We start from the raw sequence: 57671 nt of genomic DNA, 5'->3' as shown, positions 1-57671 counted from the left end.
AAGTATTCAAGAACATACGCCAAATTTACAAATTCATTTCTTATTAAATAAAATCGATAACATTTACAGTGAAGCAGAAGTGAAAAGGGTATTACATGATACGGCAACGAGAATAAATACATATTTCCCGTATGCGAGAATTTTCCCTTATTCCTCGTTATATACAAGTAGTCAACAATTAAATGGTTTAATCGAGTTTATTCATTTTAACTTTAATCATAAAAATATCGATGCAGAACGTACTGAAAAGTTATTATTTTTCATTCGAAAAACAATTACATATCTTTTGGAGAAACGTGTTGAGAAAGAAAATAACCTGGTGGATGCTATTAATTGGAATGAAGATATGCTAGTGAAACTAAACGGTAGCATTAATAACCTTACTGCATTTGAAAGGGAAAAAATTCATTTCATTACACAATCATATCGTTCAATGAAGACTGAAATTACAAATGATCTTACCGAAAATATTCCGAAGATATTAAAGAGCTGTTCTAATTTAATTAGTGAAGAAAGTGATTTCGGGCACATGGATACGGAACTAAATAAAGCAATGAATGAAAGAGTGCATAAATATTTAGAACAAACTGTATTACCTAATCTTGCTCTTTCTATGCAAAATTGGATTGCAACTTCTAATAATGAGCTTCTTCAAAGTCAAACGTATTTAGAAGAACTTAGTGAAGGGCTTAATTCACTATTTGGAGAAAATAAAATACAGTTAGAATGTGACTTTAAAGTGCTTGATGACTGGCGCAGAGATACTGACAGGATGACGACTAGAATACAAATGGATGAAGTAAATATTTTACGTCGATTTACGCCAGCACAATTTTTACTAAAAAGTGCCGGTAAATTATTTGGAGTTCTTCCTAAAAATAAATCTATGCTATATAACAAATATAAACAGTATGTAGAAAATGAAGATTATACTGAAGTAACGGCTTCTATTATGAAGAAATTTTTCTTGCAATTTGAGCTGTTTGAAAACACACAAGAGAGGGATATTCATATATTCTTTAGGAATCCATTTAACTCCTTAAAGCAAGCTGTAGAAAATACGCAATTAGAAATACAAGAAAAACAAGAGATGTTACATAAAATGAAATCAAATCCTGAAGTTTATCATGATTCTATCATGCTCTTTGAATTGAGATTGCGTCAATGTGAAGTAATTTTAAATATAGGTAATGATAATACCTATACAGATGTAGCTTTAGAAACAAGTGTAGAATAAAAGTAAAAGGGAGCAACTGTAATAAGTTGCTCCTTTTTCATATAGATTATTTTTCTGTTTCTTTAATTTTAGTTTGTACTTCGCCAGTTTTAATTTTATTGCTTTCTGAGAAACGTAATAAATCGCCTTCAATAATTTTGTCAGACATTCGTAATTCATTTTGTGCACGTTTAATGAGGGCTTGAGCTTCTTTTTTTGGTAAATCTACAATTTCACCTGTTATACGGTCGTAGAAAGTGTTGTTTTTGTATGCATACTTATCTGTAACGAAGCTACCATCACGTAAAACAACAAAGCCAGTATATTCATCTGAAAACATATCATGGCCAAAACGGATATCATTCGTAGAATCAACACCTAATAAATTTAGAATCGTAGGTTTCATATCGATTTGTCCCGTAGGCTTTGAAATAGTTTGACCTTCTGTTTGTCCAGGAATATGAATATATAAAGGCGTACGTTGTAAATTTAAAGTATCAAATGCTGTTATTTGATCTTTTTCTAAAAACTGTGCCATTGCACGATTATGTTTTTCGGAAATACCATAATGATCACCGTATAACACAATAATAGAATTATCGTAAAGCCCCTCGGCCTTTAGACGTTCAATAAATTTTTTAATTGATTCGTCTAAGTAACGTGCTGTTACGATGTAACGATCAAATACGCCATTACCAGAGTTGTATGGTTCAATGAATTTTGTATCTTCATCATACGTAAATGGATAATGGTTTGTTAAAGTGAGGAAACGAGCATAGAATGGTTGATTAACAGTTTTTAATATATCTACTGATTGATCAAAGTATTCGATATCTTTTAATCCCCAATTTAAATTTGTTTCTGGTGTAATTTTGTAATCAAGCTCATTATAGTAACGATCATAACCAAGAGCAGAGTACATGATATTACGATTCCAAAATGTTGCGTTATTCGCATGGAATACAGAAGTGAAATAACCTTGCTGACGTAAAATTTCTGGAGTCGCAGTATAATCATTGTTACCGTGTGTGAAGAATACAGCCCCTCGACTTAATGGATACAACGACGTATCGATTAGAAATTCAGAATCGGATGTTTTCCCTTGACCAGTTTGATGGAAAAAGTTATCAAAGTAATAACTTTCATTTATGAATTCATTTAGGAATGGTGTAACTTCTTGCCCATTGACTGATGCGCCTATTAAGAAGGTTTGCAAGGATTCAAGAGTGACGACAATTACGTTTTTTCCTTTCGCTGCACCAAACACATTAGGGTTTGGCTCGCTTTGGTTTGCTTTTACGTAGTTTTCAGTTTCTTGTAATTTACTACTATCAGCAAGCGCTTTTTGTGAACCGGCTTTTACTTGCAGTGTTAAGTCATATACTTGGTGAGTATATAAGCCTAAATTTTTGACAAGCATGACTCGGTCGAATGATCTCGTTAATAATTCGGGGCGCTCTTTTTCTGCAAGATGTAGATTCGCAAAGAATACACCAATTGTTAAAAGAAAGTATAACAAGCGTGTAGAATGAGTTACACGTTCGGTTTTAAAGACCAATGATTTCTTTTTTAATAAAATAAAGAAGAAAACAATGTCTACGAATGCGAGTATAATTTTGTAGTTTAATATTTCTATAATACTGCCGCCTAATTGTCCAAAGTTTGAGGTTTGTCCAAGTACTGGTAATGTAACGAAATCACTATAAAAATCATAGAACATTACATTTCCAACGAGTACGATTGTTAACAAGAAATTAATACAGAGCGCTATATAATTTCGCTTTTCACCAGTTGAAAATAATGCTAATCCAACAAATGCTAATGATGCGGCTAGAGGACTAATAAACAAAATAAGCTCTTGCGTTGAAGACTCGATTTTTAAATCAAAACTGAATCGCGTAATAAGATATGTTTTTAACCATACTGCTAAAGCCATTATTATAACAAAGCTTATATTTTGCATTTGTAAATTTATTTTATTCTTCATTTTTACACCTTCTTTATACAATTTATTTAACTGAAGTTATATATTATATTTTTATAACTATTAGAGTGTAATGAACCATTTAGACTTTGTTTTCTAAAGGGAATAATTTGAAGTATTCATATATATACAATGGGGATTTTTAAAGCGTAGTAGCATAAATATAACTCTTTTTTGAGAAACAGGCAGAAAAAGTCATAGTTGTAGTGAAATTGACTTATAGACATCCTACCATATTAAACACTATGATGATGTTACAAAATATCGAACAAATGAAAGTGAAAATGGATAGAGACTTTTAAAACTGTTGACATTCAATTTATTAGAATTGAATACCAACAGTTTTAAATATGTAGTTATATTACATATGTATTTTGTAAAATTCCGATTTTTTGTCGGTTAATCATTAGCCGGGAAGGATAGGGGGCTTATTAATATATTTTTACTATATAAGTAAAGTGTTTTGAAATTAGGAATATTTGACTAGAATCTTAATGATAGAAATTAAATGTCAGATAAGTACTTTCCAACATACAGACCACTTGCAGCTGCTTGAGATAATGAATGCGTAACGCCTGAACAATCTCCAATTAAAAATAGCCCATGCACACTTGTTTCAAAATAGTTATTGAGTTTTATCGTAGGAGCATAGAACTTTCCGTCAATTCCATATAACAAAGTATCTTTATCAATCGGTTCTTGTATAAATTGTTCTAAGCGTAATAAAAACTCTTTGAGCCCTTCAATATATAATTGAGGGATTTCTTGATTCAAATCTCCATAATCCCCCTGTAGTGTAGGGTGTATACGATTATGCTCCATGCTGTTTTCCACCGTAGGTTGTTTCTTTAGTAAGTCCTCTAAGCGCTGTATAACAATCCGATCTCGCCCTTGGTTAATGCCTTCAATAATTGAACTTGCGTATACATTTGCTTCTTTGAGAGTAGGAAAATAGCAAGGAATAAATAAAGTGAAATTTAAGTTAGAAGTGCCAGTTCCTTGTTCTCGAAAATTTTGACCGTCAGGCATAACTAAACCTTCTTCGTACTTTCGAATGATGCGGCCTTGTGGATTCATACAGTAAGTAGTTGCTGTGAAATGCTCACCTTGATAAGAAAGTTTTGTTTCAAAAGTATCTTTTAATATAGAATGTAATTGATGTTCTTTCATTTCTACTCTAATTCCTAAATCTACACGTGTTTGCTCCTGAGAAATATTTAGGGAACTGCATATTTCTTTTAACCAATCGGCCCCAGAGCGCCCAGTTGCAAATACAAGTTGCTTAGTTTGAACTGTTCCTTGATTTGTCTCTATTGTAAAATGATCTTCCTGTTTCAGAATATGTTGTACATCTATATGAAATTGGATCTTTATTTTCGTCAGTAAAAATTCATAGAGCTGCTGAAAAATGTTACTGGAAAGTGTAGTACCAAGATGTCTTACTTCTGTTGTTAGCATTTGTAAACTACACGCTTCAGCTCTCTTAGTGAGACTTGAATTTTCAGTAGAATATTTTGAAACCGAACTTCCACCAAACTGACATAGAATTTCATCTACTTCAGCCATGAGTTGTATAAAACCCTCTTTACCGACTTTTTTCTCAAGTTCTCCGCCAAATCCGTTTGTATAATTAAATTTCCCTTCAGATTTTCCTAAACCACCAAACCCGAAATATTTATCACATGTAGTACAATTACACACTTTTCCTTCGTCTAAAGGACAATGGCGATCTTCTAGCGCTTTACCTTTATCAAGAATTAAAACTTTTTTGTTACTTTTAGCTAGTGAATAAGCCATAAAAATGCTACTTACTCCAGCGCCGATAATTGTAACATCATACATATTCTTCCACCTGCTAACGAATAGTTTGTTTTTTATTTTTCTAGTGTATAACAATTTTATGAAGTTAAGAAATAGCTTTTATTAATAAAGTGGGAGTTTTTGAACTTGATGCTTTATTAATTTCTACGAGTGGTGGAGTAAATACAAAAATTTTTATTTGAAAGAAGAAACAGTTTAAAAAATAACTATGTCATATGATTAATAACATCTTACATAGAAAAAAACAGACCTTTTAAGTGAAGAGGTCTGTTAATGATTTTAAATCTTATTTAGCAAATACATGGTTACCAATTACTGCTACTGTTTGACGTGTCGTAATCCACTTGTCTGTTGATGTTTTTGGATTGTAGAAATAAAGCCAGTCAGAATGTACTCCATTTGTGGAGATAGCCTCTTCTACAGCCATTTTTGCTTCTGCGCTTGCAGGCTGATTAATTCTTCCATCTGTAACAGGAGTAAATGCATATCCGTATTTAATAGGTTCATAAATAACGCCTGTTATTGTATTTGGAAAACCTTTTGCATTTACACGATTTAGTATAACTTTCGCTACTGCTACTTTTCCTTTATAGGATTCGCCACCTGCTTCAGCGGTAACTAAGCGTGCCATTAAGTCTTTTTCTTTTTGTGAAATGCTTGAGTTGATTTTTAAATGTTGTCCTGTATAAAGCTTGTTTCCGACTGTATTGTTCATTTGTTTTATAGATTGGACAGTGACATTGTAACGCCTTGCTATCGTTTCTAATGAATCTCCCGGTTGTACTTGATAAATAATTTGTCCAGAAATGTTGGCTGGCTTGGCGTTTTGAGGAACAGTGATTTCATTTGATTTCACGGACCCTGGAATATGTAACTGTTCGCCAATAAAGGTTTGATCGTTTCCTTTATTATTAGCCTGTTTAATGGATTGTATTGAAACTCCGTATTGTTTACTAATGCCCCAAAGTGTATCGTTCTTTTTTACTGTATGAATGGTAGAAGCTTCAGCTGTGCTTTGACTACATACGAATGTAATTGCAGCTGCAGATAAAGGGATTATATGTTTTAGTTTTAGTAATTTCATTGTAAATCCTCCTAAGAAAAAATTAAGGTGAAACTATTAAGTAATGTAGTTTGAAATATATATATGCGTAATATATTAATGTAAGTATATTAGCACATATAAAATAAATAATCACTATAAGTTTCATCTTCGTGTAGTGTAGAGTCCGAATATGAAATATTGCATATGAAAATACATTGAAGTTCATATTTCTGATTACTATAATCTATTTAGTAGAAAGGGAATACGTTATAGAAATAAAATCATTATAGATTAATATAATGATTAATTATTAATTATTAATAGGAGGATTAATGCAATGAAAATATTTCAAAAAATGTGTGCGTCAACTGTAATCATTACAACACTTTTAGGAACAGGGGGTACTATCAATAGTGTACATGCTGATTCTATAGAACAGCAGATTAAATCAGGGATAGAACAAGAAACAGATAAGCAAATCATTGTAAAATTTAAAGCGGATTTGGATTTGCCATATGAAGATGGTATTGAAAAACAAATACAATCTCAAACGAATGATAAAGTAATAAAAGATTTTTTGAAAGAATATCCAGATGTAACATTTACTCGTTTATTCACATCTGTAAGCCCGGAACAAATACAAAACCTTGAAGTGAAAGCACCTAATCATGTATCTACAAGTTTATTAAACTACTATATTCTTCAAAATCAAAATAGTGGGTATGAAGAAGAAATAGTAGATAAGTTAAAGGCATCTTCTTTAATAGAAGATGCGTATATGAAGAAACAAGAGAAAATAATGCCACCTGAAGTGCAATCATCAAGTGTAGCTCTTAATCCTAGTAACAATCCTAGATTTAAAAAACAAGGTTATCTTGAAGCGGCCCCATACGGTATTAATGCGCCTTTCGCCTGGGGAATTCAAGGCGGTAATGGAAATGGTATCACTTTTGTTGATATGGAATACGGATGGTTATTAAATCATGAGGATTTATTACATCAAAAAATTGAGTTAATGTCTGGAAGAAATATAGATCAGCATGTCGGTCATGGGACGTCTGTACTAGGAATTGTATCCTCTGAGGACAATGAAGTTGGGAATATTGGGATTGCGCCAAAAGCGAAAGCAAAGGTTATCTCTCAAATAAGAGATAATGGACAGTATAATACGGCTGATGCAATATTAAGCGCTGTAAATCAGTTAGAAGCTGGGGATGTTTTATTGTTAGAGGCGCAAGCATCTTTCGATGGATATGGTGATAAATATTTACCTGTTGAAGTACAACCAGATATCTTTGATGCAATTCGTGCTGGTACAGATAAAGGGATTGTAATTATAGAGGCCGGAGCAAATGGGTGGAATGATTTAGATGAGTTCAAAGATAGAAAGGGTAAGCAAGTCTTAAATCGTAATAGTAAAGATTTTAAAGATTCGGGTGCAATTATGGTAGGAGCTGGCTCTTCATCTTTCCCTCATGAACGTATGTGGTTTTCGAATTATGGAAGCCGTATTGATGTGTACGGATGGGGAGAAAATGTAGATACAACTACAGCTGAACAAAGTAGAAGTGCTGTAAACCTTTATACTTCAAGCTTTAGCGGAACATCTAGTGCTTCGCCAATTATTGCTGGGGCAGCGACTTTAGTACAAAGCATTGCTAAAGAAAATTTAGGACAACCATATAGACCTAGTGAACTAAGAGCAATATTAAGCAACCAGAGTACAGGAACAAAATCTAAAGATCCATATGCAGATAAAATTGGTGTTTTACCAGATTTGAAGTCTATACTAGTAAACTTAGGCTATGAACAAAGAAAACCAAACGTTGGGAATGAATTACAAGTAACAGAAAATGAACCAAATAATGAGCCTAGACAGGCAAATAAAGTTAACTTTCATACACCGGTGAAAGGAACGCTACATAATAGTGATAGAGTAGATGTATTTACTTTCCAAATTGATTCGCCGGAAAATATTAATATTTCTTTACTAAATGAACAAAATATCGGAATGACATGGGTACTTCATCATGAATCAGATTTAAATAACTATGTAGCATATGGTGAAAATGAAGGCAATGTAGTTAAAGGAACTTATAATGCAAAGCCAGGTAAATATTATTTATACGTCTATAAATATGAGAATAAAGATGGTTCATACGTATTGAACATAAAATAAGTAAAAGGAACTTCAGATGAAGTTCCTTTAAATTTTTCTAATTTAGTATATGTGAATGATTTTTTAACTTTACTTCTATGCAATATTTCATATTGATGAAATGTTATTTATTTTTTCTGAACTAGCTTATATTATATTCAATAAGTTTGATGTAAAAACAGAAAAAGAGAGGGATAATAATGAGCAATAAGAAGTTAATTTTGAAATTATTCATATGTAGTACAATATTTATCACATTTGTATTTGCTTTACATGATAAGAGAGTAGTTGCAGCTAGCTCTGTTAATGAGCTTGAAAATTTATCAAAATGGATGCAACCTATACCTGATAGTATCCCGTTAGCACGAATTTCAATTCCAGGAACACACGATAGTGGGACGTTCAAGTTGCAAAATCCGATTAAGCAAGTATGGGGAATGACGCAAGAATATGATTTTCGCTATCAAATGGACCATGGAGCTCGCATTTTTGATATAAGAGGACGTTTAACAGATGATAATACGATAGTTCTTCATCATGGGCCATTATATCTTTATGTAACACTGCATGAATTCATAAACGAAGCGAAACAATTTTTAAGAGATAACCCGAGTGAAACGATTATTATGTCTTTAAAAAAAGAGTATGAGGATATGAAAGGGGCAGAAGGTCCATTTAGTAGTACGTTTGAAAAAAATTATTTTGTTGATCCTATCTTTTTAAAAACAGAAGGAAATATAAAACTTGGAGATGCTCGTGGGAAAATTGTACTACTAAAAAGATATAGTGGTAGTAATGAATCTGGAGGATATAATAATTTTTATTGGCCAGATAATGAGACGTTTACCACAACTGTAAATCAAAATGTAAATGTAACAGTACAAGATAAATATAAAGTGAGTTATGATGAGAAAGTAAAATCTATTAAAGATACGATGAATGAAACGATGAACAATAGTGAGGATTTAAATCATCTATATATAAATTTTACAAGCTTGTCTTCTGGTGGTACAGCATGGAATAGTCCATATTACTATGCCTCTTATATAAATCCTGAAATTGCAAACTATATAAAACAAAAGAATCCTTTGAGAGTGGGCTGGGTAATTCAAGACTATATAAATGAAAAGTGGTCACCATTATTGTATCAAGAAGTTATAAGAGCGAATAAGTCATTAATAAAAGAATAAAGATGATGAGAGTAAGAAGCGATAAAATATATCGCTTCTTTTTATTTTCCAATAACCAACAATATAAATTGTACTTTTATAATAGAAAAAAATAAAAACATAAGATATAATCATACATATAAAATTGTACCAATAAATTATAAATGTATCATTAAATTTAATTTGTTGTAATGAAATGGAGGTATATACTATGAAGTTTCCACATGATTTTTTATTCGGAGCTGCTTCAGCTTCTTATCAAGTAGAAGGTGCATGGAATGAAGATGGAAAAGGTGTTACGAATTGGGACGAGTTTTCAAAAGTTCCTGGCAAAACATACAATGGAACAAATGGTGATGTAGCTGTTGATCATTATCATCGATATAAGGAAGATGTTCGCTTAATGGCTGAGATGGGATTAGAATCGTATCGTTTTTCTATTTCTTGGGCAAGAATATTGCCGACTGGAGATGGAGAGGTAAATGAAAAAGGGATTGAATTTTATAACAACTTAATTGATGAATGTTTAAAATACGGGATTGTACCGTTTGTCACTTTATATCATTGGGATTTACCATTACCGTTAGAAAAAGATGGTGGATGGACGAATAAAAGAACAGCAGAGGCTTTCGTAAAATATGCAGAAACTTGTTTTAAGGCATTTGGTGACAGAGTTAAGCATTGGATTACTTTTAATGAGACAGTAATGTTTTGTGGACTAGGTTATTTAAAAGGTGCACATCCACCAGGAATACAAAATGATGTTCCAAAGTATTTTCAAGCGACTCATTATGTATTTTATGCACATGCGAAAACAGTTGCGGTATATAAGCAGCTGAAACAATATGGTGAGATTGGGATTACACATGTTTTCTTACCTGCTTATAGTGTGGATAACCAAAAAGAAAATATACAAGCAGCAAATCATGCGAATGAATATGAAACGTATTGGTATTATGATCCAGTTTTAAAAGGTGAGTATCCGTCTTATGTTGTACAACAATTAAAGGAAAAAGGGTGGACTCCTAATTGGACGGTTGAAGAATTAGAAATTATTAAACAAAATGCAGAAGAAAATGATTTTATTGGTTTGAATTATTATCAACCAATACGAGTAGAAAGATACGATATGGATATAAAGAGTGAGGAACATTCTCGAGAAAACTCAACGCTTGCTCCAGGTAATCCTTCTTTTGATGGTTTTTATCGAACAGTTAAAATGGATGATAAAACATATACAAAATGGGGATGGGAAATATCTCCCGAAGGTTTCTTAGAGGGATTGCATATGTTGAAAGCGCGTTACGGTGACATAAAGATGTATGTAACGGAAAATGGACTTGGTGATGAAGATCCAATCATTGACGGAGAAATTGTAGATGTTCCGAGAATTAAATTTATTGAAGCGCATTTAAAAGTAATGAAGCGTGCAATTGAAGAGGGAATTAATTTAAAAGGTTATTATGCATGGTCAGTGATTGATCTTTTAAGTTGGTTAAATGGATATAAAAAGCAATATGGCTTTATTTTTGTCGATCATAATGATAACTTAAAACGTAAGAAGAAACTTTCGTTTCATTGGTATAAACATGTGATCGAAACGAGAGGGGAAGAGTTATAACAGATAAAAGAGTATTTTAGGAGAAAGTGTATGAGTGCAAAGTATAAACAAATTGCAGATATGTTAGAGCAAAACATTCGAGATGGGCTTTTTAATGAAACGAAAAAACTACCTACAGAAGAAGCGTTGATGAATCGATTTGAAGTAAGCCGTAATACGATACGTAAAGTAATTAGTCAGCTTGTGAATAGAGGTTATATTTTTCAAGTACAAGGTAGTGGTATGTTTTTACGCGAAACTTCTGTAACAGATTACATTAATTTAGGAAGTTTACGTGGATTAACGAAAAATCTTGTTTCACAAAATATTGAAACGAAAGTGTTAGAGCTTGAAGTAATAGATGCGGACGAAGAAATAGCAAAGCGAATGCAATGCGAAGCTGGAACTAGGTTGTATTTTTTGAAGCGCTTAAGAATTGTAGATGCTAAGCCGTTCTCTATTGAAGTAAGTTATTTCAAAAAGGATATTATTCCATATTTGAACGAAGAAATAGCATTAAGCTCTGTATACAGTTATTTCATTGAAGATTTACGATTAAATATTGGTTTTGCTGATAAAGTTATTAGTTGTGAAAAAGTAAATAAAGAAAATGCACAGCTTTTAGAATTAAATGAAGGTGATCCGGCGCTTCTTATTGAAAATACAGTGTATCTTGTAAATGGAACAATTTTCGAGTTATCTCAGTCGATGTTTCATTATGAAAAGACTAAACTTTTAAATCGAATTAATTTTAAATGAAAAATTATCGTGTGAAAAAAGCAACTGATCCTAAGTGATCAGTTGCTTTTTATTTTTAAAGTGGATGAGCAAAAAAACACGAAAGTGGTTGGTCCGCTTTTTACAAACATCTATTATGATAAGAGAAGAAAGGTAGTATGTTATCAACGTTTTAAAGAGGAAGGTTTTTATGTAAGTTCTTTAATTAAAATAGATGGGGCTTAGAGAGGTGAAAAGACAATGAGTTTTGCAATTTCACTAGTCGTTATTATTGTAATTGTATCGCTATTTGGGACTGTACTAGTTGCAAGAAACGTGGAGGATAATTATGGTAAGTCTACAAAAAGAAATGTGAAAAACTTATCTGCAATCTATATTCTTCTTCTTTTTGTTCTACTGCTTGGGGTAACATGGTATGCGGTAATGATCTGATAGTTTGTAAAAGAACTGAAATGAGAGTATGAAGTTGGAATTTTAGAAGGTATCGAGTAATCTGAAAGAGAGCCATTTTGGATATATCTATTTGCGGATAAGAAGATGTGACTAATTAATACTATTTTTAGAGTAAATACTGTTAGTAATAAATTGAGATTAGTTTGTTTTGAGAGGGAGCAACTATATGGAATGGAAACCAAATCGTGCAGATAAGACACCTGTATATAAACAAATCGCAGATTATATTGAAAGAGGCATTTCTTCAGGAGAATTACCTTCTGATAGTAAGTTACCTTCTGAGCGTATGTTAGCAAAGGAATTACAGGTGAACCGGAGTACAATAGTAGCTGCGTATGAAGAATTAAAATCACTTGGAGTAGTAGAACGACAAAAGGGAAGCGGAACACGGGTCAATACGGACATATGGGGTGTCTTACATAAACGAATACCGAACTGGGGTAGGTACGTGGAGGATGGATCGTTCTTACCTAACGTACCACTCGTTCAACAAATTCGAACGGAAACACAAAAAGATGATTTAATTAATTTAGCAAGCGGTGAACTGTCACCAGAATTAATTCCAAGTGATAGATTTCGAACAATTTTGTCGGAGAAAACATTTATGGAAAACCTCGGTTATGACCATCCACTTGGAAATGAGATGTTGAGAAAAACAATTGCAGCACATGTTCAGCAATATAAACAAATTGAAGCAGATTCAAGCTCTATTCTTATTACGTCAGGAGCACAACAGGCGCTTAATCTTATCGTTCAATGTTTATTAAAACCTGGTGATGCGATTGCGATTGAAGATCCTTCGTATTGTTTTTCGCTCCCAATGTTTAAATCGGCCGGTTTAAACATATTTCATTTACCTGTTGATAAGGATGGAATGAATCCAGATGACTTAATCGATTTGCACAAAAAGCATCGCATTCGTATGGTGTTTTTGAATCCAGATTATCAAAATCCAACGGGTACTGTGCTTTCATTAGCGAGACGTAAAAAAATTTTAGAACTGTCTTCTGAGTTCGGTATACCAATTGTAGAAGATGATCCGTATAGTTTAATTTCTTTTAATGGAGAAGTGAACCCGACATTAAAATCAATGGACCAAAATGGAAATGTTCTTTATATAAGTTCATTATCAAAAATTGTTGCATCAGGATTACGTATTGGATGGATAATTGGTCCTACACGCGTAATTGAGCGTTTAGCAGATGCAAAGCAACAAGTTGATTTTGGCCATAGTGTATTTACGCAGTGGGTAGCAAATCAATTTTTAGAATCAAAGGATTTCCATACACATATTACGATACTTCGTGGACAATTGAAGCAAAGAAGAGATGAATTAATTGCAGAGCTTGAAGGAACATTGGGAGAACGAGTTGAATGTTTCGTGCCAGAGGGTGGAATACATGTATGGTGTAAAGTAACAGGAAAATTTGATGAATATCACTTATTAGGTGAATCTATACGGAATGGTGTCGCATTTGTTCCGGGCAGTGTTTTAGGTTCGAAAAATGAATATATACGATTTACGTTTGGTAGAGCGAATATAGAACAAATTCAACTTGGAATTAAACGGTTTGCCGACACGCTAAATGAGATTTCATAATATGGATGTGTGATAGTGAAATGAGGGAAAGAAATGAAGTACGTGACGCTTTTACTTCAAGTAGGCGTGCTATATGTATTTAGCCTAGTGGGTACGTGGATTCAGGAAATATTCCATCTATCAATACCGGGGAATTTAATAGGGATGTTAATACTGTTCCTGCTCCTTTCCACTCGCGTTTTACCGTTAAAATGGTTTGAGTTAGGTTCGGAAAAGTTAATCGTATTTTTACCGTTATTTTTAATCCCTTCGACAACAGGGCTCATGGAATACGGGTCTTTTCTTTTCAGTAAGGGAAGTATTATATTCCTTTTAGTAGTTGCAAGTACTGTAGTAACTTTGATTGTTTCAGGGTATATAAGTCAATTATTAGTCACATCAAAAAAATAAAATCGACAAGGTGCACGATTCAAATGGTCTTAATTATTATTACTGTAGCAATTTATTTCTTGGCGACAAAGCTATATAAAAAAATTACGTTTGCATTTACGTTACCAGTGTTAACAGTTACGGCAATTATGATTTGTTTATTTTTGATTTTTGGTATTTCTCATCATGAGTATAGGGAAAATGGGGGAAACATTCTTTCAAGCTTATTGAGCCCTGCAATTGTAGCATTGGCCATACCTCTATTTAAAGAGCGAAAGATACTGATGAAAAATTTTTCATCGATACTAATCGGAGTAGTGATAGGTATAGTGGCTGTAACGAGCATGAATGTAGTGATTGGCGGAATTTTAAATATAGATAAGGAACTTATATTAACTACTTTACCACAGGTAGCGACAATGCCAATTGCCCTTTCAATAGCGGATCAAATTGGTGGTATTCCATCTATGACTTCTAGTTTTGTAGTTGTTGCAGGAATAACAGGCGCTATTATGGGACCAACAGTACTTAAGTTTTTCCGTATAACAAGTACGATTGGAAAAGGAGTTGGAATGGGCTGTGCATCACATATTATCGGTGTGAGTCGTTTAGTGAAAGAAGGCGAGAAAGAAGCGACTATCGGTTCGGTAACGATGATTGTAACTGGAATACTTATTAGTATACTAATACCGTATGGAACGAAATTTATTTTTTAAATGTAATGGAGATGATAACAATGACAACATGGTTTATAGTTACATTATTTGTTTTTGGAGCTATTAAAGTATTAGTTTCTAGCATGCCCACTTCTGTTGTAGAATCAATTATTAGTAAATTTGAATTGCATCAAAAGCTTGAGGTGGAAAATACTTCTATATCGATAGATGGAAAAAATATAGAGGGAGAAATGAAACTACAAGTTATTCATGAATTTAATGAGGCTTTGTTTTTAGATAAACATTATTTCCCGCCGCACGGAGAAGGAACACCGATCGTTATTAACACGAAGAAAGGGAATAAAGAGATTAGATTTTCGCTATATAGCTATGAGGAACATGTTGATGTCATTAAGCAATATAAGAAGAAAGTCGTTGCCTATCGTTTACGCTCTAAAAGCCTTCAAACATTGGCACCATTAGTAATAACGGAAGAGTATGCTTAAGAAGAGACCTATAATGGTCTCTTTATTTTTTTATCCAATTATATACGTTCCAAATAAAAGAATGAAAAATCATATAACCAAATAAAGAATATGTATGATTCCAATTCGCACTATGTACAAATAAACCTAAACTTTCAGCAATCTGTTCAAAAAGGCTAGCACAAATACCGATTGAAATAATAAATAAAATTCTAGAAACTTTAGATAATTTTTTTGAAATGTGTATAAAGATAACTGTTAAAATCGGCAGTACGAACAATGTAAAAGCTATATTCACCGAAAATGTGGATGAGAAGGGCCTAGCCGGAAAAGAATATATTTGTTTATGAACAAAAAAGGCATCTAAGCAAGTTCCAATAATAGAAGAGAGAAAGATTGTAACTACTAATGCTAGAAACTCATTCTTCTTCTCGGAGGAGGACATTTTTCTTTGCGAGAATGGCGAGTTCAATTTTTTCGAGTGTTTTGCAGTAGTCTTCTGTAATTTGTCCATTTATATTTTCCTCCTTATCAACTAAGTAATTTACAACTTGCCAATCATCGGTAAACCAATCTTCACTGTCAACTGCTTCATGCTTCATATCTCGCCATGCATAGATGAGTGCAGGGCTGTATATGCGATAAGCGCCATTTCGTAACTGGCATTTCTTTATTCGGCGCTTATAAAACTCACGGGAAAAAGATTCATTTACACTTGAAAATAAATGGGGCCAGTAATCTTTCCTAGATCCTGTATGTGGATGGTGTTGAGCCCAGCTTATTATTTGAGATAAAACATGTGTATCTCGAAATAATAATGAGTACAATCTTTTTCCAATTAATATCCGTTCATGTAAGGAAGTGAAATGTTTCATTGTATCACCAAATAGTAATACTTTTTGTTTCTTATCATTTTCGTAGAATGGGAAAAGGATATGATTAAACTGAAAGAAATCAAAGAGTTTAAATCCAATACTATTTAGTACAGTCTTTTTAAATTGTACATTTTGAATCACTCTTTTTTCTAAGTAGTTTTGTTCATTAATAATAGTTGCAATTGCTAAAGTTTTTTTGTTACCTGTTTTCCAAAAATGGTTCCACATCGTTTCCATAAATGTAGAAACATTTAGGTGAGGGAGAAGGTGAAATAACTTTTGTGATCTCTTTACACTTTGTTTGTAAAGTAAAAATTGAGGGTATACATCTTGGAAAATAAGCCAATTCCCTCTTTCTAAAAAAGAAAAAAATATGAATTGATCTTTCTCTGATAAAATTCTCGTATATAAATCGCCCTTTAAATCAGTCATATTCCAACCGCCGTTACGTGATACCATATGCCCAAGCAGTGCCCAATGTATTTCTGGATATTGAATGTAAAATTGGTAGTATGCGCGTGTTCTTGTAACATTATTTTTATTTAGCTGTTCTGTTTGTATTTTTATTTTGTTGATGATGAGTTGTTCTTCTTTCGTTAATTTATACATGGTGCCAGAAGGAATAAGTTTGCTTTTTTGTTTCAATTCATTTTTTACGTCGAATAGGGAGAGAGGCAGTGCTTTGGAAGGTCCGTTATATGTATGATTTGAATTGCTTCGGTCCATTCCGTTACCTCCCTTTTTCATAAATTTAAACATGATTATTGGCTATGAATCATTCTATTTATTTTATTACGAGTATAAGAAATAAATGAGCGGTGTTTTTTACAAGGAATTTATTTATCATGAAAACCGTATAGAAAATCTTACTGTTGTGAGATGAAATGAAAAACAGAAACTACGTTTAATAGTTTCTGTTTTTTTATTTTGTCAATTAAATGTAACAAACGACGATTATGATTTGAATCAATTGAAAATAATTCAATAAATATTATTTAAATTGAGATGTTTCGTAGGAGGAAAAAGAATGTTAAATAAAATAATTTTAATTACTGGTGGGACAGGTTCGTGGGGGCATGAACTTATAAAACAACTATTAGAAAAATCACCGAAAGAAATTAGAATTTTTTCAAGAAATGAAACGGTTCAGTTTGAAATGCAGCAACAGTTTATAAATGATGATAGGTTAAAATTTATTATTGGAGATATTCGTGATAAAGATCAACTAGTCTATGCTTGCCAAGGTGTACATTATGTGTTCCATCTGGCAGCTTTAAAACATGTTCCAGTATGTGAGTATTATCCTTATGAAGCTATAAAAACAAATATACATGGTACGCAAAATGTAATTGAAGCCTCTATACAGATGCAAGTTGAAAAAGTTATATATGTTTCAACGGATAAAGCAGCTGATCCATCAAATACGTATGGGATGACAAAAGCAATTGGTGAAAAATTAATGGTTCATGCGAATATACAAACGAAGAAAACAAAATTCATTTGTGTTCGTGGTGGAAATGTTTTAGGAACGAGTGGAAGTGTAGTACCACTTTTTAAACAACAAATTAAAAAATCTTCAGAAGTAGGGATTACCGATGCGAATATGACTAGATTTTTCTTAACAGTTGAGGATGCTGTTGGATTGTTATTTAAAGCCGTATCTCAAGGTAGAGGCGGGGAAATCTTTGTTATGAAAATGCCGGCATGTAAAATAACAGATTTAGCAGAAGTATTAATTGAATATTCTGGAAAAGAAAAAGTTAAGGTAAAAGAGGTAGGGATAAGACCGGGTGAAAAATTAAGTGAAATGCTTCTATCTGAGGTAGAGAGTAAAACAAGTATAAGTTTTGATCAAAATTATTTTGTGGTACTACCGACTATTCCTATACAAGGACTTCAAGAATATTATTCTAGCTATCCTCTAGTGGATGTGAAGAGTTTTAGTTCTCAACAAGACTTACTTGAAAAACATGAGGTGAAACAAATGCTATTAAAAGGAGGATTTTTGCGATGAAAAAAAATGCGATCCTTTTAATAACTGGTGCAAATGGTTTCACAGGACGCCATGCTTGCCACTATTTTTTAGAGCAGGGCTTTCATGTAATTCCTATGTTTCAAAATCGTGCACATAGAGAAAAAAATAAAAATGGTATTACTTGTAATTTAACTAATAAGAGCGAAGTAATGAAGGTAATGAAACAAATAAAGCCAGACTACGTATTGCATTTAGCAGGAAGGAATTCGGTCATAGAATCTTGGACAGCTGCCCTTGAATATATAGAGATTAATGTAATAGGAACGTTATATTTATTAGAAGCAATTAAGCAAGAAGCCTCGCATTGTAGAACATTAGTTATAGGATCTGCTTTGCAAGCAAATAGTATGAACGAAATAAAAATTTCGAATCCATATAGTTTAAGTAAAACGATGCAAGTCATTATTGCAGAGGCTTGGGGAGGATTAATGGATTCAAATATTATCATTGCAAAGCCCTCAAATTTAATTGGTCCAGGGGTATCGAATGGTATTTGTTCGATTCTCGCAAAGAAAATGATAGATATAGAATCAGGTAGAAGTAAGGCTATTATCGAAGTAAACAGTTTGAAAGATAGTAGAGATTTTCTAGATGTACGTGATGCGGTCAAAGCGTATCATGTGTTATTACGAGATGGAATAAATGGAAAACAATATAATATCGGATCAGGAGTAAAACGATCTTTATTAGATGTACTAGAACAATATAAAGAATTAACACAGCTAAATTTTTTTATAGAGGAAACAGAGAAAAGTGGGAGCGACTCAAATGAGAGTTTAGCAACAGAGGAAATAAAAAAGTTAGGTTGGATCCCAGAAATTGAATTTCATCAATCATTAAAAGATGTACTTGAGTATGCGAAGTGTAGTGACATCTGCATGCAATGAAAAAAAAAGGGTGTAAGAAATATATGAATGGTTATGAAGTAATAGATAATCAAAATACGCTATTTCTTTCAATTGTTGATACGCTGGACTGGAGAGATGAAGAAGCGCATGTATTGCTTATTTATGAGGCAATACATAAATATCAAGCGTATGTAGAAGAAAAAAGGGTCAATCGAATAAAGTCAGCATTAGAGACGGAAACTAGGTATGTGATTCAAATCTTTGCTCAATATGAGTGTAGTGAGTATGGAAATGATTTTTATGAACTCATTAACGATCTTTTAAAAGATATAGAGGTGGAGTTAAAGATTTATATAAAAAATAATAAGTTCATTTACATTTAAAAGGTAAATATAAAGCTAGATTTTTAATAATAAAGGTGGGTATAAGTTATGAGCAAAACGATTCTTTTTACTGGGGGCGGTACAGCCGGACACGTTATGATTAATATTGTATTAATTCCTAAATTTATAGAGAAAGGATGGAGAGTCGAGTATATTGGATCTAAAAATGGAATTGAAAAATCATTAGTGCAAAATGTTAAATACAATAGTGTTTCAACGGGAAAGCTTAGGAGATATTGGGATTGGGAGAATTTTAAAGATCCTTTTAAAATTATACGCGGTTGTTTACAAAGTTATAATTTAATTAAGAAAACAAAGCCTGACGTTATCTTTTCAGCAGGAGGATTTGTTTCAGTTCCTGTAGCTATAGGAGCATGGTTAAATCGTGTGCCTATAATTATACGTGAACCAGATAGCACATTAGGGCTTGCCAATAAAATAGCATTACCTTTTGCTACAAAGCTATGCACAACATTTCCTCAGACAGGAGAAAATGTAAATAATGAGAAGAAGGTTTATGTAGGACCAATTGTAAGGGAAGAAATTGAGAAGGGTAACGTATTACGAGGAAGAAGATATTGTGAATTTCAGCAAGATAAACCAGTATTATTAATTATGGGTGGGAGTCAAGGTGCTAAGTGGATAAATGATATGGTAAGGGAATGTTTAGATACAATACTATTAAACTTTAATATTATTCATATATGTGGTAAAGGGAAGGTAGACCCATCTATTGGCAAGGAGGGGTATATGCAATTTGAATATATAGGCGATGAGTTGCCGCATATACTAAATATGGCAAGTGTTGTAGTTTCAAGAGCGGGTTCTACTGCTATTTCTGAATTGTTATTTTTGAAGAAACCGATGTTGCTTATCCCGTTAACTAACAGTTCCAGTAGAGGAGATCAAGTTTTAAATGCTGAATATTTTTCACAGCAAGGATATGCGGAAGTTATACTCCAAGACAGAGTAAGTACGAATACATTTATACATGCAGTAAATAAGTTGTATACAAATAAGGATAAATATATTCAAAACATGAATGGATATAAGAAAACAAATGATGAGGGGATTCATCAATTAATAGATATAATAAATGAAGTGGTGAAGTAATAGAAATGTAAATAGTAAAAAGGAAAGAAGGTATCTTCTTTCCTTTTTACTATATTTGTTCCAATTCATTATTTATTCCAATTAGCTATGTACTATCGGTGAATGCCATTTTCTAATAGCTCAGTAAATGCATGAATATGAATAGGTTTACTGTAATAATAACCTTGAATAAACTGACATTTATTTTTTTGAAGGAAATTTACGTGCTCTTTCGTTTCTACACCTTCAGCAATGACAGACATTCCTAATGTATTTGCTAATGTGATGATCGTTTTAATAATTTCCATTCCATCATCACATGTTTCAGACATTGTAATAAATTCTCTCGGGATTTTTAACGTATCAATTGGATACAAAGGTAAGTAGGCTAGCGAAGAATAACCTGTACCAAAATCGTCGATAGAAATGTGAATCCCTAAACTTTTTAGTGTACGCAGTTTTATCAATGTTTCTCGCTCATCCATCATTGCAATTCGCTCTGTTAATTCAAGATCAAGAGAGCTTGCTGGTAAACCTGTATTTGTTAAAGTAGAAGAAATAGATTTTACAAAATCCTCTTGTTCAAATTCCTTAGCAGATAAATTCACACCTATTTTTAAATGTGAATATCCGAGTGCGTGCCAACGTTTCATTTGCTTGCAAGCCTGCTCTAATGTCCATTTACCTATTGAAATAATTTGTAGTGTTTCTTCTGCAATCGGAATAAACTCGTATGGAGAAATAATACCTAATTCAGGATGATTCCACCTAATTAAAGCTTCTGCACCGATAATTTTATTAGATTCACTATCAACTTGAGGTTGATACAAAAGGAACAATTCTTCATTTTGTAGTGCGTTTGGTAAATCTTTTTCTAATCGCAATCGTCTTTCAATTTTTTTAGCGATTACATCGTCATAAATAGATACAGAGTTAAGTTCTTTTGCTTTTGCATCATACATTGCAACATTAGCGTTTTTTAGAAGTGTAGCGGTATCGATTCCGGAATGTGGATAAATAGCGATGCCGATACTCAGTGATAAAGTTAATTTATGCTCATGTATGATAAATGACTTTTTCATGCATTTAAATAATTGGTTACATAATTGGAATAAGTAATCTTCGTCAGTATAGTTTTCAATTATGATTGTAAATTCATCGCCACCGATTCTTGAAAGATGAGTATGTGATGGAAGACATGATTGGAATCGCTTTGCTACTTCTTCTAATATGTAATCTCCTGATGAATGTCCAAGTGTATCGTTAATTGCTTTAAAGCGATCTAAATCTAAATATAATAATGCAAACTCGCTTTCTGTTATTTTAGCATTTTTTATAACTCTCTTTAATTTCTTATGGAAAAAGGCACGGTTCCCAATTTTCGTTACAGTGTCATGGAATGCTAAATATTTTATTTCTTCTTGCTGTTTTTTTAGTGCAGTAATATCTTTCACCATAATATAGCTTCCTGAAATTTGTCCGTCTATTATAATAGGAATGATTGTAACGTATAAAAAATAAGTAAAGCCATCTTTATATTGAGAACTAAGTTGTAAGAATGCCGATTCTTGTTGTTTCACTTTTTCTAATGCCATTGCTAGCTTATGCTTATCTTCATCTAAAATGATCGAAAAACAAGTTTCACCTAGTAACTCATCTGTTGGTGCCCCAAGTAGTACACTCCCAGCCTTATTTACATTTAAGAATATTCCATTTAAATCAATGGTGAAGATAGGGTCAGGATGATATTCATATAATGATTTAAACTTTTGCTGTTTTTGAGAAAGAGCCTCTGATTTATGAACTAAATCAGACGTCCGTAAAGTAACTTTTTCTTCTAGTTGGGCATTAAATGCCTGCAAACGTTTTGTTAAGGAATTGTTTTGCATACGTACGATAGAATGACGAATGAGTACGAAAATAAAAGTAATACAATTTCCTGTAATGAGAGTTGAAGATGATGTTTGTTCTTTTAATGTAAACCCGATTAGTATTGCAACAGCAAGATAGGGAAATACAACTAAAGCTTTTTTTCCTATTATAGGGTTTACAAGGAAATAATTTTTATGGCTATTATGATCTTCTGAAATAGAGCCAGCTATTGCAATAAGTAATATAGGTATTCTATATAAAAGACGTAATAATATTATCGTTTCAGTTGATAAGTGGTTATTTAAGTAAAAATAAATATAGTTAAAAGTTGCAGAACTTATTAATACAAAAATAAAGATATAAATTTTCCGTTTGGAATTAAAAATTGTTGGACGGAAAAAGAGACTAACACCTAGTAGTAGAAATAATAAATCTGCAATTGGGTATAAAAATGAAAGGAAAACATCTCCTAGTGAAAGAGCGAATATATTTAAATTTGGTTGATTAAATAAATACCATTCTAATGTAAATATGGAAGTAAGCACTATGCATATATCACAAATAAAGAACGCTTTTTCCCATTTATTGCATTCCTTTAAGATTTTATAGCAGAAAGCGATAAGACAGAAAAATAGAAAAAACATATAAAATACATCAGAAACCGTAAAACGATGTATTGGAATTTCGAAGAAGCTATCTTGATATGTATATACTATTTTCCCTAATAAAAAACTACCAATTGCTATTGTAATACATATCCAAAACGGATTTGAACTGACTTTTTTAGAATATATAGAGTAAATCAGTGATACAAATGTAATGGCTTCAACGACAAGTGAAGCGAAGCGTACATCTGAATTTGAAAAATGAGTAGGGAACAGATAGAAAAATATAAAATAGATTGAATAGCATATTAATGTTCCGATTAATATACATAATTGTAAATTTTTATTTAATTTCAATGAAATCACCTTCTTTAATTATGCACTATGTTCGTTATATCTATACATAATAATATTATTTAAGAATTGTATCAGATTTCCTTATAAAAATCATGTTTATAAGGAAAGTGTTAAAGAGTGTAAGTATTCTTAAGGTTTAAAAAATATTGCGGTTGATAGTATAGACTGCATCAAGACTTTAAATAGAAATTGTATATTTAGTCATCCTTTGAATTGTAAAGTTTTTTTAGTGATTTGTAAGTGGAGATGCAAAATTGCATATAAAATGATGAGTATCCTTTTTTGGGGAGCTTTTTATTTTTTAATCTGAAAATTAACATTTGTGAAAATGTTGAGAAAGGATATAAAATAAGAACGTGTATTCTTACAGAGTGGAATAGTATTGCCACTAAATAGGGAGGCTTTTTTATGATATATCGAATTAAAGATGCAGAAATATACTATGAAATTGTGGGAGAGGGTAAACCGGTCATTATCATACATGGCTGCGCCCCTGACCATAGGTTAATGATGAAATGTATGGAATCAGTATTTCAGAAATATGAAGGTTATAAGCGAATATATATTGATTTACCTGGAATGGGAAAATCGAATGCTCCAAATTGGATAAATAGTTCAGATCGTATAGTAGAAGTGCTTATCACATTTATTGAGGAAATCATTTCTACTGAAAAATTTTTATTGGTAGGAGAATCATATGGAGGCTATTTAGCTAAAGGTATACTTGCAAAGATGTTTGAGAGAGTTAGCGGATTACTATTAGTATGTCCTGTTGTTGTAGCGGAGCCAGAAAAAAGGATTCTTCCAGATAAACAGGTAATTGTACAAGATGAGGAATTTTTAAATACGCTCACTTCCACAGAAAGAGAGGAATTTTGTGAGTTAGCTGTAATAGCAAATGAATATACATATAAGCGATTTAAAGAAGAAATTAAGCCTGGGTTAGATGTTGCTAATGATGAATTTATTGAAAGGTTGCAAAAGAATTACTCTCTTACTATGGATTTTCAGCGTGAAAAATATGAAAATCCCGTTCTTTTACTGACTGGAAGACAAGATATATCAGTAGGTTATCAAAATATTATAGAAATTATTGAAGAATATCCAAAGGCAACATTAGCAGTGTTAGATATGGCAGGGCATAATTTGCAAATTGAGCAGCCTGAATTATTTGAGAGTTTAGTAGGAGAATGGATTAGACGAACAAATCAGCACAGTTTATAAAGTATTTTAGTATTACGCCTAAGTGTTGAAATGGGATAAATGAACGTGATTTATTAACTTATCTCGCTATTTTCCTGTAAAAGCCCGATTAGTAAGGGCTAATTAAAGTTTCACTTTATAAAAAATTTTAAGGAGAAATTATGAGCACATATATTTATATGGTTAGACATGGTGAATCACCAAAACTAGAAGGAAATGAAAGAATGCGCGGGTTAACTGAGAGGGGACATATGGATGCCCGTAGAGTAACTGACATATTAAAAGCGGAGAGGATTGATACTTTTATTTCAAGTCCTTATAATCGGGCTATGCTAACGATAGAGGAGTCAGCTAATTTCCATGAAAAAGAAATAGTAGTATATGAAAATCTTAAAGAGTGTATGTTTTCAAGTGAGGATCAGGTTATATCAGACAAAGAGGTGTATCCACTTGTACAGAAGATGTTCTCTAATCCGGACTTTGCACGAACGGAAGGAGAGTCATATGCAGATTGCCAGAGAAGAGTAGTGAAAGTATTAAAAGAAATCTTAATGGATTTTCAAGGATGCAAAATTGTAATTGGTACACATGGGCTTGTCATGACATTAATGATGAACTATTTTGATAAACAATATGGTTTTGAATTTTTAATGAATACGTCAAAACCGGATATATATAAGATGGAGTTTAAAGAAGAACAATTAATGAATGTAGAGAGATTATGGAAAGCGGAATAAAATTAGTTGCATGGATTTTGTTGTAAAAGTTACTTTTATAGCAAAGTCTTTTTTTTGAATAGAAAGCATCTTTATCAACTATTTTTAGAATGTTAAATCAATAAGTAATTATTCAGTCTTTGAATAAATTATGGAGAAATTGGTTTAGGGAAACAATTTTAAATGTGTCAAAACTCCAAACGTTGGATTTATATTCAATAGGAGAAAAAGATGTAGAATTTTGTCTTACAGTCCCCGTTTACTTTTCATTTCATTACATATAGGCTTTGTGGTGTAAGGGAGACATTGCCTTTACGCAAAATCTATAAGGAGGTCATTGTAATGAAACAGATTAAAAAGTTTGCGGGAGTTGCTTTAGCGGGGACGATTGGATTAAGTGGACTACTGTTTTTAGAACCAAGTGTAAGCGTTGCGGAAGCACAGCAAGTGAAAGTAGAAAATTTCAATACAATTGATGTAACGATGAATCTAAATGAATTGTATGTATTAAGTGGCAGAAGTATTGATATTCTTTCTGGAGATAAAGAAGCAATTCAGTTAAATAAATACACAATTAGTTTTAATAAACCTGGGAAGTATGTGATTAAAGTAAATGGCTGTATTTATGATGATGTATATACTTTTATTGTAAATGAGTAGTATATATTCTTAAATTGCGAGGTAAAAACAGAAACACCCTATTTGCGATGAGAGTCGTAAATAGGGTGAATTTATTTGTATTAAGCTGTACTTTAAAGATGTTCACTAATTTTCTTTTTGCCATGTAAAGTATGTAAAAGTGTTTGAAACATCTTAAATGATTGCTGAAAGATTGGACTTTGAATAAAGGTGTACAGAAAAGTTACGATGAAAACAGGACCTCCTAGCATAAATCCAATAACTAGTACAATACATTCTACTATGATTCTAGCACGGCTAATAGAAAGTCCTGTTTTGTCTGAAATAGTAAGCATGAATCCATCACGGGGTCCAGCGCCAATCCCAGCTGCAACGTACATACCTCCACCGATACCTGTAATGGCAATACCAGAAAATAAAATGAGTAAGTTTATCCATAAATAATTACTAGCTTCTGGAAGCATGTTTGATTGTAAGAAAAAGTCCATAATGGGACCGATAAGTAGTGCATTCAAAAATGTCCCCACATTTATATATTTTCGATCTACTAGTAAAGATATTAGAACGAGACATAACCCACATATGACACTCCACGTACCGATGGTCCATCCAAACTTTTGGTAGAGAGCCATATTTAAAACTTCCCAGGGGTGCAAGCCGAGAAATTTAACTTTGACTGCGAGAGCGTTTCCAAGGCCAAAGAAAATTAATCCTAAGAAAAAAAGAAAATAGCGAAAGAGAGTTAGCCTCATCTTTAAAACCTCCCATATTTTATAATTATGTATGTTACCTGTTACGGTCTTAATGTACAAATATTATGTCTTTTTATCATGCGTTTAAAAGTGTTAACAATGTAAATGAAATATACATCTTCACAGTCAAAAAAGTTAAAATATTTCGTTTTAAGGATTATAATGGAGGGAGAAACATAAAAGGGAGTGAATGAACTTGAAACAAGAACTTATTGAAAGATTTACGAGATATGTAAAAATTGATACGCAATCAAATGAAGAAAGCCATACAGTACCAACAACACCAGGACAAATTGAGTTTGGTAAGTTATTAGTGGAAGAGCTAAAAGAAATTGGTTTAACAGAAGTAACGATGGATGATAATGGCTATGTAATGGCAACACTTCCTGCTAATACGGACAAGGATGTTCCTGTAATCGGATTTTTAGCCCACTTAGATACGGCAACAGACTTTACAGGGAAAAACGTCAAACCACAAATTCATGAAAATTTTGATGGTAATGCGATTACATTAAATGAAGAGCTAAATGTTGTGTTAACACCAGAGCAGTTCCCAGAATTACCATCATATAAAGGACATACCATTATTACAACTGATGGTACAACACTTCTAGGAGCAGATGATAAAGCTGGTCTTACAGAAATTATGGTTGCAATGAACCATTTAATACATAATCCGCAAATTAAGCACGGGAAAATAAGAGTAGCATTTACACCGGATGAAGAAATTGGTCGTGGGCCAGCGCATTTTGATGTAGAGGCGTTCGGTGCATCATTTGCTTACACGATGGATGGAGGTCCATTAGGTGGTTTAGAGTATGAAAGTTTTAATGCTGCAGGTGCTAAGTTAACGTTTAACGGAACGAATACACATCCTGGAACAGCGAAAAATAAAATGCGCAATGCAACTAAACTGGCTATGGAGTTTAACGGGTATTTACCAGTAGAAGAGGCACCAGAGTATACTGAAGGATACGAAGGGTTTTACCATTTACTCTCTTTAAATGGTGATGTTGAGCAAAGTAAAGCATATTATATTATTCGAGATTTTGATCGTGAAAATTTTGAAACACGTAAAAATACCATTGAAAATATTGTGAAACAAATGCAAGAGAAGTATGGGAAAGATGCAGTCGTTTTAGAAATGAATGATCAATACTATAACATGCTTGAAAAAATTGAACCAGTAAGAGAAATTGTTGATATTGCATATGAAGCAATGAAAAGTTTAGACATTGAACCAAATATTCATCCGATTCGCGGAGGAACAGATGGATCACAATTATCATATATGGGATTACCGACGCCGAATATTTTCACTGGTGGTGAAAACTATCACGGTAAATTTGAGTATGTTTCGGTAGATACTATGGAAAAAGCTGTTCAAGTTATTGTAGAAATTGCAAGACGTTTTGAGGAGCAAGCTTAAAAAAGAACCAAGTAGTACAAATGTGCTACTTGGTTCTTTTAATATAGTACTCGCCACAAATAAAAAGTCGCATAAGACTCCCAATTAGCCCAGTTTGCTGCAAAGTCTTTTATTTCATCTTTAGTCGGTTTATTTTCGGAGCCTATTATAAATTTAATTGCATTATGGAGACCAACATCATCAATTGGAAAAGCTGAAGGGAATCTTAAACAACGCATTAAAACATAGTTGGCAGTCCATGGTCCTATACCATGGATGGCGGTTAATTGTTTCTCAGCAACCTTTACATCTTGTGTTTGCAGTAAATCCTCTTTTGATAGTTTTCTTTCTGTAATAAGCTTCGCAATACCGATTAAGTATTCACATTTTCTAGTCGTTATTTTTAATTGTTGGAGATCTTCTACATGTAGATTTGCAATTGTTTCAGGTGATGGGAATATCCAATGTTTTCTACCGTCCCATTCTACATAACTTCCAAATTGCTCAACTAATCTCCTTTTTAGCGTATAAGCATATGTTAAGTTAATTTGTTGACCGATAATTCCCCAGGAAAGTGCCTCAAATAAGTCTGGAATACCTAAATTACGAAGGCCATAATATTGTTCAATTGGTCCTTGAAGGAGTAAATCATGTTTCGCTAATGTATAAAAAGGGGCTAAATCAGTAGTTAAATCAAACCATTCTTTTATATAGTTAGCTACAGCATCGCTTACCCATCTTTCATGAGTATATAACTCTCCTAAAAAACGTATTTGAATATTGCCATCAGTATTCAAACTAATTTCAACTAAAGGATTTACATCTTGAACAGGGATAACTTTATAAATTTTATTGTCTTCAATATGGAACATACATTCATTGTTAGAACGTGATAGATAGCGTAAATTTTCTTGAAAACAAAATTCTTTCGGAACTGCTACAGATAATGCGCTATTATATTCTGCTGTCATATGAATTCCACCTGTAACTTTTCTAATGTAAGCAATTTTTTCTTCATTTCTAATCCACCCCTAAATCCGGTTAGTTTCCCATTCTTCCCAATAACACGGTGACAAGGAATAGTAATAAGGAGAGGGTTAGCAGCAATAGCAGAAGCAACGGCGCGCACAGCTTTAGGTTTTTGAATTCTTTCAGCAATTTCTGTATAAGAATATGTCTTTCCATAAGGAATTTCACGTACCGCATTCCAAACAGATAATTGAAAATTAGTTCCATAAGCATCGATAGGAAATGTAAAAGTTTCTCGCTTGTTTTCTAAATACTCGATAACTTCTTGCGTATATATTTGCAAGTAATCTGGACTATGAATCAATATATGTTGGGGCAGTTTTTTTCTAGCCCATATATTTAATTCTTCAAAGTTTTCGTCTTGTGATCCAATGAAACATAGTCCATTTTCAGTTGCAGCAATATGAAATCGCCAATTTTTATGTGTAAGTAGCGTCCAATATATATAATTATTTTTGTAGGAATTCATTATCGTATCCCTCTTTCATTTCGTTCTTTTTTCGATATTCAGTAGGAGTAAATCCGGTTTTCTTTTTAAATAAAGTTGCGAAATACTCTGGGTTTTCTATCCCGACAGCAGTACTAATTTCTTTAATAGATTGATTTGTGTGTAAAAGGTATTTGGTTGCTTTAAGAACCCTGAATTGTTGTATATATTCTATAGGAGTTAGCCCTATTATTCTTTTGAAAGTACGCTGTAAATGAAAAGGGCTACCGTGACACATTTCCGCAAGCATGTCGAGAGTTAAGGATTCGTCATAATGCTTTTCGATATAGTCTTTAATTTGTTCTACCCACTCTTCATTAGGTAAAGTGATCCCATTTGGCTTACAACGTTTGCACGGGCGAAAGTTTTCGCTTAATGCTTGCTCTGCATGATGAAAAATTCGTACATTGTTTCTATTCGGTATTCTTGATTTGCATGATGGCCTGCAAAAAATTCCAGTTGATTTCACAGCATAAAAGAATTTGCTATCATAGGAAGAATCATTATGAATAATTGCTTGCCAATACTCATTTGTTAATATAACTCCTTCATTGTGCAAAGAACATCACCTCTGAAATTAGTATAACCTGAATAAAGTGCGTATGTATGTATTCATAAATGTAAGAGCAAGATTACAAAGGTGAAAATATGATTGTTTTTCTATTTTGTGATAGCATGAAATTTGGAAATAAACATCAAGAGGAGGGCTAAAAGTGAAGTTAATTTCATGGAATGTAAATGGTTTGCGAGCAGTTATCGCAAAAGGTGGATTCTTGGAATATCTCGAGGAATCAAGTGCTGATATATTTTGTCTACAAGAGATTAAATTACAAGAAGGGCAAATTGATTTAAATCTAGAGGGATATTATACATACTGGAATTATGCTGTGAAAAAAGGATATTCAGGAACTGCTATTTTTTCGAAAAAAGAACCGCTTTCAGTTACATATGGTTTAGACATTGAAGAGCATGATCAAGAAGGGCGACTTATTACTTTAGAATTCGAAGATTTTTATATGATAACGTTATATACACCAAATTCAAAACGTGGATTAGAACGATTAGATTACAGAATGAAATGGGAAGATGATTTCAGGTCCTATATCAAACGATTAGATGAGAAAAAACCAGTTATTTTTTGTGGAGACTTAAATGTTGCTCATAAAGAAATCGATTTGAAAAATCCAAAAAGTAATCGTAAAAATCCTGGATTCTCTGATGAGGAGCGAGAGAAATTTTCATGTATTTTAGAAGAAGGATTTATTGATACATATCGTTACCTTTATCCTGATCAAGAAAGTGCATACTCGTGGTGGTCGTATCGTATGGGCGCGAGAGCGAAAAATATCGGATGGCGTTTAGATTATTTTGTTGTTTCGGAAAGAATGAAAGACCAGATAACAGAAGCGAAAATTAATAGTGAAGTGATGGGATCAGACCATTGTCCAGTTGAATTGCATATAAATTTCTAAAAAAAGAAGTATCTCCCTAATATTAGGGAGATACTTCTTTTTTTAATTCAGTTTGTTAAAATTTTTCAAATCATTCTTGAAATAATTTCATATTAAATATATACTTAGTAACGATAATCATTATCAGTGAAAATGATTATCAAGTGATGAAGGCGTAAAAGAATTATAGTCTAGGGGAAGTGAACGTGAATGAGTTCTGGATAAAATTATTAATCTAATGAAATATATATATGGGATAAGATTCATATAGTTAAATTCTATTGAGAATATAGTTTGAAAATTTGAGAGGAGACATATAAAGATGAACAAGAAATTATTTACTTTAGGGATGGTTACAGTTTTAAGTGTAGGTTTAGCGGCATGTAATAGTGCGGATAAAACTTCAGGCGAGCAAAAACAACAGACAAAAGCTACGGAAACGAAAAAAGATGAAAAACGAAAAATTACATATTTAGGTAAAGAATATACAGTGCCAGCAAAAGTAGATAAAATTGCGACAGCTAGTTTAGAGTCAATGGAAGATGCGGCAGTACTTGGAATTAAACCAGTTGGTGCCATTACTGTAGGTGGTAAACTACCAAAGTACCTGGAAAAAGAGTTAGAAGGTGCGAAATCTGTTGGTGAGAAAATGCAACCCAATTTCGAAACATTACTACAATTAAAACCAGATGTGATTACATCAAGTACGAAATTTCCAGCAGAAACAGCTGAAAAGTTTACGAAAGTAGCTCCTACATTCCCGGTATCACACGTTTCAACAAATTGGGAAGATAACTTAAAGTTAATGGGAGAATTAACTGGTAAAAAAGATAAAGCAGAAAAAATTATTAAAGACTACAATTCAGACGCTGAAAAAGCAAAAGCAAAACTAGGAGATAAGTTAAAAGATAAAAAAGTACTTGTCATTAGACTAAGAGCAAACGAATTATTCCTATATCCAGAAGGAGTATACTTCAACCCTGTAATTTATAAAGATCTTGGACTAACTGCTCCAGAACAATTGAAAACTGTAAAAGCACAAGAGAAAATTTCATTTGAAAAACTTGCTGAACTTAACCCAGATTATATTTTCTTACAATATGAGGCAAGTGAAAATAAAAATCCAAAAGTGTTAGAAGAAATTGAAAGTAATCCAATTTGGCAAAGTATGAATGCTGCGAAGGAAAAGAAAGTATTTGTAAACGTTGTAGATCCAATGGCACAAGGTGGTACTGCTTGGAGTAAAACTGCCTTCTTAAAAGAAGCAGTGAAAAATTTATCTAAATAATACAATAAGTAAGGTGCGTTGAATGATATGCAGAAAACAAATGCAGTACCAGTAACTATATTATGTATAGCACCCATACTCATCTTATTTACAGTTATACTTTCGATTTTGTATGGGGCGAAAAGTATTGATGCTGAAACAGTGTGGAACGCATTATTTCATTTTGATTCAAGTGATGTAAATCATAATATTATTATTACTTCACGTTTACCAAGGGTAGTTGCAGCTCTTTTAGTCGGAGCATTTCTAGCCATATCAGGAGCACTTATGCAGGGGATGACAAGAAACTATCTTGCATCCCCTTCTATTATGGGTGTGACGGATGGTGCTGCCTTTGTTATTACACTTTGTATGATTTTTCTTCCAGGAATGTCATCAATTGGTATGGTTGTATGTTCAATGATTGGTTCTGCACTCGGAGCCGGTATCGTGTTTGGTTTTGGTTCGCTCCTTCAAAATGGCTTATCACCAGTTAGGTTAGCAATTATCGGAACAGTTATTGGAACATTTTTAAGCAGTGTATCGGCTGCCATGGCTTCGTATTTCCAAATTTCTCAAAATGTTAGTTTTTGGTTTAATGCAAAGTTAGATCAAGTAGATCCTAATATAATTAAAATTACGATACCGTTTGGGATAATTGGAATAATTTTAGCATTGTTAATATCAAAATCTATTACCATTCTTTCATTAGGCGAAGAGGTTTCTATTAATTTAGGACAGCGTACAAAACTAGTTAAAGCGATGGCAATTTTATCGGTAATTTTTTTAACAGGAACAGCAGTTGCTTTAGTAGGAAAAGTTGGTTTTGTAGGTTTAATTATTCCGCACATTACCCGCTTTATAATTGGAGTAGATTATAAATGGATATTGCCATGTGCAGGCGTTATTGGTGGGGTTTTCTTAGCGTTATGTGATGTTTTAAGTAGATTTGTAAATTATCCATTTGAAACGCCAATTGGAGTCGTAACATCTTTAATTGGAATTCCTTTCTTCCTTTATTTAATCCGTACAAGAGGAGGAGAGAGACATGCTTAAAAGTTCAAGTCAACGTTTCGGAATGACGATGGGGATTATTATATTTTTAATACTATGTGCTATTTATATTAGTTTAACAAATGGTACGTTCGACATTACGATTACAGATGTGTTTAAAACACTTTTTAGAATTGATCCAGTACCAGAACATGATTTAGTTATTTTTGAGTTTCGTCTTCCACGTATCGTAATTGCTGGATTAGTAGGATTAGGCCTTGGTGTTGCGGGTGCCGTTATTCAAGGGATTACGAGAAATGGATTGGCAGACCCAGGTATTTTAGGAGTAAATGCCGGTGCGGGAACAGCGATCGTCATTTTTATGTTTTTCTTTCAAGGACAATTAAAAAGCACAGACTGGGTTTCTATTATGATGATGCCAATGTTTGGTTTAGTCGGCGGATTAGGTGCTGCTATTATCATCTATCTTTTTTCTTGGAAAAACGGTAAGTTAGATTCGCAGCGACTTTTATTAACAGGGATTGCAATTGGATCAGGATTTGGGGCCTTTTCTATGTACTTATCACTTAAAATGAAGTCAACTGATTTCGAGATGGCTGCAGTGTGGGTTTCTGGAAGCATATATAGTGCGAACTGGAAGTATATTGTGGCTATGTTACCATGGCTTATTATTTTAATTCCACTTATACAAAAGAAAGCATATTTACTAGATTTATTTCAATTGGAAGAAACGAGTATTACAAGTTTAGGTGTTTCAGTAGAAAGAGAGAAATCGATTTTATTATTAAGCAGTATCGGGCTTGTGAGTGCATGTGTTGCTGTTTCAGGGAGTATCGGTTTTATTGGCTTAATGGCACCGCATATAGCGAAAAGACTTGTCGGTATTCAACATAAGTATATAATTCCCACGTGCGGCGTAATCGGAATGTTTCTTGTAGTTGCCTCAGACTTTATTGCAAAAACAGTTTTCACACCTGTAGAGTTACCAGTTGGAATCGTTATTTCTATTGTCGGTGTACCGTATTTCTTATATTTACTTTATAAGGCGAAAGCGTAAGAGGAGGAATAAAAGTGAGTATTTTAAGTGCAAAAAATTTAGAAACAAGTTATGAAAAGCTTACAGTGTTTCGCGATTTAAATGTGGAAATACAAGAAGGAAAAGTAACGACAATTATAGGTCCGAACGGTTGCGGTAAATCAACATTGTTAAAAACAATGGGAAGAATTTTAAAACAAAAAAGCGGAAAAGTATATTTACAAGGGCAAGATTTACATACAATTTCAACGAAAGAAATTGCGAAGCAGTTAGCTTTACTACCGCAAACTCCAATTGCACCAGGTGAACTTAAAGTGGAAGAATTAATTTCTTATGGACGCTATCCACATCGAAATAACGTAAATAAGTTAACGACAAAAGATAAAGAAATGATTGATTGGGCATTAAATATAACGAAAACTTCTGAATTTCGAACGAGACAAATTGCAAATTTATCAGGTGGTCAAAGACAAAAGGTATGGCTAGCGATGGCATTAGCACAAGAGACAGAAGTGTTGCTATTAGATGAGCCAACTACATACCTTGATATGTCTCATCAATTAGATGTATTACAAATTGTGGAGAAGTTAAATAAAGAACATAATTGTACGGTTGTTATGGTATTACATGATATTAACCATGCAGCAAGGTTTTCAGATGAAATTATTGCAATGAAGGAAGGAGAAATTGTTACAACTGGTAGCCCAGAAGAAATCATTACAAATGAAGTGTTAAAAGAAGTATTTCATATTGATGCACGTGTCATGATAGATCCGTATAACGGGGCTCCTGTTTGTTTCGGTTATGATAGCGTTGTATCTCAAGAAGAAAAAATCGAAATATATGTAACAAGTTAAAAAGGGGGGATAGGGTGAATACTACAGTTGAAAAACAGCAGATTATAACATCTAATACAGAACAGTGGAAAATGTATTCAAAATTAGAAGGTAAGGAATATCAAATTCATATTTCAAAGCCGAGGCAACCAGCACCGGATTCAGGATATCCTGTCATTTATGTATTAGATGGCAATGCCTTTTTTCAAACATTTCATGAAGCAGTTAAAATACAATCAGTAAGAGCGGAAAAAACCGGTGTTTCACCAGCTGTTATAGTAGGATTGGGTTATCCAATTGAAGGCGCATTTTCAGGGGAAGAAAGATGTTATGATTTTACGCCTAGCGTAATTTCAAAAGATGCCCCTTTAAAACCAGACGGTAAACCGTGGCCTAAAACAGGAGGAGCACATAATTTCTTTACTTTTATTGAAGAAGAACTGAAACCACAAATTGAAAAGAATTTTGAGATCGATAAAAGTAAGCAAACGTTATTTGGACATTCTTTAGGTGGACTATTTGCTCTTTATATACTATTTACAAACTTAAATGCTTTTCAAAATTATTTTATTAGTAGTCCATCTATATGGTGGAATAACCAATCCGTACTTGAAAAAGAAGAGAACCTTATACATGAATTAAACAATGCTAAGTTTGAAACAGGAGTGTTCCTTACAGTTGGGTCACTAGAACGAGAGCATATGGTTGTAGGCGCAAATGAATTATCAGAGCGCCTTCTCCAAGTAAACCACGATAAACTTAAATTTAAGTTTTATGAAGCTGAAGGGGAGAATCATGCATCTGTTGTGCCGACTTCTTTAAGTAAAGGATTGAGATTTATTAGTTACGTATAGGAAAAAAGGTTATGGATGAAACATTCCATAACCTTTTTTGATATGTAGAATTGTCCTTTTTGAAAGTTTTGTTTCAACTTTTCGTCTAAAGAGACAAAAAGTTGTCACAAAACGGTCACAATTAGCATAAACATAAAATAGACGAAATGAACTTATTTCCAAAAAGGCTTGGTTTATTCCGATCATGATTTGTAGAGCTGAAAAAGTATGGATTAAAAGTTCACTATATTCCCAAGGAGGTAGATCGTATGAAAACTATTCTTGCTATCGCTGGACTTATTTGGGTTTTATCGCATGGCATCCCAATTTATGAAGGAGAACAAATTCGCAGTGCTCTGAATAAAAATTTTAATGAATATCATATCATTGATCGGCAAGATAATGTTGTAACAGTTCGAGTAAATGACTGTTTTCATACGGTAACCGTTGAAGGAACTTCAGTAGTGAATGATACAAAAGTATGCGATCAGCAATAACTATATATAGGAAGAAAAAAGTCTCAATTTACACATGTGAATTGAGACTTTTATATTTGTGATTGAAGTTTTTTCATAAACAATTATTGACATAACGAGTTTATGTTGATAAAATTCAATTCATAAAATATAGATAATTTAATAGATTTCGAATCAGATGAAAATTAAATCTGATTTCTCTTATCTAGAGAGGTGGAGGGACTGTGCCCTGTGAAACCCAGCAACCATCAATTTTTACATTGAAATGGTGCTAATTCCTGCAAAGCAAATGCTTTGAGAGATGAGAGAAAGGGATAGTATCGATATATGCATACAAACCTTTCTGCTCATTCTAAGGACAGAAAGGTTTTTTTATTGTTCTCGACTGTGAGTAAAGACTATTCTGGAGGAAAATAGAGAGATTTATACAGTCCGTGTGCAGGAGGAATAACGATGTGAAAATCAATGAACCAATTTGTGCATGTCCTAGTGTTGTTCTAATAAAATGGATTATTGATTTGTTACAGCGTGAATTAATAAATAAATACATAAAAGAAGAAGGGTGTTTACAACATGAAAAAACTATTACTATCAGGACTTATTACAACGGCAATTTTTGGTTTAACTGCTTGTGGAGGTAAAAGTGAAGATAAGCTTGTTGTCGGTGCTTCTAATGTACCTCATGCAGTTATTTTGGAAAAAGCAAAACCATTACTTGAGAAAAAAGGTGTAGAACTAGAAATTAAAAAATTCCAAGACTACGTATTACCAAATAAATCATTGGCGAATAAAGAATTAGATGCAAATTATTTCCAAGGTATTCCATTCTTAGAGAAAGAAATGAAAGACAAAAAATATGATTTTGAAGTAGCTGGAAAAATACACATTGAACCAATCGGTTTATATTCTCAAAAATATAAAAATCTAAAAGAGCTTCCAGATGGTGCAACAATTATTATGAGTAATGCAATTACTGATCATGGACGTGGTTTAGCAATTTTACAAAAAGAAGGTATTTTAAAAATTAAAGATGGTATAGATCCTGTAAAAGCAACCGTAAAAGATATTACAGAAAATCCGAAAAATTTAAAATTCAAAACAGACATTGAACCTGGTTTATTAACACAAATGTATAAAAATAAAGAAGGTGATGCTATTTTAATTAATGCTAACTATGCAATTGATGCAAAATTAAATCCAAGAAAAGATGCAATTGCGATTGAAGGTAAGGATTCGCCATATGTAAACGTAGTTGCAGTTCGTAAAGGTGACAAAGATAAGAAAGAAATTAAAGCACTTGTAGAAGTATTACATTCGAAAGAAATTGAAGATTTTATTAATAAGGAATATAACGGTGCTGTTATTCCTGTAAAAGAATAACTTTGAAAACTAAGAAATTGTACTCTTTACAACTACGTATTTTATAACTGATGAAAATTAATTATTTTATTAAGGGCTACTAAGGTAGCCCTTTTATATTTGCAACGAGAAATGGTTAGGGAATGTACATTAATGGAGGCTTTAGTTGAAGAACATAGCACAAAAGTGATTAAACATTTTACTTTATTAAGTTCTGATGGAGAATGTAATGTTTTTTTGAAAAAAGAAAGGGTATCATGAAAATTGAGACTGAGAAGCTAATAAATTGTTAAGAATAAGCTTAGAGCGGAAATATACTCATATGGGGTATCATACATAGATAATTAATGCTATAATTGGTATACTCGTAAAAGCAATTGTTTTATTGGATGAAGAGAAACTTTAAGAAGGTGATAATATGGGGCATAAAGAGCATGAAGTGGTAACACATAGATCAGAAAAAGAAAAAGAACAAATTATAAATAGATTAAAGAGGATTGAAGGACAGGTCCGCGGTATTCAAAATATGATTGAAAATGATCGCTATTGTGTGGATATTTTAGTGCAAATTTCAGCGATTAATGCAGCGATGAAAAAAGTAGGAATGGGTGTATTAAAAAACCATACAAGTCATTGTGTTTCAGGTGCTATTAAAGATGGCAATGGTGACGAAGCAATTGAAGAATTAATGACTGTATTTGAACGTTTTTCAAAAGCGTAAAAACAAGCTAGTATGTCACTGGCTTGTTTTTTTGTTTACCTTCATAATAAGATTTCGGGGTATTGATGTGAAAAAGTGTGTGTAAAATAAACTTTTAGAAAATAATTGAAAAATCATGATACAAAACCATTGATTACCTTAGGGGGGTATGGTAAGATGTAATTGTGATTAACAAAGAATGAAGAAACAAGAGGAGGATTTTAAATGGAACAGTTAACATTACAAGTTGAAGGTATGTCTTGTGGACATTGTGTAAATGCTATCGAAAGCAGTGTGAAAGAGCTAAACGGTGTTGAACAAGTGAAGGTTCAATTAGCAGAAGGAACTGTTGAAGTTACTATCGACTCGTCTGCCGTAACATTAAAAGATATCGTTGCTGTAATCGAAGACCAAGGATACGATGTTCAATAATTATTTTTAGATATGGAAATAAATCGTACTTTAAACGAAGTACGATTTATTTTGCTAATAATTATACCTCATAAGGGTATATAGAGGTGAGAGACATGAATGAACAAAAAGAGGCCAATCTTCAAATATCAGGAATGACATGTGCGGCATGTGCAAATAGAATTGAAAAAGGTCTAAAAAAAGTAGAAGGTGTTCATGAGGCAAATGTAAATTTTGCGCTTGAAAAAACAAAAATAATGTACGATCCAACTAAAACAAATCTACAACAATTTAAAGAAAAAGTTGAAGCGTTAGGATATGGAATTGTAAGTGATAAAGCTGAATTTACTGTTTCAGGAATGACATGTGCAGCATGTGCAAATAGAGTTGAAAAGCGTTTAAATAAGTTAGATGGTGTGAACAAAGCGACAGTAAATTTTGCTTTAGAATCAGCTACAGTAGACTTTAATCATGATGAAGTTAATGTAAATGAAATGAAGAGCGCGATTACGAAGCTAGGATATAAATTAGAAGTGAAACCAGATGATCAAGATGCATCAACTGATCATCGATTACAAGAAATTGAAAGACAAAAGAAGAAGTTTATTATTTCGTTTATTTTATCTTTCCCATTATTATGGGCAATGGTTAGTCATTTCTCATTTACGTCGTTTATTTATTTACCAGATATGTTAATGAACCCTTGGGTGCAACTAGCACTTGCAACTCCTGTTCAATTTATCATTGGTGGACAGTTTTATGTTGGAGCTTATAAAGCGTTACGTAATAAAAGTGCGAATATGGATGTTCTCGTGGCGCTTGGAACGTCGGCCGCGTATTTCTATAGTGTATATTTAAGTATTCAATCTATTGGTTCTTCGAAACATATGACAGATTTATATTTTGAAACGAGTGCGGTACTTATTACATTAATTATTTTAGGTAAATTATTTGAAGCGAAAGCAAAAGGGCGCTCATCAGAAGCAATTAAAAAATTGATGGGTTTACAAGCGAAGACAGCTACAGTTGTGCGAGATGGAACAGAAATAAAAATTTTGATTGAAGAAGTAGTAGCTGGTGATATCGTCTATGTAAAGCCTGGTGAAAAAATACCAGTAGATGGTGAGATTGTAGAAGGAAAGTCAGCAATTGATGAATCGATGTTAACGGGTGAAAGTATTCCTGTTGATAAGTCAATTGGGGATGTAGTAATAGGTTCGACAATAAATAAAAATGGATTTTTAAAAGTGAAAGCAACTAAAGTAGGAAGAGATACTGCATTAGCTCAAATTATTAAAGTAGTAGAAGAAGCACAAGGTTCAAAAGCTCCTATTCAAAGGGTAGCAGATCAAATTTCAGGTATTTTCGTACCGGTTGTAGTTGTGATTGCGATTATCACATTTGCAGTATGGATGATATTTGTTACACCTGGTGATTTTGGCGGAGCACTTGAGAAAATGATAGCAGTACTTGTTATCGCTTGTCCGTGTGCATTAGGTCTTGCAACACCTACGTCTATTATGGCGGGATCAGGAAGGTCGGCTGAGTATGGTATTTTATTTAAAGGTGGAGAGCATTTAGAAGCAACGCACCGATTAGATACAGTTATTCTAGATAAAACGGGTACAGTGACAAATGGGAAACCGGTGTTAACAGATGTAATGGTAGCAGATGGATTCCATGAAGCAGAAATACTACGTTTAGTAGGTGCGGCAGAAAAAAATTCTGAACACCCACTTGCAGAAGCAATTGTAGAAGGAATTAAAGAAAAGAAAATTGATATCCCAAGCTCAGAAACGTTTGAAGCGATTCCGGGATTCGGTATCGAATCCGTTGTAGAAGGGAAACAATTATTAATTGGTACACGTCGATTAATGAAGAAATTCGATATTAATATTGAAGAAGTTTCTAAATCGATGGAAGCGCTAGAACGAGAAGGAAAAACAGCGATGCTTATTGCGATCAATAAAGAATATGCTGGTATAGTGGCCGTTGCAGATACTGTAAAAGATACTTCAAAAGCAGCTATCGCAAGACTTAAGAAAATGGGTCTAGACGTTGTTATGATTACAGGAGATAATACACAAACTGCTCAGGCAATTGCGGGGCAAGTTGGTATTGATCACGTAATTGCAGAAGTATTACCAGAAGGAAAAGCAGAAGAAGTGAAAAAACTCCAAGCACAAGGTAAGAAAGTAGCGATGGTTGGAGACGGGATAAATGATGCTCCTGCTCTTGCTACAGCGAACATTGGTATGGCAATTGGAACGGGAACGGATGTAGCGATGGAAGCAGCGGATATAACGTTAATCCGCGGTGACTTAAATAGTATTGCTGATGCGATCTTTATGAGTAAAATGACGATAAGAAATATTAAACAAAATTTATTCTGGGCATTAGCTTATAACGCGTTAGGAATTCCAATTGCGGCATTAGGTTTCTTAGCCCCTTGGGTTGCTGGAGCAGCGATGGCATTTAGTTCTGTATCCGTTGTATTAAATGCATTACGATTACAAAGAGTTAAATTAAAACCTTAAAAAGCTACATTAAGTAATTGAATAGAATTAAAAAACAATACTTGAATAAGTATTGTTTTTTTGTTCGTATAGAAATTAAAACGATATAATAAAGCAGAAATATAGAATCGTATGTAGTAGAAAAGTTAAGAGGTAGTTTCGTAAGGAGACTTATATATGTTAAAAGATATTATAATTAGAACATTCCAGAAAGAAGATTTAGATCAAGTATTACAATTGTTCTATGAAACAGTTCATACGGTTAATGCAAAAGATTATAATGAGTTACAGCTACAGGCGTGGGCACCGGAGCGACTAGATAGAGAAAATTGGTTACAGTCTTTAGAAAAGAATATTAGCTATGTAGCGGATCATAAAGGTGTGATTGTGGGGTTTGGGGATTATAACGATGATCGTTACATAGATCGTTTATTTACGCATAAAGATTATCAAGGGGAAAGAGTCGCTTCATACATACTACAGAAGTTAGAAAAAGAAGCAGTGAACCTAGGGCATAGGGAGATATATACAGAGGCGAGCATTACCGCAAAACCTTTTTTTGAAAGTAAAGATTTTATTTGCATAAAAGAACAAAAGAAACAACATAATGGTCAGATTTTTATTAATTATGTTATGAAAAAAATATCCTTCTCATAAATGAGAAGGATATTTTTCATTATTTTACAGCTTCTTTTAGTTCTTTACCAGCTTTGAAAGCAGGTACTTTAGAAGCTGCGATTTGCATTTCTTCACCAGTTTGTGGGTTACGGCCTGTACGAGCAGCTCTTTCACGAACTTCGAATGTACCGAATCCGATAAGTTGTACTTTTTCACCAGCAGCTAAAGTGTTAGTGATTGATTCTACTACAGTTTGTACAACTACAGTAGCTTCTTTTTGAGAAATCTCAGCATTTTGTGCTACGTTTTTAATTAATTCTGTTTTGTTCATGTTTTTCACCTCATATGTAAATAATGCTATTTAAGTTGTTATTATAACGTATAAAACATTCGAGAACAAGTGTACGTACATATATTCGCAAAAAAAATGAAATTTGTAATATTTTTTAGGGCACTTTATAGACATTCCATTTAAGCGGACAGAGATTTGTTCTTCATTTCAGTCTTCTCTTGATGAGCAGGTAGTTTCTTATTATAAGATATGAAGTAAGGTAGTGCTACAAATAACATACCTCCTACTAGATTTCCAAAGAAAACAAAAATAAAGTTTGGAAAATATTCAGCCCAAGTGAAATGACCGGCAAAAATCGCGGCTGGGATGACAAACATATTGGCTACAACGTGTTGAAATCCAATCGCAACAAAAGTCATAACCGGGAACCAAATACCGATAATCTTTCCGATAAATTCTTTACTTCCCATACTGAGCCAAACAGCTAAACAAACGAGCCAATTACATCCGATTGCAGAAATAAATGCTTGCAATGGCCTATCTTGTAGTTTCGCTTGAGCGATAGAAATAGTTTTCGCTAAAAAAGCTCCCTCAGTTAAGCCAACGATATGACCGAAAAAGTAGGCTACAAATACAGCCCCTATGAAATTGCTAAATGTAACAATAACTAAATTTCGTATGAAATAAAATAAAGTAATTTTCTTTTGGAGCCAGGCCATAGAAACTGTCATCATGTTACCGGTTACTAGTTCACCGCCTGCAAGAATAACGAGAATAAGACCAATAGGAAATACAGCAGCGCCTAGAAAACTAGAAAATGATCCCCAATATTTTGGCATTGTCCCAATAACATGAATATCGAGTAAATACCCTAATGCGATAAAAGCGCCACCAAAAAAACCAAGAATTAGCATAGGGAGCAATGATAAATGAGCTTTTTTCCTTCCTGAATTCGCAGCAAGTTCCGTAATTTCTTCTGGTGTAAATACAGACATGAATAACCCCTCCGTAATCAAATGATGGAATGAATAGAAAAAATTTCGAAAATCTATGTATTATAAAAATATGTTATGACTTCTGTATAAAATTGTCAAAGTGAATAGAGAGGGAATTACATATTGATAATATTGTTCATGTTGTCACATGAATGTAACAATAAGGATTTAAAGTGTTTCTAGAGGTGAAAACATGAATACGAATCATGTAAAAAAAGAACGAAAAAAATCAATCGTAAAGATATTTATTATTAGTTTTATAAGTATATTAATGATACCAGTAAGTTTGTATTATTATGCGACAGAAATAGAACGAAAACTAGTAACAGTTACGTGGAATGAAATAGAAGCTTCTACAATTCCTAAAGAGTTTAATAATAAAAAAATATTGCAGTTTTCAGATGTACATTTAGGACCAGAGTTTACACTGAAACAACTTGAACATTTAGTGGAGAAGATGAATGAATTACATCCGGATATAGTAGTTTTTACCGGAGATTTAATAGATAAATTTGGGTCTTATAGTGCGGAAAGAGAAGAAGCGAAGGTTATTTTGCAGAAAATTTACGCTCCCTTAGGGAAATATGCTGTGTTTGGGAATCATGATAGGGGCGGGGGCGGTAGTTTATTTTACAAAAAATATATGGAAGAAGCTGGTTTTTCTGTATTAGTAAATGAAGTGCAGAAAATTAAAGTGGAAAACGGCAAATATATTATAATATCAGGTTTGGATGATTTTCTATTAGGGAAGCCGAAAATAGATTCAACTTTAAAAAACTTGAAACAAAATGATTTCAACATGTTATTAGTACATGAGCCGGATGTTGTAACCAAAATAAATCGTTACCCAGTTGATCTTCAACTGTCAGGACATAGTCACGGAGGACAAGTCCAAATTCCTTTTGTAGGTCCGTTAATTACTACCAAACTAGCTGAGCACTACGTTGAAGGTATGTATGAAGTAGAGGGGAAGAGTAAGCCGTTATATTTATATGTAAATCGTGGCATTGGGACTACTAGGATGCCTGTTAGATTTTGTAGTGTACCTGAACTTTCAATTTTTGTGTTGAAGCAAAATAGTAACTAGAATATTTAACAATATGATTCCAAGGAACGTGCGATGTTGGTCGATGGAAAAGAGTTTCTTAAAACTTTAGATGTGACAAAGTAATTTTCATAAATAAAAAACAACAATAGGACCTATAAAGGGACCTATTGTTGTTTTTATCCTGCATTGATTGCCCATAAATGTCCGATTGATGAGGGCTAATTATAGTTTTACTTTGTTATTTTTGCAAGGAAAGACCATCAAAATATGTTCTATAGTTATTTGAGAATTCAAAGTTGTTTTTTGCATCCCAATTAATAGACCAAGACATTAGGCCGCGGAATGCAGGATAGCCACTCTGGTTAGAAATTTTATACTTTCCTCCGAACGGAACTCCTTTAATAATATAATTTAAAGCTTTTTTCATTTCAGTCGGAGAAATATATCCGCCACTTGGAGCTGCCGCTGGTGCTGCAGGAAGTCCAATCATTACCTGATCTGAACGAAGAGCTGGGAAAATGTTATTTGTATTACCACCTACAGGAAAACCATGTAAGAGCATATCTGCCATAGCGACTTCGTAGTCTGCAGTACCTTGATTGTAGTTATTACCGTCCATTCCAATCCCGCTACCAGCATTGTAGTGTTGAACGTGAATGTATGTTAGTTTATCTTTCACTCCGTAAATAATTGGTAAATATGCACCCCAGATGCTTCCGTATGCGCTATAACCGCCTTGAACATAAGCTGTTTCAGGAGCCATGCTTAATAGAAAATCTGGACCATAATGATCTGAGATTGTTCGAATAGCTGATATAAGATTTACGATTTGGGGAGTAGTTGGGTTTTTGAAATTAGTGTCATTTCCGTTTAAGTAAATACCTGATTCAAGGTCAATATCTATTCCGTCAAAACCGTATTTATCGATTAGAGATTGTATGGAATTAATAAAACGTTGCTTAGAGGCATTGTCAGGAAGTAAAACGACTCCATTTTGTCCACCTATTGAAAGAACTACTTTCTTTCCTTTACTTTTTAAATAAGAAATATCTGATTTGAATTCTGCATCTGTACCATACACAGGAGAAAATTCAACAGTGGAACGATCACCACCAGTTTCACCAAAAGATACATTGATTACATCCCATTTTGGTGAAACGTCTTTTAATTTAATAATGCCAGTACCGTTATCAAAATTATGCCAGTATCCAACGAGTAATTTTGAACCTAAATTGTTTGCTGCTTGTGATTGGAAAGGGGATAGCGGTAGAAGTAAGAACATTACTAAAATACAACAAAAAAATTTGAACTTGTTTAACATATCAACACTCCTATACAAAAAGTTGTCTAGATGTATAATCTTGTTTATTTAATGATATCTGAAAATTCTTTCTTTTGTAAGAGGACTATAATTTTCTCAACAATTGTGTATGAGAAAGTATTAAACCTAATGTAATAATTTTTGAAGGAGGTTGAATTTTAATTGTTGAATTCAGAATATTTTGATATATTTTAAAGTATAGGACAAAATCTTTCGCACAGTACTCTTACATAAATTTCAAAATTTAGTTTGGAAGGGGATGTACAAGATTTGGATAAAAATCTAAAGAAAGACCTCAAAATACGCCACATTACAATGATTTCAATTGGCGGTGTAATAGGGGCTGGTTTGTTTGTTGGAAGTGGTGCAGTTGTACATTCGGCAGGACCAGGTTCTATCGTTTCATATGCATTAGCAGGACTTCTAGTCATTTTCGTCATGAGAATGCTAGGAGAAATGGCAGCTGTTAATCCGACAAGTGGTTCATTTGCAACGTATGCAAGAGAAGCGATTGGTCCTTGGGCGGGTTATACAATAGGCTGGTTATACTGGTTTTTTTGGGTAATTGTTATTGCAATAGAAGCCACAGCAGGTGCTGGTATTATCCAATATTGGATTCCACAAATACCGCTTTGGTTATTAAGTTTAATATTAACAATTTTATTAACACTGACGAACGTTTTTTCGGTGAAATCATTTGGAGAGTTTGAATATTGGTTTTCTTTTATTAAAGTAATAAGTATTGTTTTGTTCCTTTGTCTAGGTCTTGCTGTTATTTTAGGATTTGTTCCAGGAACAGAAGCACCCGGCACTTCGAATTTAATTGGACAAGGTGGATTTATGCCAAACGGTATAAGTTCGGTACTGCTTGGAATTACTGTCGTTATATTTTCATTTATGGGATCAGAAATTGTAGCAGTAGCCGCAGGTGAATCTGCAGAACCTGTAAAAGCAGTAAAAACAGCAACAAACAGTGTGATTTGGCGTATTCTTGTATTTTTTATTGGGTCTATAGCGGTAGTTGTTACGCTACTGCCATGGAATTCAGCAAACATATTAAAAAGTCCATTTGTAGCTGTACTGGAACATATAGGAATACCAGCTGCGGCACAAATTATGAATTTTATCGTTTTAACAGCTGTACTCTCTTGTTTAAATTCGGGTTTATATACAAACTCAAGAATGCTTTTTTCGATGGCAGAAAGAGGAGATGCTCCAAAGGCGTTTTTGAAATTGAACAGTAGTGGTGTTCCAGTTCGGGCCGTTTTATTTGGAACTTTCTTCGCTTATATTGGCGTTGTGTTTAGTTACATTTCTCCAGATAAAGTCTTTTTGTTTTTAGTGAATGCATCTGGCGGGATTGCGTTACTAGTTTATCTCGTTATTGCAGTTTCGCATTTAAAGATGCGTAAAAAAATGGGGAAAGTGGAACAACAAAATTTGAAAGTGAAAATGTGGCTTTTTCCGTATGTAACGTATGTTACAATTGTTGCTATTATAGCAGTTTTAGTTGCGATGTTCGCAATTGATACTTTACGTTCACAAGCACTTTTAACAATGTTTGTTACTGTTCTTATCATACTTTCTTATTTTATTTTTAATAGAAATAAAAATAGCACAGTTTTGAATCCTAAAAGTAAGAATGAGGAATCTGTTCGATTCTAATTTTCGAAGAGAGTTACACCCAGTCATTGCTATAAAAGAGTCATATATAATCATAGAAACAAGTAATTACTATTGTCATAGTGGATATAAACTTTTTTCTTGACTTTTTATACGAAGGCGAGCAAAATGGTAAAAAAGGAAGGGGGGATGATAATGGAAGAGTACGTATTAGAGCTGTATAACCTGTTATATACGACAGAATGGCAAGATATTGTTTCGTTTCTAGGAATCGTATTTTGCATGAAAATTGTAATTGTATATATGGAAGAGCAAGGTATGTTCTATTCCTTCTCATCCCCGTTCGATATGCAGCGCGAGCCGTTGCTAAACTATGCCAATGTGAATTACGAACAAATTCCTTTTGTTATTTTCTTTATGATTCGATTTATTACAGCAATTGTAAGGAAAAAGGAAAGTGACGATGAAGAGTGCCACTCAACTTGTAATATAGCGAATGTTTTTTAAGCTAAATACAAGGAGGAGATTTATATGTGGTTTCGATTTCTTATGATTGGTTTCTTTTCATTAACAGCAATTTCTTTAATGGGATATCAAGTGTCTGAAATTTTTCAAGCATATAGCGATACATTTTTTAACAAAAACTAATCGCGTTGCTATTTGAATAATAAAGCGATAAAATCCTTCTTAAGAAGTTTTATTAAGAAGGATTTTTTCTTTGTCTTATCTTGCTGTGTCAAACTATTGTCACATTTACACTGTGAATAGTATGTTAAAATAGTGAGGTTACGTATACATATTTGAAGGAAGAGGGAGTGACCATTTTGGTGGATCAATCAACAAATCAGAAAAGCTATGCTCCTATTGTGATAACGCTTTCTGTAATTGTAAATGCGATTATTTTATTTTTGTTCTTTGGACCTGTTGGCTATGAAGGAGAATTACATTTTGATGTAACAATTTTACCAATGTTAAATGCAATTTTTAATAGCTTTACGTTCGTATTCTTATTAGCAGCTCTATACTCTATTATTAAGAAGAATGTGAAAATGCACCGTGGTTTCATCCTGGCAGCATTTACAACGACGTTGCTATTTTGTGTTTCTTATTTATCTTATCATTACTTAGCGCCAGCAACACATTTTGGCGGAGAAGGATTCATTAAATATGTGTATTTCATCATTTTAATTACACATATTATCCTGGCAGCAATTATTGTACCACTTGCATTGTTTGCACTTGTATTTGGTTTTACAAATCAATTAACACGTCATCGTAAAATTGTACGTTGGACGATGCCGATTTGGTTATATGTAAGTTTATCTGGTGTTATTGTTTACTTAATGATCTCACCTTATTACCAATAAAAAATCTCAGCCTGTAGGCTGGGATTTTTTTATTAAGCAAATATTTTTGTGAAATGAAAAAAATATGGTATACAAAAGTATAGTTGCTTTTCATATAGAAGGGATGGTAAAGGAATATGCAAAATTTTGTATTTCGTAATCCAACGAAACTTATTTTCGGTAAAGGTCAATTAGAGCAGTTAAAAACTGAAATTCCACAGTTCGGTAAAAAAGTTCTTCTCGTATACGGGGGAGGCAGCATTAAAAGAAACGGTATTTATGATAATGTAATTTCTATTTTACAGGATATAAATGCAGAAGTATTTGAATTGACAGGTGTTGAACCGAATCCACGTGTATCAACTGTAAAGAAAGGGATTCAAATTTGTAAAGAAAATGGTGTTGAATTTATTTTAGCAGTTGGTGGAGGAAGTGTGATCGACTGTACGAAGGCAATTGCAGCTGGTAGTAAGTACGATGGAGATGTATGGGATATTGTAACGAAAAAAACATTTGCTAATGAGGCATTACCATTTGGTACTGTACTTACTCTTGCAGCAACAGGATCTGAAATGAATGCAGGCTCGGTAATTACAAACTGGGAAACGAATGAAAAGTATGGATGGGGTAGCCCGGTTACTTTCCCGCAGTTTTCAATTTTAGATCCAGTTCATACTACTTCTGTACCGAAAGATCAAACAATTTACGGTATGGTAGATATTATGTCGCACGTATTAGAGCAATATTTCCACAACGGAACAAATACAGAACTACAAGATCGTTATTGTGAAGCTGTTTTAAAAACAGTAATTGAGACAGCTCCTAAGCTTTTAAGTGATTTAGAAAATTATGAGCATAGAGAAACTATTTTATATTGTGGTACTATGGCGTTAAACGGCATTTTAGCGATGGGAGTAAAAGGAGATTGGGCGACTCATAATATTGAGCATGCAGTTTCTGCTGTTCATGATATACCGCATGGAGGCGGCTTAGCAATTCTATTCCCTAACTGGATGAAGCATGTCGTAGATGAAAATGTAAGTCGTTTTAAACAGTTTGCTATTCGCGTATTCAATGTAGAAACAGATGGAAAGACTGAGCGAGAAATTGCGTTAGAAGGAATTCAGGCATTACGTCAATTTTGGACTTCAATTGAGGCACCAGTAACATTATCTGATTATGCTATTGGAGAAAATGAAATTGATTTAATGGTGGATAAAGCGATGGCTTATGGTGAATTTGGTAACTTTAAAAAATTAAATAAAGATGATGTTTTAAGTATATATAAAGCTTCTTTATAAGTGAATTGAGTAAAGAAATCCGTTTGATATAACGATCAAATGGGTTTCTTTTTTGTTATTTATAACTGTTTATGATTGATTTTGATTATTTATGAATGTTTATGGTTGATTTTTGTGATCGTTTTCATTATACTGTAATCAAAGAAGAGGTGAATAAAATGTTAACTCCTGAACGTCATCAAATGATATTGCAACTTGTAAAAGAGCAGAAGATTGTTAAATTACAACAATTGGTGGAAAGAACAGAAAGCTCTGAATCAACAATTCGTCGTGATTTAGCGCAATTGGAAAAACAAAGGTTATTAAAGAGAGTTCATGGTGGTGCCGCTGTTTTAACAGGAAAAGGGCAAGAACCAACGATGGTTGAAAAATCATCCAAAAACATTCAAATAAAACAACAAATTGCTAATTATGCGGCTAGCGTTGTTGAACAAGGTGATTGTATTTATTTAGATGCAGGAAGTACAACATTTGAAATGATTCCATTTTTAATAAATAAAGATGTGACTGTCGTTACGAATGGACTTATGCATATTGAAGCTTTAGTTGAAAATAATATTCGTGCGTATTTACTAGGTGGAATGATGAAGAGTAGGACGAAAGCTTTAATCGGTGCTATGGCACAGGAAAGTATGCAGAAGTATCGTTTTGATAAATGTTTTTTAGGTGCAAATGGTGTACATGAACAGCTTGGCTTTACAACGCCAGATCCAGAAGAAGCGCTCTTAAAACAAATGGCATTAACATTAGCAAACGAAGGATATTTCTTAATTGATGAAAGTAAGTTTTCAGAAGTTGCATTTGCGAAAATTGCAAATGTTGAAGAAGCAAATATTATTACAAACCATTTAGAAATTGATTTAGAAAAATATAAAAGACAAACCAATGTAATTGAGGCTGATAAACAATGATCTATACAGTTACTTTAAACCCATCTATTGATTATGTAGTACAAGTTAATTCCTTTGATTTAGGCGCAGTCAATCGAGCAGAGAAAGATATGAAGTTTCCTGGAGGAAAAGGGATTAATGTTTCTCGCGTTCTCCATCGTTTAGGTGTGGAAAATGTAGCACTTGGATTTACTGGTGGATTCACCGGTCAATTTATTAAAGGTGTATTACAGGCGGAAGGCGTAATGACAAACTTCATCCAAGTAGACGGAGATTCCCGAATTAATGTGAAAATAAAAGGGCAAGAAGAGACAGAATTAAATGGGCAAGGTCCTAATGTGACAAATGAGCAATTTGAACAATTAATGAAACAAATCGAAAGTATGAAGCAAGGAGATTGCGTTGTGCTAGCTGGAAGTGTACCTGCATCTATCCCAACTACCTTTTATGAATCAATCGCAGCGCTCGGAGCTGAAAAAGGTATTCGAGTAGTAGTCGATGCGAGCGGAAGTGCACTGCAGCATGTAATTAAAAATAAGCCATTTTTAATTAAGCCAAACCATCATGAACTTGGTGAGTTGTTTGGAGTGGAGCTTTCAACAGTAGAGGACGTTTTACCTTATGGAAGAAAATTAATTGAACAAGGTATAAAACACGTTATCGTATCGATGGCTGGAGAGGGAGCTTTATTATTTACGGCAGAAGGTATATATGAAGCGACTGTTCCAAAAGGTGTTGTAATTAATTCAGTTGGGGCCGGAGATTCTCTTGTTGCAGGGTTTGTAGGCAAATATGAACAGACAAAAGATATTGAAAAGGCATTTCAATACGGCGTTGCAACAGGGAGTGCAACAGCATTTTCAGCTGATTTATGTAAGAAGGAAAAAGTAGAAGAATTATTGTCGCAAGTAATTGTAGCTAAGCGATAGGGGGAAGCAACATATGAAAATTACAGAACTATTAAAAAGGGATACAGTCATTATGGATTTGACAGCTTCAAATAAAGAAGCTGTCATAGATGAATTAGTTGAGAAATTAAATGGGGCAAATCGTTTAAATAGTAAAATGGAATTTAAAGAAGCTATTTTAAAGCGGGAGTCCCAAAGTACGACTGGAATAGGGGAAGGTATTGCAATACCTCATGCGAAGACAAAGGCTGTTAAACAACCATCGATTTGTTTTGGTAGAAGTGTAAGCGGTATCAATTATGAGTCGCTCGACGGACAGCCTGCACACTTATTCTTTATGATTGCTGCAAGTGAAGGAGCGAATAATACTCATTTAGAAACGTTGTCTCGTTTATCGACATTATTAATGGATGAAGGGTTTCGCAAGCAACTATTAGAAGCGAAGGATGAAAGTGAGCTTCTTCAACTATTTGATGAAAAAGAGAATGAAAAAGAAGAAGAGATTGAAGTCGCCAAACCAGAAGGAAATGAACCGTACGTATTGGCAGTTACGGCTTGCCCAACTGGAATCGCTCACACGTATATGGCCGCAGATAGCTTGAAAGCAAAAGCAGCAGAGCTAGGAATCGCAATTAAAGTTGAAACGAACGGATCAACAGGTATAAAAAACGGTTTAACAAAAGAAGACATTGAACGAGCAACAGCTATTATCGTAGCAGCAGATAAACAAGTAGAAATGAACCGTTTCGCTGGGAAGCATGTCATTCAAGTACCAGTCGCTGATGGGATTAGAAAAACGGAAACGCTTCTTAATCGAGCTGTAAAGCAAGATGCACCAATCTTTAAAGGTGTAAAAGAAGATGGAAAGGCAGAAAGTACGGAAAAAGAAAAAGGATTAGGAATTTATAAGCATTTAATGAATGGCGTAAGTAATATGCTTCCATTCGTTGTTGGCGGCGGGATTTTAATAGCGCTAGCGTTTTCGTTTGGTGGTATAAAGGCGGAAGGTCCTTTAGCTGAATTGTTCATGTCAATTGGTGGAGGAAAAACAGGTGCGTTTTTATTCCTTGTACCAATTTTAGCTGGATTTATTGCAAGTTCTATTGCTGATCGTCCTGGTTTTATGCCTGGTGTTGTAGGTGGATTTTTAGCGGCGAATGCGAATGCTGGCTTTTTAGGTGGATTAATTGCTGGTTTCTTAGCTGGATATGTTGTTTTAGGGTTGAAAAGATTATTTTCAGGACTACCAGTACAATTAGAAGGAATTAAACCTGTTTTGTTATATCCAGTCTTTGGATTATTGATTACAGGAGTTGTAATGCAAAAAGCAGTGATTCCGCCTGTAGTAGCATTAAATGAAATGTTGACAGGGTGGTTAAATGGTTTAAACGGTACGAATGCTATATTACTAGGTCTTATTTTAGGTGGTATGATGGCAATTGATATGGGTGGTCCAATTAATAAAGCGGCGTTTACGTTTGGTATTGCTGCAATAGAAGCACAGAATTTTGGAGTGCACTCAGCAGTTATGGCTGGTGGTATGGTACCGCCACTTGCGATTGCATTTGCAACTACATTCTTTAAATCAAAGTTTACAGAAGCGGAACGTAAATCTGGTTTAACAAATTATATTATGGGAGCATCGTTCATTACAGAAGGTGCGATTCCGTTTGCAGCTGCAGATCCGGTTCGAGTAATTGTAAGTTGTGTTGTTGGTTCAAGTATTGCAGGTGCGTTATCTATGTTATTCCAAATTACATTACCAGCACCGCATGGTGGATTATTTGTAATAGCGTTAGTAAATAAACCGTTACTATATATTTTCTCTATATTAATTGGAACGATTGTCTCGGCTATTATGCTAGGTGTTTGGAAAAAGAAAGTTCAATAACAAATGAAAAGAGAGCAGCTTTTAGTAGCTGCTCTCTTTTTATTACAAAAAAATAGGTTAACAATTAAATATTGATGTTTTTTGGTAAAAGATATAACGAATTGTGAATTTTTTGTAACAAAAAAGTAACACTGTAATTTTTTCTGGAAAAAAGTTCTTGTGCTCGTATATGAAAAATATATGAAAACCACTGGAGATTGTATGAGAAATACATTTTATTAATATGGAAATTTATGTTACAACTCGTTAATCGTATATTACGAATGCTTTGTAATTGTGTGATTTCTAAAAATTCTAAAAATCTGTTGCTATAATGAAAATACGAAAACAAAGCAAATGGAGGCTATTCATGAAAAAATTATTAGGTATAGCAACAGCAGCAGTTTTTGGTCTTGGGATTTTTGCGGGTTCTGCTAAAGCGGAAACAATTGTAACAACAGACGTATTAAATGTTAGAGAAAACCCAAATGTAGAGTCAAAGCTTGTAGGTAAAGTGTTAAGTGGGAATACACTAGATGTTATAAATACAGAAAATGGATGGACAAAAATTAAGTTGAACGGTAAGGAAGCGTTTGTAAGTGCCGATTTTACAAAGAGCACATATTATGTAACGGCGGGCGTATTAAATGTTCGTGCTGGAGCGAATACTGATTCTGAAATTTTAGGTAAACTTAATAAAAATGATGTGATTGAAACGACGAATCAAGTTCAAAATGAATGGTTACAATTTGACTACAATGGAAAAGTTGGATATGTTCACGTGCCATTTTTAACAGGAACAGCACCTGTAATCGAAAAGAAAGAGGTTGTAGCTCAAGAAGAAGCGCCAGCTAGAACAAATACGCCGGTTAAAAATAATACAGTAGTTAAGAATAAAGAGTCTGTTAAGAGTAACGATTCTATTAAGAATGTAGAATCAAGTAAACCTGTGGTAAAAGAAAAACCGGCTGCAAAACCAGTTGCAAAATCTACTGAAACAAGTGCGCCTACTGGTGGTCGTGAAATTACAGTAGAAGCGACGGCATATACAGCAGATCCGAGTGAGAATGGTTCGTATGGTGGTCGTGTATTAACTGCAATGGGGCATGATTTAACAGCAAATCCAAATATGAAAGTAATTGCTGTTGATCCGAAAGTAATTCCGCTTGGATCAAAAGTATGGGTAGAAGGATATGGAGAAGCGATTGCTGGAGACACTGGTGGTGCGATTAAAGGAAATCGTATTGATGTATTAGTCGGTTCAGATGGTAGTGCTAATAGCTGGGGGCGCAAATCTGTAAAAGTGAAAGTTATACAATAGGTTATCGATATTAATATAAAAAGCGGTTGCTTGAAATTATGTAAGCAGCCGCTTTTTATGGATTATTGAAATGGATAAATAGTTTTACCTGTAATAATTTTATATGCACTGCAAAATTGCGTTTGTATATATTCTGTATTTTTATTTTCTGGATGTAATGTTGTTTCATGAAGGGTAGAATGAAAAGCCCGTAGTAAACAATTTAGGGCGAAGTATAATTCCTCTTGTGAACAATTTTGTTCTTTTATAGAAGTAGCTAAAATGAGGTCTTTTGTCAAAGATGAAAAATTGAGGGTGGATTGTTTCATAGTTAACTCATCCTCTCGAAACTATTTTTATCATGTATATGCAGAATTGGACAAACTATGTTCTTTTTTCTGTATAATTTCATGTACCGAAATGAAAGAACTTGCAATCATGCCGTTAAAATTGGTAAGATTGGGTATAATCAATAGATGGAGTATATTACATAAAGAGAGTTGAATGATATGGGAGAAGTGCAACGTGAAAAAGTTGCTGTCATCATTGGACCAACTGCTGTTGGAAAGACGAAGTTAAGTATCAATCTTGCCAAAGCGTTGAACGGTGAAATTATTAGTGGTGATTCCATGCAGATCTATCGAACGATGGATATTGGAACTGCAAAGGTAACAAAAGCAGAGATGGACGGAATTCCACATTATATGATCGATATAAAAAATCCGGAAGATTCATTTTCTGTCGCGGAATTTCAAGAACGTGTTCGCAAGCATATTCGAGAAATTACAGAACGTGGTAAATTACCAATTATAGTTGGTGGGACCGGTCTTTATATACAATCTGTTTTATTCGATTATCAGTTTACAGATGATGCTGGTGATGTGATATACCGAGAGCAAATGGAAAAGTTAGCTTTAGAACGCGGTGTGGAATATGTACATAAAAAATTGCAAGAAGTAGATCCAGAAAGTGCGGAGCGTATTCATGCAAATAATGTACGACGTGTCATTCGGGCTTTAGAAATTTTTCGCACAACGGGTGAAAAAATGAGTGAACAAATTGAGAAACAAGAAAAAGAGTTACTCTATGATGTTTCATTAATTGGCTTGACAATGGATCGAGAAATGCTATACGATCGCATTAACTTACGAGTGGATTTGATGATGGAACAAGGCCTATTAGAGGAAGTAGAAGGGCTGTATAATAGAGGGATACGAGATTGTCAATCTATTCAAGCGATTGGATATAAAGAAATCTATGATTATTTTGAGAATCGAGTTTCTTTAGAAGATGCGGTATCACAATTAAAGACGAATTCGCGTCGTTATGCAAAGCGTCAATTAACGTGGTTCCGTAATAAAATGGATGTCACGTGGTTTGATGTTACAAACGGTGAAAAAACGTCAGAAATTTTACGATACATAGAAGGAAAGTTACAAGTAAAGTCGAATAATAGTAAGTAGAGAAAAAGAGGAGGATTCGACATGAAGCAATCAATCAATATTCAAGATCAGTTTTTAAATCAACTCCGTAAAGAAAATACGTTTGTTACGCTGTACTTATTAAATGGTTTCCAGCTTCGTGGACTAATTAAAGGATTTGATAATTTTACAGTCCTGCTGGAAACAGAAGGTAAGCAACAGCTTATTTATAAACATGCAATTTCTACATTTGTACCACAAAAAAATGTTTCAATTGAATTAGAATAGTAATGAATTATTGTACATAACAAAAAAGAGCGAGTTTCCTCGCTCTTTTTTTATTTGTCATAAACAATATATAGTGAAATTTAAGCGATTCTAAATACAGTAAGGCGGATGTTAGTATTTCCTGTTGCAGGGATCGTAATCTCATTAAGTGTAGATTGGACAGAGATTCTTGCACCAGCTGCTAATGTTTCTATTGTAGTAAATGAAAGTGAGTCGCCTATTAAATTTGAAGAGAAATTATCAGTTGCGACTGCTCCATTAATTGAAATTCCTACTCCGAGTGGAGCGCATCCTGGCGCAGTTGTAGAAATGGATACGCTAATTACATAAATACCACCGTTAATAACAGTAACTGTATCTGTGCCGTTGAAGATAATATTGTTTACGTTAATTGCAGTACTAAAAATAAAATTATTAAATTGCAGTACTGTTTGCTGAATATTGTTTGTTACAACAATTGTTGCTATAGGGAAGCTAGGTCCAGTAGGCCCAGTAGGTCCGGTAGGTCCACCAGAAGGTCCAGTAGGTCCAGTAACTCCTATGCCAGTAGCGCCGGTAGCACCCGTTGGTCCTTGAATGCCTTGAGACCCGGTAGCGCCTGTGTTACCTTGAACACCTTGAGGTCCAGTAGCGCCGGTAGCGCCTGTGTTACCTTGAACACCTTGAGGTCCAGTAGCACCTGTGTTACCTTGAACACCTTGAGGTCCAGTAGCACCAGTAGCACCTGTGTTACCTTGAGCGCCTTGAGGTCCAGTAGCACCAGTAGCACCCGTGTTACCTTGAGCACCTTGAGGTCCAGTAGCACCAGTAGCGCCTGTGTTACCTTGAACACCTTGAGGTCCAGTAGCACCAGTAGCACCTGTGTTACCTTGAGCGCCTTGAGGTCCAGTAGCGCCAGTAGCACCTGTGTTACCTTGAATACCTTGAGGTCCAGTAGCACCAGTAGCACCAGTAGC

General features: G+C 33.6%; 56 protein-coding genes and 1 riboswitch (1 of these 57 running past the window's edge). Of the genes, 41 read left to right on the top strand and 15 right to left on the bottom strand.

Features of this window, described 5'->3' with window-relative positions:
* Positions 1-1237, top strand: the 3' end of a protein-coding gene (locus GBN78_RS11985; protein WP_001235334.1) for a dynamin family protein. 1547 nt of this gene lie to the left of the window's left edge; 1237 of the gene's 2784 nt are visible here — the last part of the coding sequence; its start codon lies beyond the left edge, outside the window; the stop codon is at positions 1235-1237.
* Between the two features lie 46 nt (positions 1238-1283).
* On the opposite strand, the gene GBN78_RS11980 is transcribed toward GBN78_RS11985, so the two are convergent.
* The 3 genes from GBN78_RS11980 to GBN78_RS11965 all read right to left on the bottom strand — a co-directional run bounded on the left by GBN78_RS11980 (position 1284) and on the right by GBN78_RS11965 (position 6105).
* Positions 1284-3203 carry an LTA synthase family protein gene (locus tag GBN78_RS11980; protein ID WP_152127437.1) on the bottom strand — a complete coding sequence of 640 codons (1920 nt, stop codon included), beginning with the start codon at positions 3201-3203 and terminating at the stop codon, positions 1284-1286.
* Positions 3204-3704: 501 nt separating this feature from the next.
* Entirely contained in the window at positions 3705-5042 is a 1338-nt protein-coding gene (locus GBN78_RS11970; protein WP_088045354.1) for an NAD(P)/FAD-dependent oxidoreductase, read from the bottom strand.
* A gap of 265 nt (positions 5043-5307) precedes the next feature.
* Positions 5308-6105: a cell wall hydrolase gene (locus GBN78_RS11965; protein ID WP_000771175.1), complete on the bottom strand. Its 798-nt coding sequence runs from the start codon at positions 6103-6105 to the stop codon at positions 5308-5310.
* A 298-nt stretch (positions 6106-6403) separates the two neighbouring features.
* On the opposite strand from GBN78_RS11965, the gene GBN78_RS11960 reads away from it, so the two are divergent.
* The 9 genes from GBN78_RS11960 (at position 6404) to GBN78_RS11920 (ending at position 15315) form a co-directional block, all read left to right on the top strand.
* Positions 6404-8245: a S8 family peptidase gene (locus GBN78_RS11960; protein WP_000689189.1), complete on the top strand. Its 1842-nt coding sequence runs from the start codon at positions 6404-6406 to the stop codon at positions 8243-8245.
* Positions 8246-8424: 179 nt separating this feature from the next.
* Entirely contained in the window at positions 8425-9414 is a 990-nt protein-coding gene (plcA, locus tag GBN78_RS11955) for a phosphatidylinositol diacylglycerol-lyase (RefSeq protein ID WP_000066294.1), read from the top strand.
* Between the two features lie 190 nt (positions 9415-9604).
* Positions 9605-11014 (top strand): glycoside hydrolase family 1 protein, encoded by a 1410-nt coding sequence (locus GBN78_RS11950; protein ID WP_000671637.1) that lies wholly within the window; start codon positions 9605-9607, stop codon positions 11012-11014.
* Positions 11015-11044: 30 nt separating this feature from the next.
* Positions 11045-11752 (top strand): GntR family transcriptional regulator, encoded by a 708-nt coding sequence (locus tag GBN78_RS11945; protein ID WP_001274901.1) that lies wholly within the window; start codon positions 11045-11047, stop codon positions 11750-11752.
* A gap of 219 nt (positions 11753-11971) precedes the next feature.
* Positions 11972-12163, top strand: coding sequence for a hypothetical protein (locus tag GBN78_RS11940; protein WP_000006452.1), 192 nt, complete (start codon positions 11972-11974; stop codon positions 12161-12163).
* Between the two features lie 187 nt (positions 12164-12350).
* A complete protein-coding gene (gene pdxR, locus GBN78_RS11935; RefSeq protein WP_044796952.1) occupies positions 12351-13784 on the top strand; it encodes a MocR-like pyridoxine biosynthesis transcription factor PdxR in 1434 nt (477 codons plus the stop codon).
* A 33-nt stretch (positions 13785-13817) separates the two neighbouring features.
* Positions 13818-14174 (top strand): CidA/LrgA family holin-like protein, encoded by a 357-nt coding sequence (locus GBN78_RS11930; protein ID WP_000878485.1) that lies wholly within the window; start codon positions 13818-13820, stop codon positions 14172-14174.
* Positions 14175-14197: 23 nt separating this feature from the next.
* Positions 14198-14869 (top strand): LrgB family protein, encoded by a 672-nt coding sequence (locus GBN78_RS11925; protein WP_044796956.1) that lies wholly within the window; start codon positions 14198-14200, stop codon positions 14867-14869.
* Between the two features lie 20 nt (positions 14870-14889).
* A complete protein-coding gene (locus GBN78_RS11920; protein ID WP_044796957.1) occupies positions 14890-15315 on the top strand; it encodes a YfmQ family protein in 426 nt (141 codons plus the stop codon).
* A 22-nt stretch (positions 15316-15337) separates the two neighbouring features.
* Here GBN78_RS11920 and GBN78_RS11915 read toward each other — a convergent pair whose 3' ends face one another.
* Together GBN78_RS11915 and GBN78_RS11910 are read right to left on the bottom strand one after the other, a co-directional pair.
* A complete protein-coding gene (locus GBN78_RS11915) occupies positions 15338-15739 on the bottom strand; it encodes a CBO0543 family protein (RefSeq protein WP_033683151.1) in 402 nt (133 codons plus the stop codon).
* Positions 15714-16895, bottom strand: a complete 1182-nt coding sequence (locus tag GBN78_RS11910) for a DUF2515 domain-containing protein (RefSeq protein WP_152127436.1) — start codon at positions 16893-16895, stop codon at positions 15714-15716. Before GBN78_RS11910 ends, GBN78_RS11915 begins: the two co-directional genes overlap by 26 nt.
* Positions 16896-17196: 301 nt before the next feature.
* Between GBN78_RS11910 and GBN78_RS11905 the strand changes: the two genes are divergently transcribed.
* The 4 genes from GBN78_RS11905 to GBN78_RS11890 are packed head-to-tail and all read left to right on the top strand — an operon-like array spanning position 17197 to position 20548.
* Entirely contained in the window at positions 17197-18183 is a 987-nt protein-coding gene (locus tag GBN78_RS11905) for a UDP-N-acetylglucosamine 4,6-dehydratase family protein (RefSeq protein WP_152127435.1), read from the top strand.
* Positions 18180-19091, top strand: a complete 912-nt coding sequence (locus tag GBN78_RS11900) for an SDR family oxidoreductase (protein ID WP_152127434.1) — start codon at positions 18180-18182, stop codon at positions 19089-19091. Before GBN78_RS11905 ends, GBN78_RS11900 begins: the two co-directional genes overlap by 4 nt.
* 23 nt (positions 19092-19114) lie before the next feature.
* Complete coding sequence (locus tag GBN78_RS11895) at positions 19115-19435, top strand: DUF6572 domain-containing protein (RefSeq protein ID WP_001014792.1); 321 nt, start codon at positions 19115-19117, stop codon at positions 19433-19435.
* A 48-nt stretch (positions 19436-19483) separates the two neighbouring features.
* The gene (locus GBN78_RS11890; protein ID WP_000047558.1) at positions 19484-20548 is read left to right on the top strand and encodes an undecaprenyldiphospho-muramoylpentapeptide beta-N-acetylglucosaminyltransferase; all 1065 of its coding nucleotides are present in this window, start codon (positions 19484-19486) and stop codon (positions 20546-20548) included.
* Positions 20549-20640: 92 nt separating this feature from the next.
* On the opposite strand, the gene GBN78_RS11885 is transcribed toward GBN78_RS11890, so the two are convergent.
* On the bottom strand, positions 20641-23361 hold the full coding sequence (locus GBN78_RS11885; RefSeq protein ID WP_000773536.1) for a bifunctional diguanylate cyclase/phosphodiesterase: 2721 nt from the start codon (positions 23359-23361) through the stop codon (positions 20641-20643).
* Between the two features lie 408 nt (positions 23362-23769).
* On the opposite strand from GBN78_RS11885, the gene GBN78_RS11880 reads away from it, so the two are divergent.
* The 3 genes from GBN78_RS11880 (at position 23770) to GBN78_RS11870 (ending at position 25940) form a co-directional block, all read left to right on the top strand.
* Positions 23770-24585 carry an alpha/beta fold hydrolase gene (locus GBN78_RS11880; protein WP_152127433.1) on the top strand — a complete coding sequence of 272 codons (816 nt, stop codon included), beginning with the start codon at positions 23770-23772 and terminating at the stop codon, positions 24583-24585.
* A 140-nt stretch (positions 24586-24725) separates the two neighbouring features.
* Complete coding sequence (locus GBN78_RS11875; protein ID WP_152127432.1) at positions 24726-25301, top strand: histidine phosphatase family protein; 576 nt, start codon at positions 24726-24728, stop codon at positions 25299-25301.
* 321 nt (positions 25302-25622) lie between these two features.
* Positions 25623-25940 carry a hypothetical protein gene (locus GBN78_RS11870; protein WP_000809495.1) on the top strand — a complete coding sequence of 106 codons (318 nt, stop codon included), beginning with the start codon at positions 25623-25625 and terminating at the stop codon, positions 25938-25940.
* 92 nt (positions 25941-26032) lie between these two features.
* Here the strand turns inward: GBN78_RS11870 and GBN78_RS11865 are convergent, their stop codons facing one another.
* The gene (locus GBN78_RS11865; RefSeq protein ID WP_001241259.1) at positions 26033-26671 is read right to left on the bottom strand and encodes a YczE/YyaS/YitT family protein; all 639 of its coding nucleotides are present in this window, start codon (positions 26669-26671) and stop codon (positions 26033-26035) included.
* A gap of 196 nt (positions 26672-26867) precedes the next feature.
* Here GBN78_RS11865 and pepT point away from each other — a divergent pair, with 196 nt between their 5' ends.
* A complete protein-coding gene (gene pepT / locus GBN78_RS11860) occupies positions 26868-28100 on the top strand; it encodes a peptidase T (RefSeq protein WP_002098141.1) in 1233 nt (410 codons plus the stop codon).
* A 38-nt stretch (positions 28101-28138) separates the two neighbouring features.
* Here pepT and GBN78_RS11855 read toward each other — a convergent pair whose 3' ends face one another.
* The 3 genes from GBN78_RS11855 to GBN78_RS11845 are packed head-to-tail and all read right to left on the bottom strand — an operon-like array spanning position 28139 to position 30154.
* Entirely contained in the window at positions 28139-29050 is a 912-nt protein-coding gene (locus tag GBN78_RS11855) for a DNA-3-methyladenine glycosylase 2 (protein ID WP_152127431.1), read from the bottom strand.
* Entirely contained in the window at positions 29047-29577 is a 531-nt protein-coding gene (locus GBN78_RS11850; protein WP_152127430.1) for a methylated-DNA--[protein]-cysteine S-methyltransferase, read from the bottom strand. The genes GBN78_RS11855 and GBN78_RS11850 overlap by 4 nt, the downstream gene beginning before the upstream one ends.
* The gene (locus GBN78_RS11845) at positions 29558-30154 is read right to left on the bottom strand and encodes a bifunctional transcriptional activator/DNA repair enzyme AdaA (RefSeq protein ID WP_000551300.1); all 597 of its coding nucleotides are present in this window, start codon (positions 30152-30154) and stop codon (positions 29558-29560) included. Before GBN78_RS11845 ends, GBN78_RS11850 begins: the two co-directional genes overlap by 20 nt.
* Before the next feature lie 154 nt (positions 30155-30308).
* On the opposite strand from GBN78_RS11845, the gene GBN78_RS11840 reads away from it, so the two are divergent.
* From GBN78_RS11840 to GBN78_RS11785, 12 genes are all read left to right on the top strand, one after another.
* On the top strand, positions 30309-31067 hold the full coding sequence (locus tag GBN78_RS11840; protein ID WP_016118501.1) for an exodeoxyribonuclease III: 759 nt from the start codon (positions 30309-30311) through the stop codon (positions 31065-31067).
* Positions 31068-31368: 301 nt separating this feature from the next.
* Positions 31369-32334 (top strand): iron-hydroxamate ABC transporter substrate-binding protein, encoded by a 966-nt coding sequence (locus tag GBN78_RS11835; protein ID WP_001035506.1) that lies wholly within the window; start codon positions 31369-31371, stop codon positions 32332-32334.
* Positions 32335-32361: 27 nt separating this feature from the next.
* Positions 32362-33369, top strand: coding sequence for a FecCD family ABC transporter permease (locus GBN78_RS11830; protein ID WP_001173058.1), 1008 nt, complete (start codon positions 32362-32364; stop codon positions 33367-33369).
* Positions 33362-34384: a FecCD family ABC transporter permease gene (locus tag GBN78_RS11825; RefSeq protein WP_000920451.1), complete on the top strand. Its 1023-nt coding sequence runs from the start codon at positions 33362-33364 to the stop codon at positions 34382-34384. Before GBN78_RS11830 ends, GBN78_RS11825 begins: the two co-directional genes overlap by 8 nt.
* A 14-nt stretch (positions 34385-34398) precedes the next feature.
* Positions 34399-35220, top strand: a complete 822-nt coding sequence (locus GBN78_RS11820) for an ABC transporter ATP-binding protein (protein WP_000025773.1) — start codon at positions 34399-34401, stop codon at positions 35218-35220.
* A 14-nt stretch (positions 35221-35234) separates the two neighbouring features.
* Positions 35235-36053, top strand: coding sequence for an alpha/beta hydrolase (locus tag GBN78_RS11815; protein ID WP_001098703.1), 819 nt, complete (start codon positions 35235-35237; stop codon positions 36051-36053).
* Positions 36054-36301: 248 nt separating this feature from the next.
* Entirely contained in the window at positions 36302-36529 is a 228-nt protein-coding gene (locus GBN78_RS11810; RefSeq protein ID WP_000849103.1) for a hypothetical protein, read from the top strand.
* 177 nt (positions 36530-36706) lie between these two features.
* Positions 36707-36816, top strand: a riboswitch (SAM riboswitch).
* A gap of 265 nt (positions 36817-37081) precedes the next feature.
* Positions 37082-37888 carry a methionine ABC transporter substrate-binding lipoprotein MetQ gene (metQ, locus tag GBN78_RS11805; protein WP_000735072.1) on the top strand — a complete coding sequence of 269 codons (807 nt, stop codon included), beginning with the start codon at positions 37082-37084 and terminating at the stop codon, positions 37886-37888.
* A 397-nt stretch (positions 37889-38285) separates the two neighbouring features.
* The gene (locus GBN78_RS11800) at positions 38286-38588 is read left to right on the top strand and encodes a metal-sensing transcriptional repressor (protein ID WP_000509879.1); all 303 of its coding nucleotides are present in this window, start codon (positions 38286-38288) and stop codon (positions 38586-38588) included.
* Between the two features lie 204 nt (positions 38589-38792).
* Positions 38793-38999, top strand: coding sequence for a copper chaperone CopZ (gene copZ, locus GBN78_RS11795; protein ID WP_000436973.1), 207 nt, complete (start codon positions 38793-38795; stop codon positions 38997-38999).
* Between the two features lie 95 nt (positions 39000-39094).
* Positions 39095-41515, top strand: coding sequence for a heavy metal translocating P-type ATPase (locus GBN78_RS11790; protein WP_001005322.1), 2421 nt, complete (start codon positions 39095-39097; stop codon positions 41513-41515).
* Positions 41516-41671: 156 nt separating this feature from the next.
* On the top strand, positions 41672-42151 hold the full coding sequence (locus GBN78_RS11785) for a GNAT family N-acetyltransferase (protein WP_152127429.1): 480 nt from the start codon (positions 41672-41674) through the stop codon (positions 42149-42151).
* A gap of 19 nt (positions 42152-42170) precedes the next feature.
* Here GBN78_RS11785 and GBN78_RS11780 read toward each other — a convergent pair whose 3' ends face one another.
* On the bottom strand, positions 42171-42443 hold the full coding sequence (locus GBN78_RS11780; protein ID WP_001043904.1) for an HU family DNA-binding protein: 273 nt from the start codon (positions 42441-42443) through the stop codon (positions 42171-42173).
* 140 nt (positions 42444-42583) lie between these two features.
* Positions 42584-43399: a formate/nitrite transporter family protein gene (locus tag GBN78_RS11775; RefSeq protein WP_152127428.1), complete on the bottom strand. Its 816-nt coding sequence runs from the start codon at positions 43397-43399 to the stop codon at positions 42584-42586.
* A 193-nt stretch (positions 43400-43592) separates the two neighbouring features.
* Between GBN78_RS11775 and GBN78_RS11770 the strand changes: the two genes are divergently transcribed.
* Positions 43593-44486, top strand: a complete 894-nt coding sequence (locus GBN78_RS11770) for a metallophosphoesterase (RefSeq protein ID WP_001095343.1) — start codon at positions 43593-43595, stop codon at positions 44484-44486.
* A 199-nt stretch (positions 44487-44685) separates the two neighbouring features.
* Here the strand turns inward: GBN78_RS11770 and GBN78_RS11765 are convergent, their stop codons facing one another.
* Complete coding sequence (locus tag GBN78_RS11765) at positions 44686-45768, bottom strand: chitinase (RefSeq protein ID WP_000932444.1); 1083 nt, start codon at positions 45766-45768, stop codon at positions 44686-44688.
* A gap of 270 nt (positions 45769-46038) precedes the next feature.
* Between GBN78_RS11765 and gabP the strand changes: the two genes are divergently transcribed.
* The 8 genes from gabP (at position 46039) to entD (ending at position 55027) form a co-directional block, all read left to right on the top strand.
* Positions 46039-47433 carry a GABA permease gene (gene gabP, locus GBN78_RS11755; RefSeq protein ID WP_000360110.1) on the top strand — a complete coding sequence of 465 codons (1395 nt, stop codon included), beginning with the start codon at positions 46039-46041 and terminating at the stop codon, positions 47431-47433.
* 126 nt (positions 47434-47559) lie between these two features.
* Positions 47560-47898 (top strand): hypothetical protein, encoded by a 339-nt coding sequence (locus GBN78_RS11750; protein ID WP_002005644.1) that lies wholly within the window; start codon positions 47560-47562, stop codon positions 47896-47898.
* A 317-nt stretch (positions 47899-48215) separates the two neighbouring features.
* Entirely contained in the window at positions 48216-48758 is a 543-nt protein-coding gene (locus GBN78_RS11745) for a DUF420 domain-containing protein (protein ID WP_000228314.1), read from the top strand.
* Between the two features lie 116 nt (positions 48759-48874).
* Complete coding sequence (locus GBN78_RS11740) at positions 48875-50038, top strand: iron-containing alcohol dehydrogenase (RefSeq protein WP_074625428.1); 1164 nt, start codon at positions 48875-48877, stop codon at positions 50036-50038.
* A gap of 158 nt (positions 50039-50196) precedes the next feature.
* Positions 50197-50949 carry a DeoR/GlpR family DNA-binding transcription regulator gene (locus tag GBN78_RS11735; RefSeq protein WP_000957264.1) on the top strand — a complete coding sequence of 251 codons (753 nt, stop codon included), beginning with the start codon at positions 50197-50199 and terminating at the stop codon, positions 50947-50949.
* The gene (pfkB, locus tag GBN78_RS11730) at positions 50946-51857 is read left to right on the top strand and encodes a 1-phosphofructokinase (protein WP_000640834.1); all 912 of its coding nucleotides are present in this window, start codon (positions 50946-50948) and stop codon (positions 51855-51857) included. The genes GBN78_RS11735 and pfkB overlap by 4 nt, the downstream gene beginning before the upstream one ends.
* A 13-nt stretch (positions 51858-51870) precedes the next feature.
* Positions 51871-53727 carry a PTS fructose transporter subunit IIABC gene (locus GBN78_RS11725; protein WP_000704595.1) on the top strand — a complete coding sequence of 619 codons (1857 nt, stop codon included), beginning with the start codon at positions 51871-51873 and terminating at the stop codon, positions 53725-53727.
* A 349-nt stretch (positions 53728-54076) separates the two neighbouring features.
* On the top strand, positions 54077-55027 hold the full coding sequence (gene entD, locus GBN78_RS11720) for a cell wall-binding protein EntD (protein WP_000734613.1): 951 nt from the start codon (positions 54077-54079) through the stop codon (positions 55025-55027).
* A 62-nt stretch (positions 55028-55089) separates the two neighbouring features.
* On the opposite strand, the gene GBN78_RS11715 is transcribed toward entD, so the two are convergent.
* On the bottom strand, positions 55090-55335 hold the full coding sequence (locus GBN78_RS11715; RefSeq protein WP_000814435.1) for a hypothetical protein: 246 nt from the start codon (positions 55333-55335) through the stop codon (positions 55090-55092).
* A gap of 180 nt (positions 55336-55515) precedes the next feature.
* Between GBN78_RS11715 and miaA the strand changes: the two genes are divergently transcribed.
* Entirely contained in the window at positions 55516-56469 is a 954-nt protein-coding gene (gene miaA / locus GBN78_RS11710; RefSeq protein ID WP_000504958.1) for a tRNA (adenosine(37)-N6)-dimethylallyltransferase MiaA, read from the top strand.
* A 21-nt stretch (positions 56470-56490) separates the two neighbouring features.
* Positions 56491-56715 (top strand): RNA chaperone Hfq, encoded by a 225-nt coding sequence (gene hfq / locus GBN78_RS11705; protein WP_000813896.1) that lies wholly within the window; start codon positions 56491-56493, stop codon positions 56713-56715.
* Positions 56716-56795: 80 nt separating this feature from the next.
* Here hfq and GBN78_RS11700 read toward each other — a convergent pair.
* The coding region (locus GBN78_RS11700) for a Gly-Xaa-Xaa repeat protein (protein WP_152127427.1) at positions 56796-57671 on the bottom strand (876 nt) is incomplete at its 5' end.

It is taken from the genome of Bacillus sp. B2-WWTP-C-10-Post-4 (genome assembly GCF_009183805.1).
GTDB classification, from domain to species: domain Bacteria; phylum Bacillota; class Bacilli; order Bacillales; family Bacillaceae_G; genus Bacillus_A; species Bacillus_A cereus.
This window is presented reverse-complemented; position numbering and strand designations above follow the sequence as displayed.

What these genes read in the sequence shown, in the direction of transcription:
- GBN78_RS11980 (WP_152127437.1), bottom strand. Translation starts at nt 3,203, where the DNA reads ATGAAGAATAAAATAAATTTACAAATGCAAAATATAAGCTTTGTTATA.
- GBN78_RS11970 (WP_088045354.1), bottom strand. Translation starts at nt 5,042, where the DNA reads ATGTATGATGTTACAATTATCGGCGCTGGAGTAAGTAGCATTTTTATG.
- GBN78_RS11965 (WP_000771175.1), bottom strand. Translation starts at nt 6,105, where the DNA reads ATGAAATTACTAAAACTAAAACATATAATCCCTTTATCTGCAGCTGCA.
- GBN78_RS11960 (WP_000689189.1), top strand. Translation starts at nt 6,404, where the DNA reads ATGAAAATATTTCAAAAAATGTGTGCGTCAACTGTAATCATTACAACA.
- plcA (WP_000066294.1), top strand. Translation starts at nt 8,425, where the DNA reads ATGAGCAATAAGAAGTTAATTTTGAAATTATTCATATGTAGTACAATA.
- GBN78_RS11950 (WP_000671637.1), top strand. Translation starts at nt 9,605, where the DNA reads ATGAAGTTTCCACATGATTTTTTATTCGGAGCTGCTTCAGCTTCTTAT.
- GBN78_RS11945 (WP_001274901.1), top strand. Translation starts at nt 11,045, where the DNA reads ATGAGTGCAAAGTATAAACAAATTGCAGATATGTTAGAGCAAAACATT.
- GBN78_RS11940 (WP_000006452.1), top strand. Translation starts at nt 11,972, where the DNA reads ATGAGTTTTGCAATTTCACTAGTCGTTATTATTGTAATTGTATCGCTA.
- pdxR (WP_044796952.1), top strand. Translation starts at nt 12,351, where the DNA reads ATGGAATGGAAACCAAATCGTGCAGATAAGACACCTGTATATAAACAA.
- GBN78_RS11930 (WP_000878485.1), top strand. Translation starts at nt 13,818, where the DNA reads ATGAAGTACGTGACGCTTTTACTTCAAGTAGGCGTGCTATATGTATTT.
- GBN78_RS11925 (WP_044796956.1), top strand. Translation starts at nt 14,198, where the DNA reads ATGGTCTTAATTATTATTACTGTAGCAATTTATTTCTTGGCGACAAAG.
- GBN78_RS11920 (WP_044796957.1), top strand. Translation starts at nt 14,890, where the DNA reads ATGACAACATGGTTTATAGTTACATTATTTGTTTTTGGAGCTATTAAA.
- GBN78_RS11915 (WP_033683151.1), bottom strand. Translation starts at nt 15,739, where the DNA reads ATGTCCTCCTCCGAGAAGAAGAATGAGTTTCTAGCATTAGTAGTTACA.
- GBN78_RS11910 (WP_152127436.1), bottom strand. Translation starts at nt 16,895, where the DNA reads ATGGACCGAAGCAATTCAAATCATACATATAACGGACCTTCCAAAGCA.
- GBN78_RS11905 (WP_152127435.1), top strand. Translation starts at nt 17,197, where the DNA reads ATGTTAAATAAAATAATTTTAATTACTGGTGGGACAGGTTCGTGGGGG.
- GBN78_RS11900 (WP_152127434.1), top strand. Translation starts at nt 18,180, where the DNA reads ATGAAAAAAAATGCGATCCTTTTAATAACTGGTGCAAATGGTTTCACA.
- GBN78_RS11895 (WP_001014792.1), top strand. Translation starts at nt 19,115, where the DNA reads ATGAATGGTTATGAAGTAATAGATAATCAAAATACGCTATTTCTTTCA.
- GBN78_RS11890 (WP_000047558.1), top strand. Translation starts at nt 19,484, where the DNA reads ATGAGCAAAACGATTCTTTTTACTGGGGGCGGTACAGCCGGACACGTT.
- GBN78_RS11880 (WP_152127433.1), top strand. Translation starts at nt 23,770, where the DNA reads ATGATATATCGAATTAAAGATGCAGAAATATACTATGAAATTGTGGGA.
- GBN78_RS11875 (WP_152127432.1), top strand. Translation starts at nt 24,726, where the DNA reads ATGAGCACATATATTTATATGGTTAGACATGGTGAATCACCAAAACTA.
- GBN78_RS11870 (WP_000809495.1), top strand. Translation starts at nt 25,623, where the DNA reads ATGAAACAGATTAAAAAGTTTGCGGGAGTTGCTTTAGCGGGGACGATT.
- GBN78_RS11865 (WP_001241259.1), bottom strand. Translation starts at nt 26,671, where the DNA reads ATGAGGCTAACTCTCTTTCGCTATTTTCTTTTTTTCTTAGGATTAATT.
- GBN78_RS11855 (WP_152127431.1), bottom strand. Translation starts at nt 29,050, where the DNA reads ATGACAGCAGAATATAATAGCGCATTATCTGTAGCAGTTCCGAAAGAA.
- GBN78_RS11850 (WP_152127430.1), bottom strand. Translation starts at nt 29,577, where the DNA reads ATGAATTCCTACAAAAATAATTATATATATTGGACGCTACTTACACAT.
- GBN78_RS11835 (WP_001035506.1), top strand. Translation starts at nt 31,369, where the DNA reads ATGAACAAGAAATTATTTACTTTAGGGATGGTTACAGTTTTAAGTGTA.
- GBN78_RS11830 (WP_001173058.1), top strand. Translation starts at nt 32,362, where the DNA reads ATGCAGAAAACAAATGCAGTACCAGTAACTATATTATGTATAGCACCC.
- GBN78_RS11825 (WP_000920451.1), top strand. Translation starts at nt 33,362, where the DNA reads ATGCTTAAAAGTTCAAGTCAACGTTTCGGAATGACGATGGGGATTATT.
- GBN78_RS11810 (WP_000849103.1), top strand. Translation starts at nt 36,302, where the DNA reads ATGAAAACTATTCTTGCTATCGCTGGACTTATTTGGGTTTTATCGCAT.
- metQ (WP_000735072.1), top strand. Translation starts at nt 37,082, where the DNA reads ATGAAAAAACTATTACTATCAGGACTTATTACAACGGCAATTTTTGGT.
- GBN78_RS11800 (WP_000509879.1), top strand. Translation starts at nt 38,286, where the DNA reads ATGGGGCATAAAGAGCATGAAGTGGTAACACATAGATCAGAAAAAGAA.
- copZ (WP_000436973.1), top strand. Translation starts at nt 38,793, where the DNA reads ATGGAACAGTTAACATTACAAGTTGAAGGTATGTCTTGTGGACATTGT.
- GBN78_RS11790 (WP_001005322.1), top strand. Translation starts at nt 39,095, where the DNA reads ATGAATGAACAAAAAGAGGCCAATCTTCAAATATCAGGAATGACATGT.
- GBN78_RS11785 (WP_152127429.1), top strand. Translation starts at nt 41,672, where the DNA reads ATGTTAAAAGATATTATAATTAGAACATTCCAGAAAGAAGATTTAGAT.
- GBN78_RS11780 (WP_001043904.1), bottom strand. Translation starts at nt 42,443, where the DNA reads ATGAACAAAACAGAATTAATTAAAAACGTAGCACAAAATGCTGAGATT.
- GBN78_RS11775 (WP_152127428.1), bottom strand. Translation starts at nt 43,399, where the DNA reads ATGTCTGTATTTACACCAGAAGAAATTACGGAACTTGCTGCGAATTCA.
- GBN78_RS11770 (WP_001095343.1), top strand. Translation starts at nt 43,593, where the DNA reads ATGAATACGAATCATGTAAAAAAAGAACGAAAAAAATCAATCGTAAAG.
- GBN78_RS11765 (WP_000932444.1), bottom strand. Translation starts at nt 45,768, where the DNA reads ATGTTAAACAAGTTCAAATTTTTTTGTTGTATTTTAGTAATGTTCTTA.
- GBN78_RS11750 (WP_002005644.1), top strand. Translation starts at nt 47,560, where the DNA reads ATGGTAAAAAAGGAAGGGGGGATGATAATGGAAGAGTACGTATTAGAG.
- GBN78_RS11740 (WP_074625428.1), top strand. Translation starts at nt 48,875, where the DNA reads ATGCAAAATTTTGTATTTCGTAATCCAACGAAACTTATTTTCGGTAAA.
- GBN78_RS11735 (WP_000957264.1), top strand. Translation starts at nt 50,197, where the DNA reads ATGTTAACTCCTGAACGTCATCAAATGATATTGCAACTTGTAAAAGAG.
- pfkB (WP_000640834.1), top strand. Translation starts at nt 50,946, where the DNA reads ATGATCTATACAGTTACTTTAAACCCATCTATTGATTATGTAGTACAA.
- GBN78_RS11725 (WP_000704595.1), top strand. Translation starts at nt 51,871, where the DNA reads ATGAAAATTACAGAACTATTAAAAAGGGATACAGTCATTATGGATTTG.
- entD (WP_000734613.1), top strand. Translation starts at nt 54,077, where the DNA reads ATGAAAAAATTATTAGGTATAGCAACAGCAGCAGTTTTTGGTCTTGGG.
- GBN78_RS11715 (WP_000814435.1), bottom strand. Translation starts at nt 55,335, where the DNA reads ATGAAACAATCCACCCTCAATTTTTCATCTTTGACAAAAGACCTCATT.
- miaA (WP_000504958.1), top strand. Translation starts at nt 55,516, where the DNA reads ATGGGAGAAGTGCAACGTGAAAAAGTTGCTGTCATCATTGGACCAACT.
- hfq (WP_000813896.1), top strand. Translation starts at nt 56,491, where the DNA reads ATGAAGCAATCAATCAATATTCAAGATCAGTTTTTAAATCAACTCCGT.